At 61.2% G+C, this 44,648-nt stretch carries 41 protein-coding genes; 25 read left to right on the top strand and 16 right to left on the bottom strand.

The genetic code is table 11. The annotated features are described in order from the left end of the window. The 9 genes from J7643_19685 to J7643_19645 form a co-directional block, all read left to right on the top strand. A partial coding sequence (locus J7643_19685) for a hypothetical protein (GenBank protein MBO9542816.1) occupies positions 1 to 194 on the top strand: 194 nt, incomplete at its 5' end. A gap of 24 nt (positions 195 to 218) precedes the next feature. Further along, positions 219 to 1,523 (top strand): flippase, encoded by a 1,305-nt coding sequence (locus tag J7643_19680; GenBank protein MBO9542815.1) that lies wholly within the window; start codon positions 219 to 221, stop codon positions 1,521 to 1,523. A 20-nt stretch (positions 1,524 to 1,543) separates the two neighbouring features. After that, on the top strand, positions 1,544 to 2,716 hold the full coding sequence (glf, locus tag J7643_19675; GenBank protein ID MBO9542814.1) for a UDP-galactopyranose mutase: 1,173 nt from the start codon (positions 1,544 to 1,546) through the stop codon (positions 2,714 to 2,716). A gap of 5 nt (positions 2,717 to 2,721) precedes the next feature. Further along, the gene (locus tag J7643_19670; GenBank protein MBO9542813.1) at positions 2,722 to 3,960 is read left to right on the top strand and encodes a glycosyltransferase family 4 protein; all 1,239 of its coding nucleotides are present in this window, start codon (positions 2,722 to 2,724) and stop codon (positions 3,958 to 3,960) included. Between the two features lie 11 nt (positions 3,961 to 3,971). After that, the gene (locus J7643_19665) at positions 3,972 to 5,126 is read left to right on the top strand and encodes a glycosyltransferase family 4 protein (protein ID MBO9542812.1); all 1,155 of its coding nucleotides are present in this window, start codon (positions 3,972 to 3,974) and stop codon (positions 5,124 to 5,126) included. Beyond that, on the top strand, positions 5,126 to 6,448 hold the full coding sequence (locus J7643_19660; GenBank protein MBO9542811.1) for a hypothetical protein: 1,323 nt from the start codon (positions 5,126 to 5,128) through the stop codon (positions 6,446 to 6,448). Before J7643_19665 ends, J7643_19660 begins: the two co-directional genes overlap by 1 nt. A gap of 558 nt (positions 6,449 to 7,006) precedes the next feature. Beyond that, positions 7,007 to 8,236, top strand: a complete 1,230-nt coding sequence (locus J7643_19655) for a glycosyltransferase family 4 protein (protein ID MBO9542810.1) — start codon at positions 7,007 to 7,009, stop codon at positions 8,234 to 8,236. A gap of 35 nt (positions 8,237 to 8,271) precedes the next feature. Next, complete coding sequence (locus J7643_19650; GenBank protein MBO9542809.1) at positions 8,272 to 9,387, top strand: glycosyltransferase family 4 protein; 1,116 nt, start codon at positions 8,272 to 8,274, stop codon at positions 9,385 to 9,387. A gap of 5 nt (positions 9,388 to 9,392) precedes the next feature. Then, a complete protein-coding gene (locus J7643_19645; GenBank protein MBO9542808.1) occupies positions 9,393 to 10,157 on the top strand; it encodes a WecB/TagA/CpsF family glycosyltransferase in 765 nt (254 codons plus the stop codon). On the opposite strand, the gene J7643_19640 is transcribed toward J7643_19645, so the two are convergent. The 3 genes from J7643_19640 to J7643_19630 form a co-directional block, all read right to left on the bottom strand. After that, positions 10,133 to 10,531: an integrase core domain-containing protein gene (locus J7643_19640; protein MBO9542807.1), complete on the bottom strand. Its 399-nt coding sequence runs from the start codon at positions 10,529 to 10,531 to the stop codon at positions 10,133 to 10,135. The genes J7643_19645 and J7643_19640 overlap by 25 nt on opposite strands. Positions 10,532 to 10,680: 149 nt before the next feature. Further along, complete coding sequence (locus tag J7643_19635) at positions 10,681 to 11,883, bottom strand: hypothetical protein (GenBank protein ID MBO9542806.1); 1,203 nt, start codon at positions 11,881 to 11,883, stop codon at positions 10,681 to 10,683. A 4-nt stretch (positions 11,884 to 11,887) separates the two neighbouring features. Next, positions 11,888 to 14,452, bottom strand: coding sequence for an SLBB domain-containing protein (locus J7643_19630; protein MBO9542805.1), 2,565 nt, complete (start codon positions 14,450 to 14,452; stop codon positions 11,888 to 11,890). A 221-nt stretch (positions 14,453 to 14,673) separates the two neighbouring features. Here J7643_19630 and J7643_19625 point away from each other — a divergent pair, with 221 nt between their 5' ends. The 3 genes from J7643_19625 to J7643_19615 all read left to right on the top strand — a co-directional run bounded on the left by J7643_19625 (position 14,674) and on the right by J7643_19615 (position 17,115). Next, positions 14,674 to 15,387, top strand: coding sequence for a YjbH domain-containing protein (locus J7643_19625; GenBank protein MBO9542804.1), 714 nt, complete (start codon positions 14,674 to 14,676; stop codon positions 15,385 to 15,387). A gap of 266 nt (positions 15,388 to 15,653) precedes the next feature. Continuing rightward, complete coding sequence (locus J7643_19620) at positions 15,654 to 16,025, top strand: hypothetical protein (GenBank protein ID MBO9542803.1); 372 nt, start codon at positions 15,654 to 15,656, stop codon at positions 16,023 to 16,025. A gap of 145 nt (positions 16,026 to 16,170) precedes the next feature. Then, positions 16,171 to 17,115: a sugar kinase gene (locus J7643_19615; protein ID MBO9542802.1), complete on the top strand. Its 945-nt coding sequence runs from the start codon at positions 16,171 to 16,173 to the stop codon at positions 17,113 to 17,115. 63 nt (positions 17,116 to 17,178) lie between these two features. Here the strand turns inward: J7643_19615 and J7643_19610 are convergent, their stop codons facing one another. Further along, a complete protein-coding gene (locus J7643_19610; GenBank protein MBO9542801.1) occupies positions 17,179 to 18,117 on the bottom strand; it encodes an NAD-dependent epimerase/dehydratase family protein in 939 nt (312 codons plus the stop codon). 105 nt (positions 18,118 to 18,222) lie between these two features. Between J7643_19610 and J7643_19605 the strand changes: the two genes are divergently transcribed. After that, positions 18,223 to 18,762: a NifU family protein gene (locus J7643_19605; protein ID MBO9542800.1), complete on the top strand. Its 540-nt coding sequence runs from the start codon at positions 18,223 to 18,225 to the stop codon at positions 18,760 to 18,762. 49 nt (positions 18,763 to 18,811) lie between these two features. Here J7643_19605 and J7643_19600 read toward each other — a convergent pair whose 3' ends face one another. The 3 genes from J7643_19600 to ettA form a co-directional block, all read right to left on the bottom strand. Further along, the gene (locus J7643_19600; protein MBO9542799.1) at positions 18,812 to 19,459 is read right to left on the bottom strand and encodes a hypothetical protein; all 648 of its coding nucleotides are present in this window, start codon (positions 19,457 to 19,459) and stop codon (positions 18,812 to 18,814) included. A gap of 83 nt (positions 19,460 to 19,542) precedes the next feature. Next, entirely contained in the window at positions 19,543 to 20,736 is a 1,194-nt protein-coding gene (locus tag J7643_19595) for an ATP-grasp domain-containing protein (protein ID MBO9542798.1), read from the bottom strand. Positions 20,737 to 20,846: 110 nt separating this feature from the next. Next, entirely contained in the window at positions 20,847 to 22,508 is a 1,662-nt protein-coding gene (gene ettA / locus J7643_19590; protein ID MBO9542797.1) for an energy-dependent translational throttle protein EttA, read from the bottom strand. A 202-nt stretch (positions 22,509 to 22,710) separates the two neighbouring features. Here ettA and J7643_19585 point away from each other — a divergent pair, with 202 nt between their 5' ends. The 11 genes from J7643_19585 to J7643_19535 all read left to right on the top strand — a co-directional run bounded on the left by J7643_19585 (position 22,711) and on the right by J7643_19535 (position 34,637). Continuing rightward, positions 22,711 to 23,409 (top strand): response regulator transcription factor, encoded by a 699-nt coding sequence (locus J7643_19585; protein ID MBO9542796.1) that lies wholly within the window; start codon positions 22,711 to 22,713, stop codon positions 23,407 to 23,409. 63 nt (positions 23,410 to 23,472) lie between these two features. Next, complete coding sequence (gene ilvC / locus J7643_19580; GenBank protein MBO9542795.1) at positions 23,473 to 24,471, top strand: ketol-acid reductoisomerase; 999 nt, start codon at positions 23,473 to 23,475, stop codon at positions 24,469 to 24,471. Between the two features lie 28 nt (positions 24,472 to 24,499). Next, positions 24,500 to 25,231, top strand: a complete 732-nt coding sequence (locus J7643_19575) for a hypothetical protein (GenBank protein ID MBO9542794.1) — start codon at positions 24,500 to 24,502, stop codon at positions 25,229 to 25,231. After that, on the top strand, positions 25,222 to 25,806 hold the full coding sequence (locus J7643_19570; GenBank protein MBO9542793.1) for an aminodeoxychorismate/anthranilate synthase component II: 585 nt from the start codon (positions 25,222 to 25,224) through the stop codon (positions 25,804 to 25,806). Before J7643_19575 ends, J7643_19570 begins: the two co-directional genes overlap by 10 nt. Positions 25,807 to 25,882: 76 nt before the next feature. After that, on the top strand, positions 25,883 to 26,770 hold the full coding sequence (locus J7643_19565) for a MoxR family ATPase (GenBank protein MBO9542792.1): 888 nt from the start codon (positions 25,883 to 25,885) through the stop codon (positions 26,768 to 26,770). 68 nt (positions 26,771 to 26,838) lie between these two features. Then, positions 26,839 to 27,939: a DUF58 domain-containing protein gene (locus J7643_19560; GenBank protein ID MBO9542791.1), complete on the top strand. Its 1,101-nt coding sequence runs from the start codon at positions 26,839 to 26,841 to the stop codon at positions 27,937 to 27,939. Then, entirely contained in the window at positions 27,929 to 29,983 is a 2,055-nt protein-coding gene (locus tag J7643_19555; protein ID MBO9542790.1) for a DUF3488 domain-containing protein, read from the top strand. Before J7643_19560 ends, J7643_19555 begins: the two co-directional genes overlap by 11 nt. A gap of 8 nt (positions 29,984 to 29,991) precedes the next feature. Continuing rightward, complete coding sequence (locus J7643_19550) at positions 29,992 to 31,329, top strand: carboxypeptidase regulatory-like domain-containing protein (GenBank protein ID MBO9542789.1); 1,338 nt, start codon at positions 29,992 to 29,994, stop codon at positions 31,327 to 31,329. A 97-nt stretch (positions 31,330 to 31,426) separates the two neighbouring features. Next, the gene (locus J7643_19545) at positions 31,427 to 32,716 is read left to right on the top strand and encodes a S8 family serine peptidase (protein ID MBO9542788.1); all 1,290 of its coding nucleotides are present in this window, start codon (positions 31,427 to 31,429) and stop codon (positions 32,714 to 32,716) included. Further along, positions 32,713 to 33,687, top strand: coding sequence for an asparaginase (locus J7643_19540; GenBank protein ID MBO9542787.1), 975 nt, complete (start codon positions 32,713 to 32,715; stop codon positions 33,685 to 33,687). The genes J7643_19545 and J7643_19540 overlap by 4 nt, the downstream gene beginning before the upstream one ends. A 143-nt stretch (positions 33,688 to 33,830) precedes the next feature. Then, entirely contained in the window at positions 33,831 to 34,637 is an 807-nt protein-coding gene (locus J7643_19535) for a hypothetical protein (GenBank protein ID MBO9542786.1), read from the top strand. A gap of 60 nt (positions 34,638 to 34,697) precedes the next feature. On the opposite strand, the gene J7643_19530 is transcribed toward J7643_19535, so the two are convergent. Continuing rightward, a complete protein-coding gene (locus tag J7643_19530) occupies positions 34,698 to 35,105 on the bottom strand; it encodes a biopolymer transporter ExbD (protein ID MBO9542785.1) in 408 nt (135 codons plus the stop codon). Then, positions 35,095 to 35,709: a MotA/TolQ/ExbB proton channel family protein gene (locus tag J7643_19525; protein ID MBO9542784.1), complete on the bottom strand. Its 615-nt coding sequence runs from the start codon at positions 35,707 to 35,709 to the stop codon at positions 35,095 to 35,097. The genes J7643_19530 and J7643_19525 overlap by 11 nt, the downstream gene beginning before the upstream one ends. Before the next feature lie 173 nt (positions 35,710 to 35,882). Between J7643_19525 and J7643_19520 the strand changes: the two genes are divergently transcribed. Next, entirely contained in the window at positions 35,883 to 36,224 is a 342-nt protein-coding gene (locus J7643_19520) for a hypothetical protein (protein MBO9542783.1), read from the top strand. 10 nt (positions 36,225 to 36,234) lie between these two features. Here the strand turns inward: J7643_19520 and J7643_19515 are convergent, their stop codons facing one another. The 7 genes from J7643_19515 to J7643_19485 form a co-directional block, all read right to left on the bottom strand. Then, the gene (locus J7643_19515; protein ID MBO9542782.1) at positions 36,235 to 37,845 is read right to left on the bottom strand and encodes a SpoIIE family protein phosphatase; all 1,611 of its coding nucleotides are present in this window, start codon (positions 37,843 to 37,845) and stop codon (positions 36,235 to 36,237) included. Between the two features lie 53 nt (positions 37,846 to 37,898). After that, entirely contained in the window at positions 37,899 to 39,506 is a 1,608-nt protein-coding gene (locus J7643_19510) for a SpoIIE family protein phosphatase (GenBank protein MBO9542781.1), read from the bottom strand. A gap of 16 nt (positions 39,507 to 39,522) precedes the next feature. Further along, positions 39,523 to 41,136, bottom strand: a complete 1,614-nt coding sequence (locus J7643_19505) for a SpoIIE family protein phosphatase (GenBank protein ID MBO9542780.1) — start codon at positions 41,134 to 41,136, stop codon at positions 39,523 to 39,525. Between the two features lie 53 nt (positions 41,137 to 41,189). Then, the gene (locus J7643_19500; GenBank protein MBO9542779.1) at positions 41,190 to 42,608 is read right to left on the bottom strand and encodes an MBL fold metallo-hydrolase; all 1,419 of its coding nucleotides are present in this window, start codon (positions 42,606 to 42,608) and stop codon (positions 41,190 to 41,192) included. A 180-nt stretch (positions 42,609 to 42,788) separates the two neighbouring features. Further along, positions 42,789 to 43,049 (bottom strand): hypothetical protein, encoded by a 261-nt coding sequence (locus J7643_19495; GenBank protein MBO9542778.1) that lies wholly within the window; start codon positions 43,047 to 43,049, stop codon positions 42,789 to 42,791. 100 nt (positions 43,050 to 43,149) lie between these two features. After that, positions 43,150 to 43,938, bottom strand: a complete 789-nt coding sequence (locus tag J7643_19490; protein MBO9542777.1) for a biotin--[acetyl-CoA-carboxylase] ligase — start codon at positions 43,936 to 43,938, stop codon at positions 43,150 to 43,152. Continuing rightward, positions 43,935 to 44,486: a GNAT family N-acetyltransferase gene (locus tag J7643_19485; GenBank protein MBO9542776.1), complete on the bottom strand. Its 552-nt coding sequence runs from the start codon at positions 44,484 to 44,486 to the stop codon at positions 43,935 to 43,937. The genes J7643_19490 and J7643_19485 overlap by 4 nt, the downstream gene beginning before the upstream one ends. Between the last annotated feature and the right edge of the window lie 162 nt (positions 44,487 to 44,648).

Genomic DNA, 44,648 nt, shown 5'->3' with positions numbered 1-44,648 from the left:
TGGTGGGCTTCGAGGGCGAGCTCGTCTGGGATAGCACCAAGCCCGACGGCACACCTCGGAAGTTATTAGATGTAGGCCGCTTGAGGGAGCTGGGGTGGCAGGCTGCCACCCCCCTAGCGTGCGGAATTCAAGAAACGTATGCGTGGTTCTTATCGCACGAGCTGGGAAGCGATGTTTATGCCAGCAACGAATGAAAAATCTTCGCGGTGGATGCCACCATGTTGAATCGATGGTTTCAGTGGGCTCGTAGCGTTGACCTAGGTATTCGACGTCAGGGCCTACAGGTTCATAATCTCATTCAAAATATGCTAGCCCTATACGGGCTTCACTTCGCACGATACCTGATCCCGTTGGTAACGATTCCCTACTTGACCCGGGTTCTTGGGCCAGAGTCTTGGGGGATTTTGGCATTTTCTCAGGGATTTGCGGCATATTTAGCGCTATTTGTTGAATATGGGTTTGACTTATCGGCCACAAGGGAAGTTGCAAGAAACGATCAGCGAAAATCAGAACTGGCAGAACTTATTGGAAATATTATTGGCGCTAAACTATTTCTTGTAGTGATTGCGGCTGGAGTAGCATTGCTTGCATTTAGGATGATTCCCATATTTCAGGGAAATTCGACTGTCATGTGGGCATGCGTTATGACCGGCATCCTGCAGGCTATGAACTTCACCTGGTTTTTCCAGGGAATGGAAAAGATGCGTCTGATTTCTGGTGTTGACATCTCTGGCAAGGTCTTAGCTGCCGTTGCCCTGTTGATACTAGTTCATTCGCCGGAAGACCTGCCAAAAGCGGCACTAGTACAATTAGCGCTAGCAGCGCTAACACAGATTGTGGCTTGGATCATGGTTAATAGAGTGGTGTCGCCAACTTTACCTAAGCCTGCAGGAATAATGCGTACACTTCAGATGGGATGGACGATGTTCTTGTTTCGGGCATCTTCCAGTCTTTATACTGCTGGAAATACATTTATTCTTGGTACATTTGCAACTCCAACCCAGGTAGGATTTTACGCGGGGGCGGAGAAGATCAGTAAATCGTTCTTTGGCTTGCTAGGGCCAATTTCACAGGCTTTTTATCCACGTCTTAGCCGACTTGCGGGCCAATCCCGGGATGACGCAAAGGCATTGTTCAAGTTGAGCGTTCGACTGATGGGGGCAGGGGGAGTTTTTCTGGGCTTGGTAGTTTTTTTTGGTGCGCCCTGGCTAGTGTCAATACTCTTGGGTCCGACATTCCAGGAGGCAGTACCTGTGTTGAGAATCCTGGCGCTGCTTCCACCGCTGATCGCTTTAAGTAATGTGCTTGGGATACAGTGGATGCTACCTCTGGGATTGGACCGAGTTTTCAATAGCATTATCATAACGGCTGGCCTGTTGAATTTATGTTTGGCGGCTTTTTTGGCCCCAGCGTTCGCTCAGGTCGGCATGGCTATTGCTGTTGTGCTTGCCGAGTTTTTTGTTACTGCCTGCATGATCGTCGTTCTGCGTAGATTGCAGCCAAAAACCTTGCCGGTGTCCTAAGTTAAGAGGAGTTTTCTAGGGTGAAAGTAAAGTGGTTGATCGTCGGAGCAGGGTTCTCGGGCTGCGTAATGGCGGAGCGTATTGCCTCACAGTTGGATGAGTCGGTACTGATCATTGAAAAGCGTAATCATATTGGAGGCAATTCTTACGATCATTACGATGAGCATGGCGTCCTGGTGCACCGTTACGGTCCCCATATTTTTCATACTAACTCTCAGGTAGTGTGGGATTACCTCTCGCAATTTACGGATTGGCACCTGTACTACCATCGTGTGCTTGGAATGATCCATGGGAAGCAGGTTCCTATCCCCTTTAACCTCAACTCGATCGAGGCACTCTTCCCTGCACACCTCGCAGAGAAACTGGAACGAGCACTAGTCGAGCAGTTTGGATTTGGATCTAAGGTACCTATTCTTAAACTCAGAGAAAAGGCAGGGGGTGAGCTGACTTTTCTGGCAGACTTCATTTATGAGAATGTTTTTAAGGGTTACACAGAGAAGCAATGGGGATTTAGGCCTGAAGAGCTTGGGTCTGGGGTAACAGGTAGAGTTCCTGTTTCGGTTAGTCGTGATGATCGATATTTCCAAGATGTATACCAGGCTATGCCGAAACATGGATACACGGCCATGTTTGAGAGGATGTTAGCACACAAGAATATTAAGTTGCTGTTGAATGCCGACTTCAAGGAACTGGAAGGCGAAGTGCAGTATGATCGGATGATCTTTACCGGTCCAATGGATCATTACTTCGGATATGCTTTCGGTCGTTTGCCATACCGGAGTCTGAGGTTTCATCATGAACATCATCAGATTGAGACATTCCAATCGGTGGGCACCATCAATTACCCAAATGAGCACGCCTTTACCCGTATTTCTGAGTATAAGACTATGACCGGTCAGCGATGCTACGGAACCTCGGTGACCACAGAATTTCCCGAGGCATTCGTTGAGGGCCAGAACGATCCCTACTACCCAATTCCAAAGGCAGAGAACCATGATATGTACCGGCGCTACCTGGAAGAAGCCAAACAACTAGGGGATTCTGTTATCTTTCTGGGGCGTCTAGCAGACTATAAGTACTACAACATGGATCAGGCGGTTGCAAGAGCCTTGGTTATATTCGAGCAGCGTATCGCTAATCGTAAGATGGCAGCGAATCCGCAAGTTTCGACCGAACTTGAGATGAGGATTTGATGCTAATGAGCAATATCTATTTAGGACTTCGTAATATTCCTGGTTCGAACTCCGGCGGTCCTGGTGCAGTTGCAAAGCTACTGGCTTCTAGTCTACTGGCACCAAGAAGAGACGAAATGGGTGTCCGAGCTCTTATTGATAAGAAGGTCTTTCCCCTATCATGCCTGACTGAGTCCAGTTTCGAAGCTGCTGATGTGGTTCAGTCTAGATTGCAACATACCAATTTCTGGGCTCTCTTGCAGGCGCGACCTAACAGCCTGCAGCTGAATTTAGCCCATGCGATTTCGCAGGGCCTGAGACGGCGGCACATGCGCTCGGCACTACGTGCTAACGCTGTGGGAGGCCCAACTGTGGTGCATGCATTCGGTCTGCCAATAGTTTACCAGTTGCATCGTTACAAGACTGAATTAAATCTCAGGCTCGTTCACGAAGAGCATTCAAAGGGGGGGTACACCCGTGAATTTCTTGCTTCCAACCCTCATTTTGAACGAACACGTTTTGCGGCTCGAATGAAGGAAATGGAAGTCGCTACAGTCCAAGGAACAGATCTCCTAATTTTCCCAAGTCATGGTGCTCAGCGACTATTCTTGGAATCGCATCCGACCTTAGTAGAACCAATTCTTTCCAAGTCGGTGATTATCTATAATGCGATTCCCGATCCGTACTCGGAAGTTGGCCAAGGAGACATCGATTCGCGGAATATTTTTAATGTAGCTCAGCATGTGCCTGAAAAGGGGATAAAGTTATTTCTCGAAGGCGCATCCCGTTTTATTTCGGAGCTGGAAGATGATTATTCTTCGGAGGCTATCAATGTTGGGGCTCATACCGCCTTGACACCGGAACTGATAGCCTTCCGAGATCAACTCCCTGCTGCTAATCGCATACTCTTCCAGGGAAAACTCGATCGAACCCATCTTCTTGAAAAGATGCGTCGCTGCTGGGCTGTTGTCACAAGCACCGAAGTGGCGGTCTTCGATCTGGCATTGCTCGAGGCGATGGCGCTGAAAAAACCAATCATTGCTACCCCAGTTGGCGGCAATCTCGAAGCGCTGGGGGAGGATTATCCGCTTTATGCGCGTAATGCCCAAGAAATTCATGAGAAATTGCAGTTGATTCATCGCGAACCTGGGTTGGCTGAGGCTATTGGGACACAGAATCGCAATCGCTTTCTGCAGCGATTTACCCTCGAGCCATTCGTCGATAGCCGGATTTCACTTTGGGAAAAGCTAATTCAGGATAGTTGAGCAGGCAGGCCTTGAAAATACTTTTCGTTTTCATCAATGAGTTCGGGCAGTTTTCCGATATCTTTGAATACGCCACACTGTTAAGTGAACAAGGGTATCAGGTGGCCTACTTAGGTCTATCCAATGTATGGGGGATTCAGGAGGCGTCTTTTGCCTCGATTGAGCTACATCATTTGCCACGGCAGGATTTTCCAGGTTTACTTACGCGTTTGCATGCCATGGCTAAGGCCATTGATGATATTGGTGCTGATATCGTCCATGTCTTCCATTTTAGAGGTTGTGGACTACTTCCACTGCTATCCCGTCATCGATCCACGAGATGGATCTTAGATGTTCGTACACTTCATGTAGAAAATAAAAAACATAGATCCAGTTCATTGAGTGTTTTGAAGGAGCGAATTACATGGCTGGAGGCACAGACGTATGATAAGGTTGTCGCATTAACGGAGAAAATCGCATCGACGCTTAGGCCGTCGTTTCGAGATGTGACGATTATTCCGCTGGGAGCTAGTGTTCAGCGTCTTAATCCGCCTAATCGTGAGCAGATCCGTAGCAGCATTCGCCAGAAGTGGGGCCTCTCTGATTCTGATAATGTGATCCTTTACGCAGGCTCAATCTCGCCCTCTCGCCGACTACCGGTGTTGCTTGAGGCTTTTGAGTTGCTTACGAGAACTCATGACGATGTGCGACTGATAGTGGTCGGTGCGCATGAGAATACGGCCTTTCTTGAGAATCTCAAGGCGCAAGCTGAGCGGCTTGGTATTTTGGATCGCATAGTATTCACTGGACGTGTTCCTTACAATGAAGTCTTTCCGTACTATTGTGCCGCTGATATCGGTGTTTCGATGGTGCCTACTGCTACTCGTCACAGGTATCAACCCCCCACCAAGCTGATCGAGTATCTCGCCTGTGCCAATCTCATTCCGGTAGCCACGTGCACGCCTGCCTCTCTGGACTACGTGCAGGATGGTGTAAATGGCTTCGTTTGCCTAGATTCGGTGGAAGACGTTCACAATGCGCTCGGTCGGGCAATCTCGGCCTATGGGGAGCCTGCCAGTTTTGCCAGTATTCGAGAGCATGCGGATCGTGTGGCCGCTTGTAACGACTGGGCCGTAATTGTTTCCCAGTACTTGATACCGCTTTACCGCACCCTGAGGCAGCCTTAATGAACGTGTACCAGCGAGCTTACCTGCGAGCCTTTATGGTGACTGTAGTGCTTTGCTGGTCTCCACTTAAGGCGATCGCCTACGTGATTCCGCTTCTCGCATTAGGGTACTTCATCCTGGCTACTCGCAGTGGCATTGCGCTCCGGAACGCGGTGGTGGGGCTCACGATCTTCTTGATCCTGATAGGTGCTCGTTATTTCTTCCAAGGTGACTTTGTCCTCCATAGTGCCTTGCTTTCAATTGTTACCTTCAGCGCGGCCTGGTTCCTGATAGCGATCCCAGTGAAGCGATTGGCCCATCCCACGCTATTGGAGTCTATGGTGGCCTTCGTGGCGCGAGTGACCCTGATCGAGGGTTTGGTTGGCATTGTCCAGGCCGGTTATGGCTTCATGCATACAGGGAGCCTTGATCAGGCCAACGGTGATTTCGTAACCGGCACGATCCATATAGGAGTAGCGCCGGATCTGGCCTTTTCGAATCCCATGTTCGCCACCAATATGACCTGCATGCTGCTTATTCTATTGCCGGACTTGCTTAGAAGGCGGAAGCACCTATTGCCGGTATTGGTTGGTGCCCTCGCGCTCGTTCTCTCGTCGGTGGTCCATGTGATCGTTATGGGCTTTGTAGCGCTTGTTCTGGCATTATTCCTTGTCCGCCCCAAGTTGCAGTTACGTCTTGGAAATGCTGTGGTGCTTGCATGCCTGGCCGTGATCCCCTTGGTGGCTGTTTCTGCCCTGAGCAAAAACCTGGGACTAATTAGTGGGACGTACCAGGCCATGTTCACTGGAGAGTATCCTAGAACCTTGGCCATCATTCGTACGGTGTTTGACCTCCCGTCAGAGTATCCGTTGGCCCCCTTGATTGGCTTGGGACCAGGGCAGTACTCCAGCAGAGCAAGTTTGATTGGAACTGGTTACTTCTTTGGCGGACCGTTATCGCCCAAGCAGGTGCCACTGCTGCCCAAGGGGATGTCACCTGCTTTTGAGCGCTATCTGTGGGATTTGTGGCTCATGGGACAAAACAAGTGGTTTGGCTCGACCCAGCAACCATTTTGCTCATGGCTCACACTGTTTTCAGAATTTGGAGTTCCACTCGCTCTTGGGGTGATGGGTTTGATATGGGCGATCCTCTGGCGCGTGAAAGCCCGTGCCGATATCAATCGACACTTGGCTTTTACTATCACCGCGAGCATTTTATTCCTTTGCTTTCTGGGAGTTCAGGAGAATTACTGGGAAGTTCCACAAGCTATCATGATTGGCTGTATGTTGATCCAAGTAGCATATGCAAGTCTAGTTTATGGCAATACTTATGCAAAAAACTAACCAACGAGGATGGTTAGGATGAAAATTGATTCTGCGTGCAGGTCGAAATGATTAGCCACGCATTCTATAGGATGATGGTTCTTGCCATGGATCGACAGATCGCAGCGGAATGAGTACCGTACTTGGAACGGTTAATCTAAATAGCAAGGGGTGACTCCTCATACGCGGAGTTCGTGCAGATTGAACAGTTTTCTTATATGAGATTGCATTTGATCGGAAATTTTTTCAATACCTATGTTACAGAATCGCATGCCTAGGCAGAACTTTTCATATTTTCGACCTTGATCGATAAGTGGGAGTTGACGATAAACGGGGTTATGGCAACGATCTAGTAAGTGTTGCGAAGTCTGTAAAATAAAGCGATCTTGGAATTTGTAATAGGTGAAATCGATAGTAGGGTGTGCTTATTAGATTCGCTCAAGGAAATCGCCAGGTCGATCAATTATGCGTTGCGCAATGCTATAAAAACTCTTAAATGTATAAATCGGGTTCCAGGGAGTCGGAAGATGATGCTTAACAAAAATTTTGCGACAGAGCGTATGTTGAAAGCTGTTCCCTATGTCAATTGAGCGAGTGCTTCTCGTCCACAATTTCTATCAGATGCCAGGGGGCGAAGATAGGGTCTTTGCAACCGAAGCGGAAATGCTTCGGCAGCGGGGTCTGCAGGTTTCTGAATACATCATGCACAATGACCGCATCTCAACCTTTTCTCCACTCCAAATGATGCAACAGACCGTTTGGAACTCGACTGTGTATTACGAACTACGACAACGTATCCAGTCACTGCGTCCTCAGGTGGTTCACTTTCATAACACGTTTCCATTAGTTTCGCCTGCTGGCTATTATGCGGCAAGAGAAGAGGGTGTTGCCGTTGTTCAGACTCTTCACAACTACCGCCTATTATGCGTGAATGCCATGTTCTTCAGGGAAGGGGCGATTTGTGAATCATGTCTGGGCAAGGCATTGCCCCTTGAAGGCGTGCTGCGCGCCTGCTATCGCGGAAGCCATGCCGCGAGCCTTGCTGCCGTAACTACAACCGCAATTCACCGAATGTTGGGCACGTGGGATCGTGTTATTGATAGGTATATTGCATTATCTGAGTTTGCCCGATCTAAGTTCGTTGAGGGCGGCCTTCCTGCCGACAAGATTTGGGTAAAGCCGAATACCATCCATCCCGACTACGGTGTGGGGACCGGTGGGGAATATGCCCTTTATGTTGGAAGGCTTTCCGCCGAGAAGGGAGTGACAACCTTACTTCAAGCTTGGCAAGAGCATGATGGACTCCCACCGCTCAAGATCGTAGGGGATGGTCCTGAGGCAGCCTTGGTCGCTGAAGCAGTGGAGCGAAGGCCGAGCATCGAGTGGTTGGGGCGACAGCCGAAGGAAGAAATCGCACGTTTGATGAGGGGTGCTAAGATGCTCCTTTTGCCGTCGCTCGTCTATGAAAACTTCCCTGCAACCCTCGTGGAAGCCTATAGTTCAGGGCTGCCGATCATTGCTAGCGATATTGGATCTTTGAGGGAGTTGGTGGGTTCAGGAACCACGGGTTTGTTATTTGCACCAGGCGACCCTACGGGCTTAGCGACCGAAGTACGTCGCCTGGCTCAGAATGGACCTTTCCGAGATGCCATGGGACAACAAGCCCGGGACATGTTCGAGCGCCAATTCTCAGAGGATGTAAATTATAATCGGCTTATGATGATTTACCGAGAAGCTATTACCGCCAGCGCTCAAGAAAAGGGTTGTACGGGAGAGCCTAGCGGTACCGCTCACGAGCGATCCGAGTAAAGCAAATGCCAAGAGTTCTTATTATTCAAGGGTCAATGAAGCAGTACCGCGTGCCTTTTTTTGAGGCCTTGGCTCGGGTGTTAGCGGAGCATAACATTGAATTGACGGTTGCTTTTGGGGAGCCGACTATCGAGGAAGCGACCAAAGGGGATTCCGCCACGCTAAGCCACCAGATTTCCCGGCCGGTCAAGAACTACTGGCTATTCAACGGCAAGCTGCTGATCCAAAATGTGTGCCAAGAGATTATTAGAAGTGATGTTGTCATTGTAGAACATGCGAATAAGCATTTGGTGAACTACCCTTTGTTGTTAGGGGCCCGTCTTGGGCTCAAGTCACTTGCTTTCTGGGGGCATGGGTACAATCGCCAGGCCCGGAAGTCGGGATTTGAAGAGTGGCTTAAGCATCAAACGTTGAATATGGTTGGATGGTGGTTTGCCTATACTCAGGGAACGGCAGATTATCTGAAACGTAATGGCTTTCCATCTGATCGGATCACAGTGGTTCAGAACTCAGTAGATACCAGCAGCTTCGAAGCCGAAGTGTCTGCAATTAGCGAAGAAAATCGCTCGGCACTGCGACTTCGCCTAGGAATTTTACCGGGTGATCTTGTTGGCTTGTTCTGTGGATCGCTATATGGAGATAAAAAGTTACATTTCTTGGTCGATGCTGCGCGCTTATTACGTGAACAAATTCCGAATTTTCACCTGATTATTGTTGGGGATGGCCCTGAGCGAGATAATCTGCGGCACTATGTCGGGTCTGATGAATGGATTCATATAGTGGGATCCCAGTTTGGCTTCGAAAAGGCTGTTTACTTTGGAGTCAGCGATGTCGTACTCAACCCGGGATTGGTGGGATTGGCTATCCTGGATGCTTTTGTAGCTGCACTCCCCGTTTTTACCACAGACATACCCGTGCATAGTCCCGAGATCGAATATTTGCTTCCTGGTGTGAATGGTGATGTTACACCATTCTCTCTCCAGGAATATGTGGATGCTGTTGTGAGATATTTGCATGACCCAGCTCTTAGGGCTCGTCTCAAGGAAGGTGCCAAAGCTTCTGCTGCACGATTGACGCTTGATGTAATGGTTGCCAATTTCAAGCATGGTATCTTGGCTTTCTTGGATCAGTCAGGACGTAGGGGGAGGTAATTGGAATGCCACCGGTTGCGGCGACGCCCATATTGGGGGCCCCGGTTTCTGCGCTGAAATGTGACCAATTGGTCAATCAGATGGTGAAATGGGCAGAAAGTCGAGAGTCTAGGGTCGTTTGCGTGGCAAACGTTCACATGGTAATGGAAGCCCATTCGGATCCGACTTTTTGCCAAGTCTTGGAGGCCGCTGATTTGGTCACGCCAGATGGAATGCCACTGGTTTGGGCACTCCGGCTGTTCGGAAAACGTGAACAGGACCGGGCGGCTGGCATGGATCTGTTAATGGCTATCTCCTCTGCCGGCGAACAGCGAGGACTGAAGTTATTTCTTGTCGGTTCGACACCGGAAGTGCTTTCCAAAATCCGAGCACGCCTGGCTGTGGACTACCCTAGACTGATCGTGGTCGGGGCAATTTCGCCCCCATTCCGAGATCTTATGCCTGAGGAGGAGGCCCACACGGTAGCCGCCATTAATGCGAGCGGAGCTCATTTTGTCTTGGTTGCGCTTGGTTGCCCTAAGCAAGAGAAGTGGATGGGCCGCCATCGGGGTCAGATCGAGGCGGTTATGGTTGGGTTGGGCGGGGCCTTTCCGGTTTATGCTGGTATCCAGAAGCGGGCGCCAGCCTGGATGCGAAATATTGGCCTTGAGTGGGTCTTTAGGTTAGCTCTCGAGCCCAAGCGACTCTGGCGGCGGTATTTTACGACTAATCTACCGTTTGTTTGGCTTTTATCTATCGAAGTTGTTCACAGGTTCTTGGTGCGTCGGTGACTTGTTGGTTTCACTGGTTTCTGTAGCGAAAAAAAATGAGGATTGTGGGCCGGTTTTGTCTTAATTAATGGATTAAGTTCTGATTTATTGGGTAAATTCAGTCGGTGTTCGGTTTTATGTGCCATTCTCCGGGCGGCGATCTTGTTCCGGGTGTCCTTTAGCGACAAGAACCAATTGACGTTCAGGCACTCGTCTTGGAAACTATCTTTGAAGGGTTCGATGTAGGTGGTATTTGTTGGTTTTCCAGGCCTGGCGAAGTCCAACGTGATGCTGTTCTCGTAGGCCTGGCGATCAAGCACCTTGGAGATGAATACAGGGCCGTTATCGACCGGGGTAGTCTTGGGTGTCCTCTTCAGGAAGCGAAGGCGATCCAAAAGACCGAGACGACCTGCTCACCCTTGATGCCCTGATCTGCTTCGACGACCAGATACTCCCGAGTGTATACGTCCACTACCGTGAGGGTGCAGAAGCGTTTGTCGTTGAAGAGAACTTTCGATGTTTGGATGCCTGGGCTCGCTGAGCTTTATTTAGGTTCTGTTGCAGCCCATTTCCCAAACTTGTTGAGTATTAATACAGACAATATGGCGATAAATAGTGAAATAATTAACCCAATTGCAATAATAACTCCCCTTTTTGGTTTTGATTTTTTGTCTGGCGTGATAGCTTCATCGATAATCTGAAAAGATAAAGTGTCTTTTGCTTCGTCAAGCTTCGCGATTTCGAGCTGCTGGCTCATTAATTCAAATACTTTTTGCTTGGTAAGCAAATCACGTTTGATCCTTGCGAAGCGAACACCAAGGTCTGGAGCATCTTTGAATGAGATGATGCCATCTCCTGTTCCGTTTTCAATAGTATTTAGTTTTTCTTTAATTTGAGAAATTTCTTGTCTTAGGCCGATCGATTGAGTATCACTACTCGATACCGAATTAGCTAGCAGATTGTATTCCATCTCTTTTGCCATTAGCTGCGATTTCAAGGTTGCGTAAGTCTGCACCCCCGCTTCGGTCTGAGCGTCGAGAGATACAATTTTATGGGCTTGTTGAAACTTCTTGAGCTCGTCTTCGAGCTTTGAGAGATCCCGAACGACTCCTGTGACTTGTTGCTCCAAAAATGCCCTATTCCGCTTTGCTGAACTTAGGGTATTCCCTTGCAAAAAGGCGTTCAATTCAATGACATAGCTGTTAGCGAGGTCTGCTGCAAATTTCGGATCGGTGTGATCTACGCTCAACTGCAGGAGGCCGGTTTTCGGATCGACCTTGGTCGAGATGGTTTTGGCCAGAAGGCGGTGGGCTTCCAGGAGGGTCGGAACTTTTTCCCAGCGTTTCTGAACTGTATTCCACTGCTTTGGAAAGAGCTGTGGGAGAGTCTGGGGATGGTGAATGACTTGCTCGGTAAGTCGCCTTGATTGAATGATTGCTACGAATTTATCAGAAACGGTCCCTTTTAACCCACCACTGGCCTGAGCGGCGAGGCCGCCCAATGCACCGAGGGATGTGAGTGCGTTGCTGATCCGATCGCTGGATGAGTCGGTAGGTAGAAGGGTGGCTGTAGCCGTGTAAATGTTGGGCTGTGTAAAGCTGAAACCTGTTGCTAACAGCGTACCGGCGAGGGTAATTGCCGCAACGATTTTTCTGCGCTTCCAAACGGTGAGCGCCAGTTCAACCAGATCGATTTCATCGTCGTCGATCATTTGGGAGGTGGTTTGAGGAACGGTGACTTCTTGCATGTGATTACTTCCTCAAGATACCCCAGGTGATCGCAGCAGAGCTTGCAAGCTGGAACAGGATCTGGGTGATGTCACGGGTGTCTCGCAAGGTGGTGTCCACCGCTAGGTTCTCGGGGACCATGATGGTGTCGCCAGGCTCTAACACTGCGCCCGTGACGCCCTGGCGCCAAGGGCCCCAACCGGTGGAAAAGTTCTTATCTGTAATGACGGATCCATCTACCTTAATGACGTAGATACCTCTGGTATCGGCCCGATCCGTGGGGCCACCAGCCTTGGCGAGGTATTGGCCGACCGTCAGCCCCTGCTCGTAGGTGATGGCTGTCGGATTGTAGACCTGGCCAATGATCGAGATCGAGTTAATGACCGGCGGCACGAGCAGCACGTCGCCTTCCTCGAGCGTGACGTCCACATCCGAGTGCTGTTTGTGCATGAGTTCGTCGACTTTGACGATCATGCGCCCTGACGCCTTGGTGTCCTTCATGCTCGCCAAAAAGGCCTTCTTGGTTTCCAAGGCCTGTTGGCTGGCCTTTGCGGCCTCAGCGGAAAGAGCGCCCGCGACGCCGGCGTTCGCTTCGCGGTAGACATCCGCCTCAAGTCGCTTCGCGAAATCCTGCAGGCGCTCTTCCTGCAGCTTCTTGACCGATTCACGCGTGAAGATGGAGCCCTTGAGGTAGGCGCGCTTGGTGAATCCGCCTGCCCGGGCGATCACCTCTGAGAGGGTCTCCCCGTCCCTGAATGTATAGGTTCCGGGCTGGGCGACCTCGCCCTGGATGGTCACCGTCCGGTAGAGCTTGTATTCCGGCACTTCCTTGACGAGGAGGTAGTCGTTCTTCTCGATGACGAGGTTGGAGGCCGTGTCGCCCGATATCGCCTTGGCCAGGTTGATGGTGATTCGTCGGCTCTCGAGCTTGTTATCGACCACCTGGACGCGGGTAAGCTCCGCGATGGATCGATCCGCTTGGTCCTTGAGGCCGCCCGCGAGCTGGATCAGCTCTTTGACGGTCATCTTAGGCGTCAGACGTATCTGGCCGGGTCTGTGGACGGCACCGGTGACGCGAACGGTGGGTGGCTCCTGAACCTCCCAGCGATAGTAGACGTTGACCTTGTCCCCGGCCTGGAGGGGCTTGTTCTCGGCGGCGTTGCCGGCCAGGAGCTTGCCCAAGTGGAAGGGGATCAGCTCGATGTGGGAGTCCGGGGGCATGATGCGCTCGATGAGGCCGAACTCGAGGTAGGCCTCGGGCTTCAGGTCGTTTTCGCCCTTGATCACGTCCTTCAGACGCAGGTCTGGGCGGTACTCGTACTTGCCGGGCCGTTCCACATGGCCGCTGAGCATGACGCCGTTGAGGAGCTTCTTCGAGAGGGCGTAGACCTTGACGATGTCCCCATCCTGGATGGAGGTGCTACGGGCTGCGCCAGGCTTGGTCAGATCCACGTCGAGGATCTTCTGCGAGGTGTTCTGGTTGAAGCGCTCGATCTGGATCTGCTGGGCGAAACCCATGGGGGTGATGTTACCCGCGAGCTTGAAGACCTCCTCCAGGTTCGTCTTGCCCTTGAGCTCGTAGATCGCAGGCGCCTTGACGTTGCCCGCTATGGCGACCTGGGGCCCGCTCTCCGGGACGAAGATGACGTCGCCCCCCTGCAGGCGCAGGTCCTGGTCGCTGCCGCCCTTGAGCAGGAAGTCGTACAGGTCGAAGCGCGCGACGACCTTGCCGCCACGCTTGAGCTGGATGTCGCGCAGGCTGCCCATCTTGGTGGGGCCGCCACAGGCGATGAGGGCGTTGGAGAGAGTGGTCAGCGAGCTGACGGTATAGCTGCCGGGTTTCTTGACGCGGCCGACCAGGACGACGTTGATGCTGCGAAGCTTGCCCATCCGGATCGAGAGCTGCATGTCGCGCGCGCCGCCCTTGATCTTCTGGGTGAGGAACTGGACCATCCGCGAGTAGGTCATGCCCGCGACGGAGAGCGTCCCGATGTTCGGGTAGAAGATCGTGCCGTCACGGTTCACCGTCAGGCTGTTGTCGCCGCTGCGGCGAGGGCTCACGGCGCTGATGATGATCTCGTCGCCGGGCACGATGACATAGTCGCTCGGGACGGGCAGATCGTCCACCGGGGCGAAGGTCGAGGGCGCTCCGCGGAACAGGTCATAGCCATAGTGGCTCAGCTGGAGCGAGACCGCCTCGGGCGGGCGCTGACGCAGCTCCTGCTCGAAGCTCGAGAGCTCTTCCGTGTCGCTGGTGGCTTGAGGCGCGCTAGCCTCGACGGGCTCTTCGGGGGGCTTCTCCTGGCTGGGATCGAGCGTCTTGGTCTGCGATGAGGGCGGGGCGCTGGGACCCTGCTTCATGCGTTGCTGGACCAGTTGCTGTTGCTCGGGGCTCAACTGCTTGAATGCGTCCGGGGATATGTGGATGCTGGGGCCGCCCCCGGGGAGGGTGCTCGTCTGGGGGGCGTTTGCATCGCCTTGGGGCATGACGCCAGGCATGCTGAATTCCGCGGCCAGGACGGTGCCGGGGGATGCGAGCAGGAAGGTGGCCGCTGTCAGGGCGCTGAACCAAGGATTGGGGCGTCTCACGAAGGGGGTTACCTCTCGGGCTTGCAGAAGGACCTGGTTTCCTTTGTGGGTACTGAGAATTGCATACCCGCCTCTTATTTTTCGATAAACCCTTGAATATTCGGTTAATACAGGCTTCCGAGGGTTTATTTCGGCGGGATTATTTAGGAAGCATCATTGCGTTCGATCGTACCATACGAAACCAGGGCCTTGCTGCCCCTTGAGCGGGGTATGATCCTGGTATGCGAATGATGATGTGTGCGTGGTGCCTGAGCGTCCTCTTACTCCCGATGTTGGCGACAGCCGCCGGTGCGGCGTCGCTCAACCTGGGCGGGGGGACCGGCCTCGTCAAGACGCCGACCGCTTTGACCCTCGAAGACGGAGAGTTCGCACTCGGCTTCAGCTGGATCGGCGGGACGCGGGGCTACCTTTTTCGACCCAAGACAAACCGCCATTACTTCGCCTCCATGGCCCTGCTGCCGGGCCTCGAGCTGACGCTCGACCAGCTGCAGGTGGTGGGCTGGTATCCGGGGGATGCGCCCGGGGTCGCCTACGGCTTCCACCGTATGTGGAACGTGAAGTACCGCCTGCCGTTGCCCGCGAACTGGCCCCGGGTGGCCGTGGGGGCTCAGGATCCTATCGGAGCCAACTTCTTGTCGCGTGGGGCCATCGGCAAGACCGACTATGGCCTGAACACCTTCTATGGAGTCGTGAGCCAGCCCTTCGGCCCACTCTCACTGCACATGGGCTATGGCGACAGCCCCCGCTTCATCAAGGGCGTGTTCGGCGGCGTCGACTGGGAAGTCGGCGCTGGCCTCAATCTCAAGCTCGAGTACGACAGCGACGAATGGAACGCCGGCATGAGCTGGCGGCCGGTGAGCTGGCTCACCGTGCAGGCCGCACGGCTTTTCCCGGATGACTGGGGCTTCCTCGGCGTCCTCTCGTGGTCGCTTTGAGCGGCGGGACTTTTCGCGCCGCCACGCTCCCATCCTATTGGAACGAAAAATAATCCTATCCAATCGAAAAATTGTGCATTGAGGCGGAATAGGCCCGTCCTTTATGCTGCCAGCCTGCTCGTATTGTTGCGTAATGATTGCAAAAATATTTTGTAAGTGTTTCGTGAAGGTTTCGTCGAGCGTCGGTTGGAGCGGGATCCGTTGCCCTATAGTGGATAGCGGGTGATATTTTTGATTCAAGGATCTGGATAATAATGATGCGGCTTTTGCTTGTTTGTACGATGCTGATCCCTGCTCTGGGGGGCTGCGCTCACCTGCAGGAGAAGGCGAGCACCTATGACATGCAGGTCGCGCGCGTCGAGGCGCTGACCCCGCAGCGGATCAAGGGATACTTCATCGGGCGCGAGGCCCCCGACGGGGGCCTTTACCGGAACATTTCCGTCTCGGAAGACGCGGTGAGCGTCGAGCTCTGGAGCGCCTACCCGCCCACGGGAACGCGTGTCGCCAAGGTGCGCGTCGCCCTGGGCGAGGCGGGGGATGCCCGGCGTCTGGGCTTTCGCTATGAGCCCGAGATGAAGGGGGCCGAGCGGCACCTGGATCCGATCAAGCGCGGGCTGGAGGCCTATCTGGCTGAATAGGGCGCGAGGCGGGGCATCACCGCAGCCTTGCCGTCGATTTCCTCTGCGATCCCCCCTTGATGGGGGGATCTGCTGCTTTTCAGATCTGCTATAATGTCCAAGTTTGCCTGCCCATGCCGCTTACGGGAGTAGAGAAGGGCTAATAATGAGTAACATCACCATCGTCGGATCGGTCGCGCTGGATTCGGTCCGGACGCCTCGCGGAGAAGTGATCGAGGCGCTCGGCGGATCCGCCACCCACGCCTCCATGTCGGCGAGCTTCTTCTCGCCCGTCAACCTCGTGGGTGTGGTCGGTACCGACTTCCCCGAGGAGCACGTCGAGCTGTTCCGCAGCCGCCGCGTCAACGTCGAGGGCCTGCAGCGGGTCGAAGGCAAGACCTTCCGCTGGAAGGGGTTCTACGATGAGGACCTCAACACGGCGCACACCCTCATGACGGACCTCAACGTCTTCGCGGACTTCCAGCCCAAGCTCCCCCAGACCTACGCCCAGAGCGAGTACCTCTTCCTGGGCAACATCGATCCCGAGCTCCAGAGCCTGGTGCTCGACCAGATGGAGCGCCCCAAGCTCGTGGTCTGCGATACCATGAACTTCTGGATCACGAGCAAGCGCGCGGCGCTGATCGAGACCCTCAAGCGGGTCGACATCGCCCTGCTCAACGAGGGCGAGGCGCGCCAGCTCTGCGAGACCAACAACCTCCTCAAGGCCGCCAAGCGTGTCCTCGAGCTCGGTCCCAAGGCCGTCATCATCAAGAAGGGCGAGGACGGCGCCATGCTCGTCCAGGACAACGGCCACATCTTCATCTCGCCCACCTACCCCATCGAGGAGGTCTCGGACCCCACCGGCGCCGGCGACAGCTTCGCGGGCGGCTTCCTGGGCTACCTGGCCTACACCGATGACCTGTCGAACGAGAATCTGCGCCGCGCCATCATCCTGGGCAGCGTCATGGCTTCGTACAACGTCGAGGAGTTCAGCTGCGACCGGCTGCGCACCGTGACCCACGAGGAGATCCTCAAGCGCTACAACGTTCTGCGCAAGATGAGCGGCTTCGAGAAGCTGGGCGACACCTTCGTCCCGACCGTGGTCGCGTAGCGAACGACACTTACCTCCAAAAAAGACCGAGGCCACTCCGAAAGAGTGGCCTCGGTCTTTTGATTAAAGGGCGGGAACCAGGGAGGAGACGGTATGCCGGATCCCCTCGGCGAAGGACATTTCGGGGCGGTAGGCGAGCAAGCGGGTGATCTTCTCGATGTTGGCACCCGAATGCAGGATGTCGCCTTCGCGGGGCGGGCCGAAGCGAGGTGTGAGGTCGAGGCCCAGGGCTTTTGCGATCGCCCCGTACGCCTCCAGCACGCTCGTTTGCGTGCCGGTCCCCACGTTGAAGACTTCGCCGGAGAGGCTCGAAGGGGCTTCGAGGGCGCGCTGGTTCGCCTGAGCGATGTCCCCGACGTACACGAAGTCGCGGGTCTGGCCGCCGTCGCCGAAGATGGTCGGGGCCTGGCCGTTCTTGAGGGCGTCGACGAAGATCGAGAGCACGCCGGAGTAGGGCGACTTGGGATCTTGGCGGGGGCCGAAGATGTTGAAGTAGCGCAGCCCGATGGTCTCGAGGCCAAAGAGCCTGGCGTAGACGCCGGCATCTACCTCGTTGGCGTACTTCTGGGCGGCGTAGGGCGAGAGGCCCTCGGAGCGCAGGGCCTCGCTCAGAGGCGGCACCTGATCGCCGTAGATGGCGGCGGAGCTGGCGTATACGACCCGGTTCACCCCGTGACGGCGGCAGGCCTCGAGCACATGTAGCGTGCCCTTGGCATTGGTTTCATGGCTGCCGATGGGATCTTGGACCGAGAGAGGTACCGAGACGACCGCGGCCAGGTGGAGGACCGCGTCGAACCCGCCGGACAGAACGCGGCTCAGCGCTTCGTAATCGCGTACGTCGCCCTCGATGAGGGGAATGTCGAGGCCGAGCAGATTTTCGCGCTTGCCGGTCGAGAGGTTGTCGAAGGCCACGACCTCATGACCCGCCTTGGCGAGCCGTTCGGCGGAGTGAGAGCCGACGAAGCCGGCGCCGCCGGTGACGAGGATCCGAAGGGAAGACATGTGCACGCCTCCTTTACGGTTTGTCTGCTGGGAAGACCCTCCAGTCTACCACGCGCTTAGGGGTCGACTGATATAATGGAGGCTTCGCCTTAAAGGAGACCAACCATGAAAGTCATGAAGATAGAGCCGACCCCCAACCCCAACGCCGTGAAGATGACGCTCGACGGCAAGGTGATCGCGATGGGGTCGCGATCGTTCGAGAGCGCGAGCGAGGCCGAGGGCCACGCCCTGGCGAAGTCCCTCTTCCAGATGCCCGAAATCAAGGCGGTGTTCTTCATGCCGACCTTCGTGACCGTGACCAAGGACCCCGAGGCCGAGTGGGGCCCGCTGGCCGAGCAGGTCAAGGGTGCCATCGAGGCCTACGCGCCGGAAGCCTCGGCGCCCGTGCAGGTCGCGGCGGCTGCTTCGCCCGAGGATGCGATGCTCCGCAAGATCGAGGAAGTCATGGACACGCGTGTTCGGCCGGCGCTCGCCGGTGACGGCGGTGGCCTCGAGATCGTGGGCTACGAGAACTACGTGCTGACCATCCGCTACCAGGGCGCCTGTGGGACCTGCCCGAGCTCGATCTCGGGGACCCTGCGCGCTATCGAGCACATGCTGCGGGTGGACGTGGACCCTGCGCTGAGCGTGGTCTCGGCCCAGTAGATTGCCTGAAATGAAGCGGGGGAAGGCTTAGCCTTCCCCCGCTTTGTGTTTAATTCCAGCTTTCGATGCTCTCCTTGAGCATGGCGGCGGCACCGGATTCGACGGGCTCGCCGTGAGAACAAAGGAGCGCGTCGAGCTTCAGATCCAGGAGCCTGCGGACCTGCTTCAGGGCCTCGCGGGTGTTGCCGCCGCGGTACAGCTTCTTGTACTGCAGGCGGCCTTTTTTGCGCCCGAGGAAGAGCGCCCGGATGATCCAGGGCAGCCGATCGTAGTCCATGTTCATCACCGCGTCGCCGATGAAGGCGAAGCGGTGACCGCCCACGGTGCCGTAGAGGGCATGCTCGCCATAGCCGACGGCCGGCATGGAGAGGGCCTGGAGGTTCGCGGGCAGCTGGGTGCTCTCGTCGTACTCGACATCCACCCGCTTGATGTCGCCGCCCTTGCCCTTGGGGATCCAGACCTTGGCGCCGTAGCGCGCGGCAAGCTTGTCCACGGCGCGATCGTGGTCCCGGAAGGTGACCAGGATGTGCTGGGGATGACCGAAGGCGGCGAGGGCGGCTTCGTGCTCACCGGGATCAGGTGGGTCGATCCAGGCGATGGTGCCGTCGTCGGCCTTGAGGGCATAGCCCCGGAAGGCGAAGCCCGCAAGGGCGTCGCCGGTCCAGGTGAGGATGCGGTTGTCGAGAAGGGTTTTCATCTAATAAGGAACTTTGATTGAATCCCCCCACCCCCTCTCCCGCCCCGCCAGGGGGCCGGGAGGGAGAGGGGTAGGAAAGGGGCTTAGGCGTGGGCGGGGGCGAGGAAGTCGTGCTCCAGGCGCCGGGCGTATTGCTGGATCTTGGCCTCGACTTCGCGGGGATCGTGGGACTGGATGAGGACGCCGGCGTGGTAGGGCTTGGGCTCCAGGGCACGGACGCCCGGTGCGGCGTAGCCCGAGACGTCGGGGTGCTCGATGGTGGTCATGCAGATGGCCACCCCGGCGTAGTCTTGCCTGGGCTTGGGCATGCGGTAGGGCTCCCGGTGCTGGGCGATCTCGATTTTTGCCCATTCCTTCCAGAGGTTGAGGCCGCTCGTGGCTTCGACGATGTCCTCGATCATGCCGGCGCCGACCCGGGCGCTGGCTTCGAGGAAGTAGAAGCGACCATCCGCCGCGCTCTTGATGTACTCGATGTGGGTGACACCCTCGACCAGGCCGAGGCCCTCGATGACCTGGCGGTTGATCGCCTGGAGGGCCACCTCGTCCGGGGTGCCGCGCTCGAGGCTCCGGGTGGTGTAGACCCCGCCCGTGGTGTGCAGCTCCAGGATGGGGGTGCCGTAGCGGTGGGCCTGGGCGAACTGCACCTGGCGCTGGTCGACGATCGAGTCCACGTGGAAGACCTCGCCCGGCACGAACTGCTCGAGCAGGTGGTGCGACTGCTGGTCGCCCAGGGTGTCGAGGATCCGCCAGAGGGTCTCGGGGTGGTCGATCTTCTTGATGCCGAGCGACGAGGCGCCGGTGCGGGGCTTGAGCACCCAGGGGCCGGGCACGCGGTGCATGAACTCGCCCACCGCCTGGTAGTTGAGGACATGGACGAACTCCGGCACGGGGATGCCGAGGGCCTGGGCGCGCTTGCGCATGGCGAGCTTGTCGCGGAAGTAGTGCGAGGTGCTCAGGCCCATGCCGGGCAGGCGCAGGTGCTCGCGCAGGGCCGAGGCGATCTCGATGTCGTACTCGCCCAGGCCGACGATGCGGTCGATCTGCTCGTGGCGGGCGACGTAGCTGACCGTGTTGAGGACGTCGACAGGGTCGAAGATGTCCTTGACGGCGTAGAGCTCGTCGATGAGCTCGCGCGGCCAGTCGTAGACGAGGGCCTTGGCGTTGGTCAGGACCAGGATACGGCAGCCCAGCTCCTTGGCTTGCCTCAAGAAGGGCTCGGCGTACAGGCCCTTGGTCGCGGCCATGACACAGAGGAAGGTGAGGGGATGGTTCGACATGCGCTCCGTCTCCTTGTCACAAAACTTTAGCTTTCAAATTGTCGCTCGTTTTCGGATGAAAAGCAAACGCAGGCGGAGCCGTCGGCTCCGCCTGCGTTTCGCGGAATCGGTTACGAGCGGACCAGGGGCTTGTACTTGATGCGCTTGGGCTGGGCGGCGTCAGCGCCCAGACGGCGCTTCTTGTCCGCCTCGTATTCCTCGTAGTTGCCCGAGAAGAAGACCACCTGGCTGTCGCCCTCGAAGGCGAGGATGTGGGTGGCGATGCGGTCCAGGAACCAGCGGTCGTGGCTGACGACCACGGCGCAGCCGGCGAAGTTCAGGAGCGCTTCTTCCAGGGCGCGCAGGGTGTTGACGTCCAGGTCGTTGGTCGGCTCGTCCAAGAGCAGGACGTTGGCGCCGCGGCGCAGCAGCTTGGCCATGTGGACGCGGTTGCGCTCACCGCCCGAGAGCACGCCGACCTTCTTCTGCTGGTCGGAGCCCTTGAAGTTGAAGCTCGCCACGTAGGCGCGCGAGGCGACCTCGCGGGTGCCGACCTTGAGCTTCTCTTCGCCGCCCGAGATCTCTTCCCAGATGCTCTTCTCGGCGTCGAGGGCGTCGCGGCTCTGGTCCACGTAGCCGAGCTCGACGGTTTCACCGACGCGCATGGTGCCGGTGTCGGGCTGCTCCTGGCCGACGATCATGCGCATGAGGGTGGTCTTACCGGCGCCGTTGGCCCCGATGACGCCCACGATGCCGCCGGGGGGCAGCTCGAAGTCGAGGTTGTCGAAGAGGAGCTTGTCGCCGTAGGCCTTGGTCAGGCCCTTGGCTTCGACGACCACGTTGCCGAGACGCTTGGCCGCGGGGATGTGGATCTCCATGCCTTCGATCTTGTCGGCGCCCTGCTCGGCGACCAGGGCTTCATAGTTCTGGATGCGGGCCTTGCTCTTGGCCTGGCGGGCGCGGGGGGACTGACGGATCCACTCCAGCTCGCGCTCGAGGTTCTTGCGGCGGGCGCTCTCCTGCTTCTCTTCGAGGGCGAGGCGCTTTTCCTTCTGCTCGAGCCAGGACGAGTAGTTGCCTTCCCAGGGAATGCCCTGGCCGCGGTCGAGCTCGAGGATCCAGCCGGCGACGTTGTCGAGGAAGTAACGGTCGTGGGTGACGGCCACGACGGTGCCCTTGTACTCGGCCAGGTGCTGCTCGAGCCATGCGACGGACTCGGCGTCCAGGTGGTTGGTGGGCTCGTCCAAGAGGAGCAGGTCGGGAGCCGAGAGCAGGAGGCGGCACAGGGCCACGCGGCGGCGCTCACCGCCCGAGAGCTTGGTGACGTCGGCTTCGCCGTCCGGCACGCGCAGGGCCTCCATGGCGACCTCGATCTGGTTGTCGAGGCTCCAGGCGTCGATGGCGTCGATCTCGTCCTGGACCCGGGCGAACTCGTCGGCGGTCTCGTCCGAGTAGTTGGCCGAGAGCTCTTCGAAGCGCTTCAGCAGATCGCGGGCGCGGGCCATGCCGTCCTCGACGTTCTCGCGGACGGTCTTGTTGGGGTCGAGCTCGGGCTCCTGGGACAGGTAGCCGACGGTGGCGCCGTCGGCGAGGCGGGCCTCGCCCTGGAAGTTGGTGTCGACCCCGGCCATGATGCGCATGAGGGTGGACTTACCGGCGCCGTTCATACCGAGCACGCCGATCTTGGCGCCCGGCAGGAAGGACAGGGTGATGTCCTTGAGCACCTCGCGGTTGTTGGGGGGCACCACCTTGGTGAGGCGGTACATGGTGTAGACGTATTGGTACGCAGCCACGAAAAACCCTCTCTTGCATAGATCGATGGGGCAATGAGCGCCATGATAGCCCGGGCGGGGACATAAGCCAAGTTGAAGCCCTGCTGCGAGCGCTTTTTCAGCATCCTTTCATCTGCGCTTTGGTAGTGTGAAGGGGTCGTGGGGTACAAATCTGTTCGACCGTTCCGTTGTGGGTTCTGATGAGAGAGCGAGAGAGTCGCCCGTGAGTGCAAAAATCCTGGTCGTCGAAGACGAGCCCAACCTCCGCAAGCTGCTGGAGGTGATCATCGGCAAGGAGGGCTACGAGGTCACCGCCGTGGGCAACGGCGAGGAGGCCTGGGATGCCATCAACCGCAAGACTCCCGATCTGGTCCTGACCGACGTGATGATGGCCAAGATGGACGGCATCGAGCTGTGCCGCCTCATCCGTTCGCAGACTCAGTTCAACCAGGTGCCCATCCTGATGCTGACGGCCAAGGACGAGCAGCTCGACAAGTACCAGGGCTTCCGCGAGGGGGCCGATGATTACCTGACCAAGCCGTTCGATCCGGTCGAGCTGGTCTTCCGCATCCAGGCGCACCTGCGGCGCGCGGCCTCGGGCACGAAGCCTTCTGCCGAGGCTTTGCAGATCGGGATTCTGAGGCTCGATCGCCGCAACTACCAGGCGCAGGTGAGCGATCGCGCCGTTCAGCTGACCAAGAGCGAGTTCTCCATCCTGGGTCACCTGATGACCCATGCGGACGAGGTGGTCTCGGCCGAACAACTGCTGGTCGAGGCGCTGGCCTACCCGCCCAACGTGGGGAACTCGGAGATCGTGCGCACCCACATCCGCAACATCCGGCAGAAGATCGAGATGGATCCCGGCAATCCGCAGATCATCCTGACGGTGGCGCGGCATGGGTATACCATCAAGAGCGCGTAAGGGAATCTGGCATTCAATCCCCGCCCCTTGCGAGGGGCGGGGATTTCTTTTTAGGAGATGGTCATGGGTGTGATGCACTACGACGCAGACCTCGGCCCCCTTGAGGGGCGGCGGATCGCTGTGCTCGGCTATGGGGCCCAGGGGCATGCCCACGCCCTGAACCTGCGCGACAGCGGCTTCGATGTGCGGGTGGGCCTGTACGAGGGCTCGCCTTCCTGGGCGCGGGCCGAGGCCGATGGCCTGCGGGTGATGACGGCCGAAGCGGCCTGCGCCGAGGCCGACGTGATCGCCCTGATGGTGCCGGATGAGCGCATCCCGGCGCTGTTCGAGGCGGCGATCGCTCCGCGCCTCTCGGCGGGCAAGGCCCTCGTCTTCGCCCACGGCTTCGCCGTCCAGTACGGCCAGATCGCACCGCCCGCGGACGTGGACGTGATCCTGGCGGCGCCCATGGGGCAGGGCAACGCGGTGCGGCGCCTGTTCACCGAGGGCGGGGGCATGCCCTGCCTGGTGGCGGTGCAGCAGGATGCGAGCAGCAAGGCCCTGCCGCTCGCCCTGGCCTACGCCAAGGGTCTTGGTGCTCATCGGGCGGGGATCCTGGAGACGACCTTCAAGGAGGAGACCGAGACGGACCTCTTCGCGGAGCAGGTGGTGCTGGTCGGGGGCGTGAACGCGCTGATCAAGGCATCGTTCGAGACCCTGGTCGAAGCGGGCTATCAGCCCGAGGTCGCCTATTTCTGCTCGCTGCACGAGCTCAAGGCGGTGATCGACGTGCTGCAGCGCGAGGGCCTCGCGGGCCAGCGCCGCCTCATCTCGAATACGGCCGAGTACGGGGCCGACCGGGTGGGGCCGCGCCTGATCGATGCGCACGTTCGCCAACAGATGAAGGCCGTCCTGGCTGAGATTCAGGACGGGAGCTTCGCCCGGGCCTGGATCGCGGAGAGCGCCAAGGGCTGTCCCTCGCTGGTGGCCGAGAGAGCGGCCGAGGACGCGCATCCCATCGAAGAGGTCGGCTCGCGCCTGCGGTCGATGATGCCATGGCTATCGGGGGTAAAAGGAACCTAGGGAGTGTCACGATACAGGAGGGCTGCGAATGGATTTGCGCGCAGGCAAGACTGGTCCTCTCTCCGAGTCGTCTCTGGCCCGGCACGCTGCTTCTCAGGCAGATGTGCAGTTGCCCCCCGCCATGGCGGCATGGATTGCCCAGTTCCCCGCGCCCGAGCAAAGGCTCCTCAAGGCGCTGTACCAGCGCGCGATCGCCAAGGGTGACCTCAAGCCCGGCGAGTCGGATCCGCAGAAGCTGCGGGAGATCGATTCGAAGCTCGTGGCGCGGGCCATCATGGCCTTCGCCCTGGGCCTGGGCCAAGAAGATGCGCGTTCCATCATCGCGCGGATGCAGCGGAACTTCTCCGAGCAGATGCAGGCGATCTATCGTCTCGTCGAGACCCTGCGCCTGACCCTCGAAGAGGAATTCCTGCGCAGCTCCCTGCGTCGCCTGAAGCTGGAGGACGTGCAGAAAGCCGCCGAACTGCTCGCGCGGGCGGACCTGCATCTGGACCAGGTCGACTTGACCAACATGAAGATGGGCGAGCAGGTGGCACTCGGGGTCGTGGCGATGGTCTTTTCGCCGGTCCCCGCGCACAGTAAGCTGGAGGGCGTCACCGACCCGACGCTCGGCCAGCGCGCGACCTTCGCCGAGGCCAAGGGCGACGAGCGGATGGCCTTGCAAGATCCCTTGTCGACGATGCGCGCCTTCGCCTCCTCTCTCAAGCTCGAGGACCTGGGCGACTTCAATCCTGAGAGGAAAAAATCGCCTTGGTCCTGATGATCGACAACTACGACTCCTTCACCTACAACCTCGTGCAGTACCTGGGCGAGCTGGGGGCGGAGGTTGCGGTCTACCGCAATGACGCCTTGACGATCGCGGCGATCGAGGAGCTCGCCCCCGAGCGGATCGTGATCTCGCCGGGGCCCGGGACCCCGGACGACGCGGGGATCTCGAAGGAGGTGCTCGCGCACTTTGCGGGGAAGGTGCCGCTCCTGGGAGTCTGCCTGGGCCACCAGAGCATGGGCGAGGTCTTCGGGGGGAGGGTGATCCGAGCCCCCTACTTGATGCACGGTAAGACCTCCATGATCCACCACGATGGCAAGGGCGTTTTCGCGGGGCTGCCCAATCCCTTCGAGGCGACCCGCTATCACTCGCTGATCGTGGCGCGCGAGGATTTGCCCGCGTGCCTCGAGGTGTCGGCCTGGACTGAGGACGGCCTCATCATGGGGATGCGGCACCGGGATATCCCGGCCTTCGAGGGGGTACAGTTCCACCCGGAGTCGATCTTGACGGCAGCAGGGCATGACTTGCTGCGGAACTTCCTGAAGATGGATGTGACGGCGGCCGTCTAGCGCCTGCGGCTTTTGAGAAATTTGCTGACTGGAGGAGCGCGTGGCCAAGGGTAGTCCCAGGATTCTCGTCGAGAACATGCGTCAGGCCGTGGTTGGCCAGGACCGGGTGCTCGAACTGGTGGTGACGTCGTTGCTCGCAGGCGGGCACGTGCTCTTGGAGGACGTGCCGGGCGTGGGCAAGACCCTGCTGGCCAAGAGCTTGGCCCAGTCGATCGCAGGGGTGTTCCGGCGGGTGCAGTTCTCGTCCGACTTGATGCCCTCCGACGTCACGGGGACCAACGTCTTCAACCCGCAGACGGGGGCTTTCCGCTTCGTGCCGGGGCCGGCCTTCGCCCATGTCCTCCTGGCGGATGAGATCAACCGGGCTTCGCCCCGCGCTCAGGCGAGCTTGCTCGAGGCGATGGAGGAGGGCAAGGTGACGGTGGACGGCGAGTCTCACCCTTTGCCCCGTCCCTTCTTCGTCATTGCGACCCAGAACCCGGTCGAGTTCCACGGTACCTTCCCCTTGCCGGAAGCGCAGCTCGATCGCTTCGCCGTGATGCTGTCGCTGGGCTATCCTTCGCCCGAGGCGGAGCGTGAGTTGCTCGCCGGGCACTGGGCCCGCGCCGAGGAGGCGGACCTGGCCCCGGTGGTGACGCCGGAGGAGCTGATGGCCTGGCGCTCCGAGGTGCATGCCGTGCGGGTGGATGCGAGCTTGCGGGACTACATGGTGCGCGTGGCGAACGAGACGCGGAACCATCCGCAGATCCTGCTCGGCTTGAGCCCGCGCGGCAACCTGCTCTGGCAGCGGTTGGCGCAGGCGCACGCCTTCTTGGATGGGCGGGCTTACGTGACGCCGGATGACCTGCGGGTGCTGGCGCGCGCCGTGCTGGGGCACCGGCTGGTGCTTGCCGGGCGTCCCTCGCGGCAGGGGCGGCTGGCACTCTTGGACGAATTGCTCGCGGGGGTACCGGTGCCGGTTTAAGAGGAACTGGATTAGATCCCCCCACCCCCACCCCGCCAGGGGGCAGGGAGGAGAATGAGGATTACTATTTGACGCCCCGTGCGCTGGTGCTGGTGATGATGGCGGCCGCGACGCTGTTCGCCGCGGTCAACGTCGGCGTGGGCTGGCTGTATGCCCTGGGCTTCCTGTTCGTGGCCTACGGGGTCATCGGCTTCGGCCGGGCGGCCTTGGCCCTGCGAGGGCTGCGCGTCACTGTCCGGCATGCGGAGCGCGCGATCGCAGGGGACGCCCTCGAGTGCACCGTCTCGCTCTCGCACCCGGGTCGAGGGGCCCGGCACTACCTGAGCCTGCTGGCTCGGCCGGTTGGGCAGCGGAAGCCCTGGTGGATCTTCCGGGGACCGCTGGTGCCCGAGGGGTGGGGGCATACCCTCGTCGAGAGCCTGGAGCCTGGCGATCGCGCCCGGGCGGCGATCCGCTTTCCGACCCCCCGCCGGGGTGTATATGCCCTTCCCGACTTGGTGGTGCAGGCCCCCGCCCAGGGAATGGGGGCCATCCATCGATCCTTCGCCACTCCCGGTGAGGTCCTCGTTCGCCCCAAGGTGGTGGACCTGCCCTTTCTCCCCTGGTTTCCCACGGGGCATGCGGTCGAAGGCGACGCGGCGAGCGCCGTGAGCGACCAGGGCGCGGAGCTGACTCGGACGGTGCGGGAATACCGCACGGGTGACCCTTTGCGCACGGTCCACTGGCGCGCCACCGCCAAGGCGGGCGAGCTGCGGGTCAAGGAGAGCGAGGGCGAAGCGGCGCGCGGCGGGGTGCGGCTCGCGCTGGACCTTGCGCTCCCTGTTGGAGATGTATTCGAACATGCGATCGAGGTGACAGCTTCGCTCTGCACCTACGCTCATGAGCGGGGCATCTCCATGCGCCTGATCTCGCAAGGCGGCGAGCCGAGTACGCAGGACCTCGACGGTCAGCTCGATTGGCTGGCTCGCCTCTCGGCCCCTGTGCAGGAGCCCATCGAGCGAACCCTGGCTCACGAGAAGGCTACGGTGCTGGTGACCGCAGCCGACGGGGGCAGCGAGTTCGCGACCCTGCAGGTGTACGTAGGAACGGGCAGGACGCCCGCGCGGGCGATTTCCTGCCCGGTGGGGTGCGACGTGCGCCAGGCGCTTGGTTCAAGCCATGGCGCGTAGTCTCTTCCGCTTCCTGGATCCCACGGATCCGCTCCTGGCCTTGCGGCTGGCGAGCGCAGCCTCGCTCACGGTCGGCATGCTCGCGCTCTACAGCGTGAACCCGAACGGCTGGTATCTGGTGGGTCTGGCCCTGTGCCTCGCGGGTTGCTGGTTCTCCCACCGCGAGAAGGGGAAGAGCTCGCGCTGGGTGAAGGTGGGCCTTGCCGTCGGGATGGTGTACCTGCTGTGGCGCTTCCTCCAGGAGCTGGTCCTGAACCTCCAGGACACCCGCCTGCCTCTGGCGGAGCTGCTCTTGTGGCTGCAAGTCCTCAACGCCTACGACCTGCCCCGCCGCCACAACCTGCGCATCGCTCAGATGGTGGGGGCGATCCTGCTGGTGGCGACGGCGACCTTGAGCCGGGACATGGGCTTTGGGGGTTTCCTGCTCGCCTATGCGGTCGTGGGGCTGTGGTGGGGCCAGCAGGACATGGCATCCGAGCTGGGGGTGAGCGCCCCGATCGCCAGCAAGGCGGCGCGCCGGCACTGGCGAGGCGCGCTCGGGGCGGTGGTGCTCCTGGGGATGGTCTTGTTCCTGGTCGTGCCGCGTAGCGAAGGAGGCTTCATCAAGCAGCTGCCGGTTTCCGCCATGCTCTCCTTGCCGTCGCACCTGGACCCGCGCGTCCGAAATCCGGCCTATCCGGTGGGGAAGGGCTCGGGCGATGGGAAGAAGGTCAACCCGCAGGCGTATTACGGCTTTGCCGAGGAGCTGGATCTCAATTACCGGGGGCGCCTGAGCGATTCGATCGCCCTCAAGGTCCGCTCGCCGCGTCGGCAGTACTGGCGCGGGATGGCCTATGATCGCTATGACGGCAAGACATGGCGCATGTTCGAGCCGAACTACGTTTCGACCATGTCGATCGGAAGCCTGCCGTTCGAGCTGGGGGGCGATCGCTATGGCCACGATTCGGGCAGCACCGGCATCGTCACCTTCTTCGTCGAGAAGGACCAGACCAACCTGGTCCTGATGCCGGAGCGCGCCCGCTACCTGTACTTTCCGAGCAGTATCCTGTTCCGGGATCTGAACGGCGCCCTGCGCAGCCCGCTGCCCCTGGAGTCGGAGCTGTACTACACGGCGGTGGTCGATCTGGCGGGCTACAAGACCGAGTGGTTGAAGAACGCGCGCTTGCTCAGCTTGCGCGAGGAGCAGGTGCTGAAGCCTTACCTCGAGGTGCCTGAGAGCCTCACGCCGCGTACCAAGGAGCTGGTCCGGCAGGTGGCGGGGGATGCGCCGGATCCCTACACGGCCCTCAAGCGCCTGGAAGGCTATCTCCGGACGAACTACCGCTATAACCTGGACATCCCGCCCTTCCCGGAGGGGGTGGATACGGTGGACTACTTCTTGTTCGAGCAGCCCGGGGGGGAGGCGTACTGCGAGCACTTCGCCACCTCGCTCACCCTGATGGGCCGGGTGCTCGGGATTCCGACGCGCCTGGTCACCGGCTATTTGCCGGGCAATTACAACCCCTTCACCGGCCTCTACGAGGTCAAGACGTCGGACGCGCACGCCTGGGTGGAGGCGTTCTTCCCGGGGGTGGGCTGGGCGGCCTTTGATCCGACGCCTGGTAATAGCGATCCCATGGCCCTGTCGCAGCAGGAGACGCAGTTGCCGTGGCGCGAGCTGTTGGGATGGCTCAAGGGGGGGCTGGGGGTGGCGATCGCCCTCGGCGCCGTCGCCACCCTGCTCGGTGGCCTGGTGTGGCTGCTCAGGCGCCCGAAGCGGCAGCTTGAGCTCGCGCCGACCCAGGCCTACCGGCGCTTCGTGGCGATCGCTGTCCGCGAGGGGATCACGGTGCGCGAAGGGGACACGCCGGGCGAGGTGCTTTCGCGGTTGCGGCAGGCGCCTTTCTGGGAGGCGATCGCCTCCGAGGCCGAGGCCTTCGTGCGGGCCTACGAGGCGGCGCGCTTCGGCGACGGGGACGGCTCGACGCTCGAGGGGCAGGTGGAGGCGATCGCAACCCGGCTACGCGATCACCACAAGCGTTCGAGCACCTCGATCCGGGTATGATGGGAAGCATGAAGCCCTCGCTCGGTCTGATCTCCAGCACGCTCGCGGTCGTTACCCTGCTGTCGGGGTGCGATCTGCTCTTGCTGTCGCCGACCATGCCGGGGCTCGCGCCAGGGGTTGGCCAGCCCACGAGCGGTCGGGTGCTGGATAGCCAGACGGGCCTGCCCATCGGCAAGGCGACGGTCATGGCCGGCTGGAGCGCCACCAACACGGACAACGAGGGCAACTTCAGCCTGTACTGGGACATGACCGGTGGGCGGAGCATCTCGATCTCGCGCGCGGGCTACACGTCGGTGACTTACGAGCTGGGCCAGCTGGTGAACGGGGACACCTACCTCGTCGATCCGATCTTCGCGAGCTCGGGCACCCTGCCTCATCGCTCCCTGAACGTGACGGGCCTCCTGCAGACCCGCGAGGGGGCCCCGCTGACGGCGAACGGCAACGTGAGCATCAGCGCCGGGGCATCGAGCAATGCGAACGGCGAGACCGGGGCCTTCGCGCTTCCTGTCGAGACGGGCTTCTCCGGCACGATCTTCTCGGGGGTGCTCGCTGGGGGCCAGATCACGGGCGGTCCGGTGGGCAGCGCTCCCTTCAACTATCAGTCTTTTGGCTACCGCATGATCGACGTGCCCACGGTGGCGGGCAGCTCGACCATGACGGCGACCGCGACGGTGCAGGTGCAGAACCTGCCCTTCCTAGACATGATGGTCCAGTACGATAACCTCGGCGCCTTCAAGGCGCCGACCATCCAGACGGATGTGTCGCTGGACTTCGGCATGCTGGGCGCGGTGCCGATCGCTCGCGGCGTCAGCTCCAACCAGCCGCTGCGCGTCCCCAGGGTCGAGACGGCCAAGTACGTGGTCTCGGCGAAGGTGGAGGGGAGCGATGGGCCCCTCAAGACGACCAGCACCGCGATGGTGACGAGCAACGTGTCGGCCAAGGTGCCGCTGCCCCTCCTGGCGCCTCCCAAGGTGCTCGGCCCGGCGCAGGACGAGCCCAACGCGGGCTCCAGCCCGACCTTCTCGTGGCAAGCGGTGCCCAATGCCCGTAGCTACTACGTGGAGGTGCTGGAAAACACTGGGGCCCCGACGGCCCAGGCCAAGTGGCGGGGCTACACCGCCGGTACCAGCATCCGCTACCCGGGTTTCTGGGACAACGACATGAACGGCGGCATCCTCTTCCCGCAGGCGAGCTATTCGTGGGCAGTGCACGCCCTCAGCTCGGATTCGGGCTACGCCCGCAAGGCGAGCGATCTACGGGCGGACCTGCCCAAGTACCAGCCGTATCGCCAGCGACGCTTCGAGTCGGTGACGAGCGGGATGAGGTTCGCGCGTGAGACGAGATAAAAGGATCCTCCCGCTGGGAGTGCTCTCGATAAGAGCATCTAACAAAACCAGGCATGTTACGACCGTTGGCCGCCGTGGGCGGCTAATAGGAACAGTTTTGTTAGGCGCTCTCCTTCTGCTCGGCTGCCAGGCGAATCCTTTCACGGTGGCCGAGCCGACGGGTGATTACGTGCCCGGTGAGGTGCTCGTGCGCTTCCGCCCCGATACGACCCACGAGGGGGCTCTCGCCGTCTTCCAGGCCATGGGGGCGGCCGAGAAAACGGAGCTGATGGACGGCCTGTGGCGCGTCACGGTCCCGGAGGGGCAGGAGCGGGCGCAGATGGATCGCTACCGCGGGATGCGCGCCGTTTCATATGCCGAGGTCAATCGCCGGCTCTCGACCCAGATGCTGGGTGGCTTCCGGCCTATGGAGCGTAGCATTCAGGCCGCAGCGCCCAACGATCAGCTCTACGGCCCGAATCCCACCATCAACAACGTGAAGCGAGAGGGTTTGCCCGGTCAGTGGGGCCTCGCGGCCGCCGGGGTCCTCGACGCCTGGGATCACACCCAGGGCAAGTCGAGCGTGACGGTCGCCGTGCTGGACACGGGGGTGGATATGGCCCACGAGGATCTCGTGGGGGGTATCGACAAGGCCAATGCCCGCAATTTCATGAGCGGTGAGGATGTTGCCAACCCGGACGATGACTTCGGCCACGGCACGCACGTGGCGGGGATCATCGCCGCGCGGGCCAACAACGGCGTGGGGATCGCGGGGGTGGCCCCCGGCTGCCGCGTGATGCCCATCCGCGTGCTGGGCGTCGAGGGCGGCACGACGGCGAGCCTGATCCAGGGCATCGACTGGGCCGTTCAGAAGAAGGCCCGCGTGATCAACATGAGCCTGGGGTCCAACCAGTACAGCCGCGCCGAGGAGGACGCCATCAAGCGGGCCATCGGCGCGGGGGTCGTGGTGGTGGCCGCCGCCGGTAACGAGGCCCTGAGCGGCAATCCCCTGAGCTATCCGGGGGCGATTGACGGGGTGATCTCGGTGGCTGCCATCCGGCGCGATAAGGGCACGGATGGAACGGACGTCTATTCGCGGGCCGAATTCTCCAACTTCAATCCCTTCGTGACCATCGCGGCCCCCGGGGTGGACATCCTCTCGACCCTGCCGCAGCGCTTCCGCAGCCCCGATCAGAAGTTCGACATGCCCTACGGCTACGCGAGCGGGACCTCCATGGCGGCTCCTTTGGTGTCGGGGGTGGTGGCCCTGATGCTCAGCGCTCACCACGAATGGGGGCCGGCTCAGGTGACGGCGGCTTTGCGCAAGAGTGCCAAGGACATGGGCCAGGCGAAGCTCGATGCTATGTTCGGAGCGGGACTCGTTCAGGCGGGAGGAGCGGTGCAATGATCTTCGCGCGGTTGGCCGAGGTGACGCGGGGCGACTGGGAGGAGAGCTGGCACGACGGCTGGGCGGTGCTGGTGGACGCCGAGGGCCGGGTGCTCGAGGCACACGGCGAGCCCGGCACGGTCTTCGTGCGCTCCGCGCTCAAGCCCTTCCAAGCCATTCCGCTCGTGAAGTCCGGTGCGGCGGCCCGGCTCGGCCTGAGTGTGGCGGAGCTTGCGATCGCCTGTAGCTCCCACAGCGCGACCCCCGAGCAGGTGGCGCTCGCCCGCTCCATCCTCGATAAGGCGGGAGTGTCGCCTGACATGCTGCGCTGTGGAGCCCATCCGCCTCTGCACGAGCCGACGGCCGAGGCCATGCTGTGCCGGGGCGAGGCTCCGACCGCGCTGCACAACAACTGTTCGGGCAAGCACGCGGCTATGCTCGCCATGTGCAAGGACCAGGGCTGGGACCTTGAAACTTACGATCGGTTGGATCACCCCCTCCAAGTAGCGATCCGGCATGCGATCGCAGACCTCACCGGCCTTGCGCCGGAGTCCCTCACGGCCGGCATCGACGGCTGCGGGGTGCCCGCGTGGCGCCTGCCGCTCACCTCGCTTGCGATCGCCTTCTCGCGCTTGGTGCGCGACCCTGCGCTCGTGCCCATCGCCGAGGCCATGGCGACCCATCCCGGCCTGGTGGCGGGGCCTGGGCGCTTCGACACCCTGCTGATGGAGGCCGTGGGCGATCGCCTGGTCGCCAAGGCCGGAGCCGAGGCGATTCACGCGGGGGCCGATCGCACGACCGGCCTCGCCTGGGCCGTGAAGATCGCCGACGGCAACCGCCGGGCGATTCCCCCGGTGGTGGTCGCCATGCTCGCGAAGCGCGGGGTGCTGGACGCGACGGCCGAGGCGATCGCACCCTTGGCCCTCGTCGCGGTCAAGAACCGCCGGGGCGAGACGGTTGGCAGCATTCGAGCCGCGATACCCGCTCGCTAGTTACAACAGCCGATTCTTGGGCGGCCTGCACTTACGGCCGAGCCATTGACGCGCCTACCATGGGTCCGAATCACCCCGTCCGCTTACGAAGCAAGGGATGGGGGATCTAATCCACGTTCCTTGGCTGGAATAGGAGGACGATCATGGCAGGACACTCTCGGATGCGCCGGGGTCTGGCGCTTGCTGTCGGGGCGGTGTGCATCGGCCTGATCGGCTGTATGGTGGCGCCGAACAACCCGGGCAACGGCAACAAGCCCAAGCCGGCTCCCTTGCGGACCGAGCCCTTCGTCTCCAAGACCACCACCCTCGACTTCAGCGGCAGCATGCCCGCCCCCTTCGAGGATCCGACCACGGGGGATCAGCGCTTCTCGACCCGCTGGGCGGCCGGGCGCTGGGCGGCCAGCAACGGCGAGTTCCGCCAGCAGCAGCAGGTCTCGACCGCCACCCTCATGATGCAGCGCTACAAGGGCGACGGCTTCGGCCTACCGGATGGTCAGGCCCCCAGCAAGTACCGCCTCGAGGCCACGGCCTTCGCCTATCGGCCCGTGACGGCCAGCGGCTCGATCATCGCGGGGGCGCCCGCGGGGGTGGTCGCCATCATCCCCTACTACCTCGACACCACCCACTACATCATCGTGGAGCGGGTCAACAACCTCTACGAGGTCTGGTTCGTGGACGGTCTGACGCCCGGTGACGAGTGGAACGCCGAGGTCTACCGCAAGTACGACATGATGGCCACCGGCTCGCTCGCCGTCAACGAGCCCATCACCTACAAGACCGAGATCGACACCAAGGCCGGCACCCTCAAGCTCTGGATCAACGACGAGTTCCAGACCCTCATCCAGGATCCGAACTTCATCAAGGACGTGAAGCACGGCATTGCCCTGGTCGCCAACGGCAATTTCGTCGCCTACAAGGACATGAAGCTCACTCCCCTCAGCGCGGAGTAGGGTTTCAAAGCCGAAGGGGCCGGGACTGTTTCAGTCCCGGCCCCAGTGTTTTCGTTCAGGCTATTGCCCCGGAGGGGCGGTGGCGAGCGCCAGGCGCTTGATGCCGCTGGTCTTGAGCTGGTCGATGAGGGTGACGACCTTCTCGTAGGCGATGCTCTTGTCCGCCGCGACGATGACCGCGGTGTCGGGCTTGGCCGTGACGGCCTCCTTGAGCTTGGCCTGCAGGGTGGCGGGCTCGACGACCTGGTCCTGGAAGCGGATCGCGCCGTCCTTGGTCAGCTGCACCACCAACGAGGGGGGGCTCTTCTCGGCGGTCTGGCTCGAGGGCAGCTCGGCCTTGAGCGAGTCCGAGATCTGCGGCAGGAAGGCCATCACCATCAGGAAGAGGGTGATGATCATGAACACGTCGATCATGGGCACCACCTCGAAGGTGGTCGCCTTGCGACGCCGGCGCATGCTACGAGCCAAAGTTGGCCTCCTCGATGCTGCGGCGGGGCTTGGTGGGGCGCTCGGGCTCGTGACCGGTCACGGCACCCTGGGCGCTCAGCAGGAGGGCGTCTGCCCGGTTGGAGAGCCAGTGGTGGCCGAGGGCCGCGACGACGGCGACGAGCAGACCGCCCGCGGTGGCGACCAGCGCCTCCGAGATACCCGCCGAGAGCTGGGCCAGGGGGTTGGTGGGACGGGTCGAGGCGACCAGGCCAAAGTTCTGGATCATGCCCGAAACGGTGCCCAAGAGGCCGAGCAGGGGAGCGATCGCGGCGAGCACCTGCAGCCAGCCCACCTTGCGATCGACCGGGCCGAAGGCCACTTCGCTGTAGGCGCGAACCTCTTCGGCGCTCGAGCGGGGATTGGCGAGGCGGTAGGCGATGAGGGTCGAGACCGGGTCCGGGCGCTCACCGGGGTTGATGGGCTGGAAGCCCTGAGGGTTCATGAGGAACGCCTCGAAGCGCTTCCGGGACTTGCCGAGCGTCCATGCGCACTCGAAGATCAAGGCGACGGTGACGACCGAGGCCAGGAGGATGGGGATCATCATCCATCCGCCGGTCTGGATCAAGGTGATCAAGCGGAACATGGGACTCCTTTCGGGGGGCGCGGACGGCCTGGTTATACTTGTGACGAAACGAAGGCGACAAAGGTTCTATTATAGGCCCTTCGCTCCTCCCATCATACCGGACCGGGCTCGATTAAAACGGATCGGACAAGGGAATACGAGGATCAATCCCCACCATCATTTGAGGAACGTTCGTGGCCAACTCCGATGAACCCAAGACCCGCTTCGATCTCGTCAGTCCCGGCGTCGGCCGCGTCTCTGGCGGTCTGGTCACCCTCGTGCTCGGGCTCGGCGTCTTGGGGTTGGGCTTCGGGCTGGGCAACGAGTTCCTGCGCCAGGCAGGCATCACCATGACCTTGATGGCCCTCTTCCTGATGGGCTACGGGGCCTTCAAGATCTTCACGGGCGTGGGCGCCAAGACGCGCCAGATCAAGTGCCCCAGCTGCGGCGAGGTCAACCAGATCCTCCAGCAGGTGACGAGCTTCCCTTGCTTCAACTGCGAGAAGCCCCTCAAGCTGGGCGCGAAGAAGCCCTAGCGCTTAGCCGCTAAACCTCCAGGACCTTCCGGGCCGGTGCGTATTTGACGACCACGATGGTGATGTCGTCATCCGCCCGGTCCGATTTGATCGCCTGATAATCGAGCGGCCGGGTGCCTTCGTAGACGTGCTGCTGCCAGGTCTTGAGTAGCTTCGCCTTGAGGCCCTCGGCGCTGAGGTGGCCGTGGTCGAGGATGAGCTTCTCCATGCGCTCGAAGCCGAACTCCTGGCCTTGGCCATTCTGGGCCTCGATGATGCCGTCGGAGTAGAAGACCAGCATATCGCCCGGCTCCAGGGTGACCTCTTGCTCCTTCACCCGCAGGGTGGGCCGGACGCCGAGCGGGTAGGAGGCCATTTCCAGCATCTCGACGGTGCGGCGCGCGCTGCGGTAGAGGAACGGGTAGGGGTGGCCGGCGTTGGCGTAGGTGAGGCGCCCGGTCTCGCTATCCAGGAGCGAGTAGAAGAAGGTCATGAAGCGGCGCTCGAAGCTGCTCTGATGCAGGATGTTGTTGGCGATGCTCATGACGTTGCTCACGGCGTGGTTGGTGAGCACCTGGGTATGGAGACAGCTCTTGATGACGGCCATCAGGAGGGCCGCCGGCACCCCGTGGCCCGTGACGTCGCCGATGACCAAGGCGAGCTTGTTGTCCCCCACGGGCAGGAAGTCGAAGTAGTCGCCGCCGACCTCGGTGGAAGTCTCAAGGTAGAAATCGATGTTGAGGGAGGCGTCGGTGGGGGCCTCGGCCGGGAGCATGGCCTGCTGGATCTTGCGGGCGGTGGCGAGCTCCTGGATCATGCGCTCGTTTTCCTTGAGCTCGTCCCGGTGGCGGGCGATCGCCTCGGTCATGGCGTTGAAGGAGCGAGCGAGATCTCCCAGCTCGTCGGTGCGGGAGGCCGGAACGCGGGTGGTGAGGTCCCCTTCGGAGATCTTGCGGGTGCCCTCGGCAAGCTGCGAGATGGGCTTGGTGAAGACGCGGGCGAGCCAGATGCTGATGCCCAGCGCGAAGGCGAGCCCAGCGATCAAGGTGGCGAGCGCGAGCAAGAGCAGGTGGCGTTCCTCTTGCAGGATGTTCGCGGCGCTGATGTCCACGCCGAGGATGGCGGCGGTCTTGCCGTCCTGGTCCTTGATGGGGGCGAAGCCCGAGAGCCAGGTGCCGTAGACATCCGTCGAGAACTGGCGGTCGGCGGCAGGGCGCGCCAGGGCGCGCTCCATGGTCGCAGTCCCCGTCCCCGTATAGGGCTCGTTGAATGGGGCGTGTTCCGGGTCCCCGGCGGGGGCCGAGTCGACGATGAAGCGCCAGGTGCCCTTGTCGTCGAGCTTCATGGTGTACATGGTCCCGACGCCCGGGTTGGCCTCGGTGATCTTGCGGAAGAGGAGCTGGAAGCGCTGGTAGGTCGGGTCGTTCTCGCCCCGGGCGCGCAGGTGCTCGTCGGCATCGACCATGAGGGCGGCAGTGCCGGCGAGGGCTCTGAGCTGCTCGCGGAGCTGCTCGCGGAAGACATGGCTCGCTTGCGCGTAGAAGATCCCGAGAGTACCCACCATGAGCAGGGTGGTCGTGCCCAAGAAGACGAGGGCAAGGCGGGTCTGCAGACTGGGACGCAGCAAGGAAATCCGCTTCATAAGGCTCCTCCGGCCCCTATCCTAGCAGGGGCGCTTGATTGGCGTTGGTGTGTTTAGCTTTCGACAAAGCTCGGCGGGACGAACTTCACGACGACAATAGTGATATCGTCATCCGCACGGTCGGCCTTGATTGCTTGGTAGTCGAGCGGCTGGGTGCCGTCATAGACATATCGGCGCCAGGTGGTCAGCAGTTTCTCCTTGAGACCCTCGGCGCTGAGGTGGCCGTGGTCGAGAATGAGCTGCTCCATCCGCTCGAAGCCGAACTCCTCGCCTTGGCCGTTCTGGGCCTCGATGATGCCGTCGGAGTAGAAGACCAGCACGTCACCTGGCTCCATGGTGACCTCTTGCTCCTTCACCTTCAGGGTCGGCCGGACGCCGAGCGGATAGGAGGCCATCTCCAGCATCTCGACGGTACGGTGCTCGCTGCGGTAGTGGAAGGGGTAGGGGTGGCCGGCGTTGGCGTAGGTGAGGCGCCCGGTCTCGGTGTCGAGAAGCGAGTAGAAGAAGGTCATGAAGCGGCGCTCGAAGCTGCTCTGGTGCAGGATGTTGTTGGCGATGCTCATGACGTTGGTGACGCGGAAGTCGGTCAGCACCTGGGTGTGGAGGCAGCTCTTGATGACGGCCATCAGGAGGGCGGCCGGCACCCCGTGGCCCGTGACGTCGCCGATGACCAGCGCGAGCTGATTCTTGTCGAGCGGCAAGAAGTCGAAGTAGTCGCCGCCGACCTCGGTCGAAGTCTCCAGGTAGAAGTCGATGTTGACGGCCTCGTCGCTGGGCGCCTCGGCCGGGAGCATGGCTTGTTGGATCTTGCGGGCGGTGGCGAGCTCCTGGGTCATGCGCTCGCTTTCCTTGATCTCTTCGCGATGGGTCTCGATCGCCCCGATCATGGCGTTGAAGGAGCGGGCCAGATCCCCCAGCTCGTCCTGACGGGCGGCCGGCACGCGGATGGTGAGGTCCCCTGCGGAGACCTTGCGGGTGCCTTCGACCAATTGCGAGATGGGCTTGGTCAGGATGCGAGCCAGCCAGATGCTGATGCCCAGCGCGAAGGCCAGGCCTGCGATGAGGATCGCCAGGGCGATCTTGAGCAGCCGGCGTTCCTCCTGCAGCACTTCGGCAGCATTCATGTCCACCCCCACGATGGCGACGGTCGCGCCGGCCTGGTCCTTGATGGGAGCGAAGCCCGAGAGCCAGGTGCCGAAGGCGTCGGTGGAGAACTTGCGGTCGGCGGCAGGGCGCGCGAGTGCGCGGTCCATGCTGTCGGTGCCGGTGCCGGTATAGGCTTCGTCGAAGCCCGAGTGGGCGGGATCGCCAGGCTTTGCCGAGTCGATGAGGTAGTGCCAGGTACCGCTCGGGTCCTGGCGCATGGTGTAGATGTAGCCGATGCTGGGGTTGGCTTCCTGCATCAGGCGGAAGAGGGCATGGAAGCGCTGGTAGGCCGGGTCGTTCTCGCCCCGGGCGCGCTTGTGTTCGTCGGCGTCGACCATGAGGGCGGCGGTGCCGGCGAGGGCCTTGAGCTGCTCGCGGAGCTGCAGGCGGAAGACATGGCTCGTCTGCGCGTAGAAGATCCCGAGGGTGCCTACCAGCAGGGTGGTGGTCATCGCCAGGAAGACGAGGGCGAGGCGGGCTTGCAGCCCAGGGCGCAGCAGGGTAGGCCGGGACATGGGGCTCCTCGGGGGATTAGACTTCGAGCGGGGCGATCGCAGGGGCGTACTTCACGACGACGATGGTCACGTCGTCGTCGGCACGGTCGGCCTTGACGGCCTGGTAATCGAGCGGCTGGGTGCCGTCGTAGACATACCGGCGCCAGGTGGTGAGCAACTTCTCCTTGAGGCCTTCGGCGCTGAGGTGGCCGTGGTCGAGGATGAGCTGCTCCATCCGCTCGAAGCCGAACTCCTCGCCCTTGCCGTTCTGGGCCTCGATGATGCCGTCGGAGTAGAAGACCAGCACGTCGTTGGGCTCCAGGGTGACCTCTTGCTCATGGACGGGCAGGCTGGGGCGCACCCCCAGCGGGTAGGAGGCCATCTCGAGGGTTTGGACCCGGCGCTCGGCACTGCGGTAGAGGAAGGGATACAAGTGGCCGGCGTTGGCGTAGGAGAGCCGGCCGCTCTCGGTGTCGAGGATGGAGTAGAAGAAGGTCATGAAGCGGCGCTCGAAGCTGCTCTGGTGCAGGATGTTGTTGGCGATGCTCATGACGTTGCTCACGGCGTGATTGGTGAGCACCTGGGTGTGGAGACAGCTCTTGATGACGGCCATCAGGAGGGCGGCCGGTACCCCGTGGCCCGTGACGTCGCCGATGACCAGCGCCAGCTTGTTGTTGCCGAGCGGCAGGAAGTCGAAGTAATCGCCGCCGACCTCAGTGGAGGTCTCAAGGTAGAAGTCGATGTTGAGGGAGGCATCGGTGGGGGCCTCGGCGGGGAGCATGGCCTGCTGAATCTTGCGGGCGGTGGCGAGCTCCTGGATCATGCGCTCGTTTTCCTTGAGCTCGTCTCGGTGCTGGGCGATCGCCTCGGTCATGGCGTTGAAGGAGCGGGCGAGATCCCCCAGCTCGTCGCTGCGGGTGGCAGGGACACGGGCCGTGAGATCCCCTTCGGAGACCTTGCGGGTGCCCTCGACCAGCTGTGAAATGGGCTTGGTCAGGATGCGAGCCAGCCAGACGCTGATGCCCAGCGCGAAGGCCAAGCCCGCCACGAGGATCGCCAGCGCGATCCAGACGAGCCGACGCTCTTCGTGCAGGACCTCGGCGGCGCTCATGTCCACGCCGAGGATGGCGACGGTCGCGCCGGCCTTGTCCTTGATGGGGGCGAAGCCCGAGAGCCAGGTGCCGTACTGGTCGACGGTGAATTCCTGATCGGCCGTTGGGCCCGCGACGGCTGCGAACATGCTCTCGGTGCCCGTGCCGGTGTAGGCCTCGTCGAAGGCCGAGTGGCCTTCGTCTTCTGGAGCAGCCGAGTCGACCGCGAAGTGCCAGATCCCCTTGTCGTCGACCTTCATGGAGTAGATGTAGCCGACGTTCGGGTTGACGCTCTTGATGCGCTGGAAGAGGTCCCGCACCTGTCGGTAGCCGGGATTCCCTTCGCCGTCGAGGCGTGCGTGCTCCTGGCCGTCGACCTGGACGGCCACGGTGCTCGCCAGCGACATGAGGCGGCCGCGGAGCTCCTGGCGGAAGACATGGCTCGCCTGGTTGTAGAAGACCCCGATGGCGGCGACCAGCAGGATGCTGGTCATCGCCAGGAAGACCACGGTGAGGCGTGTCTGCAAACTCGGTCGCAGCAAGGATTTCCGCTTCGGCACGTAAGGCTCCTCCGGCCCCTATCGTAGCACAGAGGAGCCTGCTGCTGTGGGCGCTAGGCCGTCTCCTCCCGCAGGCGCAGGGTCGAGGGGCTCGAGGAGGCGGGCATCAGCTCGTAGGCCTCGCCCGGGGCGGGAATGACGGAGATCATGCCGTGCTCTTCGGCGAGACGCTCGGCCAGCGCCTCGGAAGCGGCCAGCTCCCCGTGGGTGATGAAGGTCAGGGCCGGCGCCTCCTCGAAGGCACCGATCCAGTCCATCAGGCCGTTGGCGTCGGCGTGGGCCGAGTAGGCGTCGATGGCCACCACCTTGGCGCGCACCGGGATCGTCTCGTTGAAGAGGGTGACCTGCGTGGCGCCGTCCCGGATCCGGCGGCCCAGCGTCCGCTCGGCCTGGTAGCCGACGAAGAGGACCGTCGTTTCCGCCTGGCTGAGGTGGTGGTAGAGGTGGTGGCGGATGCGTCCCCCTTCGCACATGCCGCTCGCCGAGATGATGATGGCCGGCTCGTTGAGCTTGTTGAGGCGCGCCGAGGCCTCCGCCTCTCGGATGAAGTGCATGTTGGGCATCTCGAAGGGCGAGCGCGTGCGGAACATGGCCTGGATCTCGGGCGCCAGGCAGTTGGGGTGCTTCTCGAAGAGGGCCGTGGCCGAGACGGCCATGGGGCTGTCCACGTAGATGGGCAGGGGCGGGATCTCGCCCTGGGCGATGAGGCGGTGCAGGTCGAAGAGCAGCTCCTGCGTGCGCTCGACGGCGAAGGCCGGGATGATGACCGGGCCCCGGGCGTTGAGGACGACCTCCTTGAGCTTGGCGACGCGATCGCTGATGCGGCCGTGCGAGCGGTTGCCGTAGGTCGATTCGGTGATCAGGTAGTCGGCATGCGGCAGGGTGGCGGGGTTGCGCAGCAGCTGGTTGTTGACGTTGCCCAGGTCGCCCGTGAAGACGAGGCGCGAGCCCTCGACCTCGAGCTCGACGATCGACGAGCCCAGGATGTGCCCCGCGTCGTGCAGGGTCAGCCGGATGTTGCGCCCCAGGGTGGTGCGCTTGAGGTAGGGCAGCCGCTCGAAGTACTTGAGGGCATGCTCGGCCTGTTGCTTGGTGTAGAGAGGGGTGAGCAGGCTCTTGCCGTGCTTGCGACGCCACTTGTTCTCGGACTTGGCGTCCTCTTCCTGGATCGTGCCCGCGTCGGGCAGGATGATGCGGCAGAGGTCGATGGTCGGCGGCGTGGCGTAGATGGGGCCGCGGAAGCCCTCGGCGACCAGACGCGGGATGAGCCCGCTGTGGTCCGCGTGGGCATGCGTCAGGATGATGCCGTCCAGGTGACGAGGGTGGAAGGGCAAGGCACGGGCATTGAGCTCGTACGAGTGAGCGCTGCCCTGTGAGAGGCCCGCGTCGATCAAGAACCGCTGCTTGTTGGTCTCAAGCAGGTAAGCTGACCCTGTGACGGTTTGGGCGGCGCCCAGGAAGTGTAACCGCATGACCGTCCTCCTCTCCGCGCGTGGCAGTGATGGATGGTGTGTGTCGCGATTCCCTTCCGGCCAACCTGGCCGTATGCCCCTTATACCCAACTCTTGGCGTTGCTAGAGGCCTGCTTGTGCCGAAGCTTTTTGTCGATTTTGACCAAGAGGGCGGGGAAAAGGGCTGGTTGCCTGGTTTTATTAGGTGAAGAGGGTCTCTCGCCCCATGCGCTCGGTGAGCGTGTCGAGCAGGCTGCGGATCAGCAGGGTCTGGTGATCGCGGACCAGTTCGGTATCCTCGAAGGCTTCGCCTGGGAAGAACTCCACCACCACTTCGGGGGTCTGGCGCCACTCGACGGTCCAGAGCAGCACGCCCGAGCGGTAAACCGTCTGGTACTCCAGCGTCCCGCAGTAGGCCTTGTTGTCACAGCGCTCGATATCGATGGCCTGGATGGCTAACACGCGCAACCCCTCTCTGCTAGGGCGAAACCGATCTGAGATGCACTCCAAGTGTAGGCGCGGAGGCCGGCCGTCACTATGCGATCCGTCACAGGTTCGTCGTCTAGCAGTAGCGGCCGTCCGCCAGCCGCACGGTGCCGCTTGCGATCTCGCGCATGGTGCCGTCCGGGCGCCGGATGCACAGGGCACCCGTGCGTGTGATGTCCTCGGCGAAGCCTTCGATCGTCTCCGTGTGTAGCTGGGCCCGCACGTGTTGGCCCAAGGTGACGGAGTAGGTGCGCCAGCGATCGCATAGGACCTCCTCTCCCTCGGTCGTGACCCGATCGAGCCAGTGCTCCAGGCGATTGAGCATGGACGCGAGGATTTGCTCGCGCGAAGGGAGCGGCGCCAGGTGAGAAAGGGCGATCGCCTCAGGCCGTGCCTCCTGAGCCGCGAGGTTCAGGCCGATCCCAAGGATGAGCCCATGACGCCCTCCCGTGTTGCCGGGACCTCCGACCATCTCCGCCAGGATGCCACCTAGTTTTCGGCCCTGGGCCACCAGGTCGTTCACCCACTTGAGGCCGATGCTCTCTTGAGCGGTCAGCTCGCGAAGCGCCTCGACCGTCGCGACGCCTGCCAGCAGCGTGAGAGGGCGCTGGGCATAATGAGCGGGCAACCAGATGGAGGTGTAAAGGCCACTTTGCTCCGCAGAGCTCCAGGCACGTCCGTGCTGGCCGTAGCCTGCGCTTTGCGCATCGGCCAAGACGACGAGGCCTTCGGTAAGCGCGGTACCGCTTCGCGCTTCGCGCTTGAGATGGGCGCTGGTCGAGTCGATATCGGCAAAGTGCGCGAGGTCTTGCCCAAGCCAACGGGTCTGCAGGAACGAGCGGAAAGTATCAGGGGCGAAGCTCAATTCGACCTCTCGTTTTTCGGGTGTTGAAAGCTGGTAGGGGTGATGGTCATCAGGTATTCCTGGGCGGGTGGGAGACCGAGCGGCATGTTCAGGCGGATTGTCGAGGCATGCCTGAAGCCGACCCGCTCATAGGAGCGGATGGCCCGTTCGTTGAAGTCAAACACCCCGAGCACGATCTCACGCAGCTTCAGGTGCTCGAAGCCGTAAGCGACGAGTAGGCGAACCGCCTCGGTGCCATAGCCCTTGCCCCAGCACTCGTGGGGACCGATGAGAATGCGGAGGGTCCCGGTCTCATGCGCGAGGTCCGTCAGCGAACAGGTGCCGATGAGGCGAGGTGGGGTGCTATCGGTGGCTTGGATGCCGAAGCAGTGGCCCCGAGCCGAACTGGGCATGATGATCGTCTGAAAGTAGGTGACGATCTGACTGCGGCTGAGAGGAGTCTGGTCGTGGCGCGTCAGGCGGGCCAATTCACGATCGGCGTACCACTCGAGGAAGTAGGCGAGATCGTCGGAAGTATGGCGACACAGCGCAACCCGTTGGGCCTGCAAAGGGTCCCGTAAGGCGGCAGGTTCCAAGCCAGGCCTCCTTCCTGATAGCCGCGGGCGCTTCCACGCACTTACAGGCAAGATCGTAGCATGGACCTCAAGGCTCAGGCACAAAAAGCCCGAGGCGCCTCGACCCTTCGCAGGGGAGGCGCCTCGAGGGCTGAG

Source organism: bacterium, from assembly GCA_017744355.1.
GTDB lineage: Bacteria > Cyanobacteriota > Sericytochromatia > S15B-MN24 > UBA4093 > JAGIBK01.
Note: the sequence above shows the minus strand (reverse complement) of the source record. Positions and strands in the feature narration are given on the sequence as shown.

What these genes read in the sequence shown, in the direction of transcription:
- J7643_19680 (MBO9542815.1), top strand. Translation starts at nt 219, where the DNA reads ATGTTGAATCGATGGTTTCAGTGGGCTCGTAGCGTTGACCTAGGTATT.
- J7643_19670 (MBO9542813.1), top strand. Translation starts at nt 2,722, where the DNA reads ATGAGCAATATCTATTTAGGACTTCGTAATATTCCTGGTTCGAACTCC.
- J7643_19660 (MBO9542811.1), top strand. Translation starts at nt 5,126, where the DNA reads ATGAACGTGTACCAGCGAGCTTACCTGCGAGCCTTTATGGTGACTGTA.
- J7643_19655 (MBO9542810.1), top strand. Translation starts at nt 7,007, where the DNA reads ATGTCAATTGAGCGAGTGCTTCTCGTCCACAATTTCTATCAGATGCCA.
- J7643_19650 (MBO9542809.1), top strand. Translation starts at nt 8,272, where the DNA reads ATGAAGCAGTACCGCGTGCCTTTTTTTGAGGCCTTGGCTCGGGTGTTA.
- J7643_19645 (MBO9542808.1), top strand. Translation starts at nt 9,393, where the DNA reads ATGCCACCGGTTGCGGCGACGCCCATATTGGGGGCCCCGGTTTCTGCG.
- J7643_19635 (MBO9542806.1), bottom strand. Translation starts at nt 11,883, where the DNA reads ATGCAAGAAGTCACCGTTCCTCAAACCACCTCCCAAATGATCGACGAC.
- J7643_19625 (MBO9542804.1), top strand. Translation starts at nt 14,674, where the DNA reads ATGCGAATGATGATGTGTGCGTGGTGCCTGAGCGTCCTCTTACTCCCG.
- J7643_19615 (MBO9542802.1), top strand. Translation starts at nt 16,171, where the DNA reads ATGAGTAACATCACCATCGTCGGATCGGTCGCGCTGGATTCGGTCCGG.
- J7643_19610 (MBO9542801.1), bottom strand. Translation starts at nt 18,117, where the DNA reads ATGTCTTCCCTTCGGATCCTCGTCACCGGCGGCGCCGGCTTCGTCGGC.
- J7643_19605 (MBO9542800.1), top strand. Translation starts at nt 18,223, where the DNA reads ATGAAAGTCATGAAGATAGAGCCGACCCCCAACCCCAACGCCGTGAAG.
- J7643_19600 (MBO9542799.1), bottom strand. Translation starts at nt 19,459, where the DNA reads ATGAAAACCCTTCTCGACAACCGCATCCTCACCTGGACCGGCGACGCC.
- J7643_19595 (MBO9542798.1), bottom strand. Translation starts at nt 20,736, where the DNA reads ATGTCGAACCATCCCCTCACCTTCCTCTGTGTCATGGCCGCGACCAAG.
- ilvC (MBO9542795.1), top strand. Translation starts at nt 23,473, where the DNA reads ATGGGTGTGATGCACTACGACGCAGACCTCGGCCCCCTTGAGGGGCGG.
- J7643_19575 (MBO9542794.1), top strand. Translation starts at nt 24,500, where the DNA reads ATGGATTTGCGCGCAGGCAAGACTGGTCCTCTCTCCGAGTCGTCTCTG.
- J7643_19565 (MBO9542792.1), top strand. Translation starts at nt 25,883, where the DNA reads ATGCGTCAGGCCGTGGTTGGCCAGGACCGGGTGCTCGAACTGGTGGTG.
- J7643_19555 (MBO9542790.1), top strand. Translation starts at nt 27,929, where the DNA reads ATGGCGCGTAGTCTCTTCCGCTTCCTGGATCCCACGGATCCGCTCCTG.
- J7643_19550 (MBO9542789.1), top strand. Translation starts at nt 29,992, where the DNA reads ATGAAGCCCTCGCTCGGTCTGATCTCCAGCACGCTCGCGGTCGTTACC.
- J7643_19540 (MBO9542787.1), top strand. Translation starts at nt 32,713, where the DNA reads ATGATCTTCGCGCGGTTGGCCGAGGTGACGCGGGGCGACTGGGAGGAG.
- J7643_19535 (MBO9542786.1), top strand. Translation starts at nt 33,831, where the DNA reads ATGGCAGGACACTCTCGGATGCGCCGGGGTCTGGCGCTTGCTGTCGGG.
- J7643_19525 (MBO9542784.1), bottom strand. Translation starts at nt 35,709, where the DNA reads ATGTTCCGCTTGATCACCTTGATCCAGACCGGCGGATGGATGATGATC.
- J7643_19515 (MBO9542782.1), bottom strand. Translation starts at nt 37,845, where the DNA reads ATGAAGCGGATTTCCTTGCTGCGTCCCAGTCTGCAGACCCGCCTTGCC.
- J7643_19510 (MBO9542781.1), bottom strand. Translation starts at nt 39,506, where the DNA reads ATGTCCCGGCCTACCCTGCTGCGCCCTGGGCTGCAAGCCCGCCTCGCC.
- J7643_19500 (MBO9542779.1), bottom strand. Translation starts at nt 42,608, where the DNA reads ATGCGGTTACACTTCCTGGGCGCCGCCCAAACCGTCACAGGGTCAGCT.